The organism is Cohnella laeviribosi DSM 21336 (assembly GCF_000378425.1).
Lineage (GTDB): Bacteria > Bacillota > Bacilli > Paenibacillales > Paenibacillaceae > Cohnella > Cohnella laeviribosi.
The window spans coordinates 114,738-171,815 of record NZ_KB899810.1 but is presented as its reverse complement, the minus strand read 5'-3'; the positions used below and the strand labels follow the sequence as shown (position 1 = coordinate 171,815).

The 57,078-nt window shown below is 57.3% G+C and carries 53 protein-coding genes, 1 tRNA gene and 2 pseudogenes (2 of these 56 running past the window's edge); 39 read left to right on the top strand and 17 right to left on the bottom strand.

The genetic code is table 11. From position 1 onward, the window contains the following. The 4 genes from citZ to F560_RS0103250 form a co-directional block, all read left to right on the top strand. Positions 1–1,026: the 3' portion of a citrate synthase gene (gene citZ, locus F560_RS0103265; protein WP_026298062.1), read on the top strand. The gene continues 90 nt to the left of window position 1, outside the view; the window shows 1,026 of its 1,116 coding nt (coding positions 91–1,116); its start codon lies off the left edge, out of view; its stop codon occupies positions 1,024–1,026. 110 nt (positions 1,027–1,136) lie between these two features. Next, on the top strand, positions 1,137–2,429 hold the full coding sequence (icd, locus tag F560_RS0103260; RefSeq protein ID WP_019004276.1) for an NADP-dependent isocitrate dehydrogenase: 1,293 nt from the start codon (positions 1,137–1,139) through the stop codon (positions 2,427–2,429). A 19-nt stretch (positions 2,430–2,448) separates the two neighbouring features. After that, entirely contained in the window at positions 2,449–3,393 is a 945-nt protein-coding gene (mdh, locus tag F560_RS0103255) for a malate dehydrogenase (protein ID WP_019004275.1), read from the top strand. 201 nt (positions 3,394–3,594) lie between these two features. Further along, a complete protein-coding gene (locus tag F560_RS0103250) occupies positions 3,595–4,023 on the top strand; it encodes a hypothetical protein (RefSeq protein ID WP_019004274.1) in 429 nt (142 codons plus the stop codon). Between the two features lie 94 nt (positions 4,024–4,117). Here F560_RS0103250 and yfbR read toward each other — a convergent pair whose 3' ends face one another. Next, positions 4,118–4,705: a 5'-deoxynucleotidase gene (gene yfbR / locus F560_RS0103245; RefSeq protein ID WP_019004273.1), complete on the bottom strand. Its 588-nt coding sequence runs from the start codon at positions 4,703–4,705 to the stop codon at positions 4,118–4,120. A gap of 936 nt (positions 4,706–5,641) precedes the next feature. On the opposite strand from yfbR, the gene F560_RS0103235 reads away from it, so the two are divergent. From F560_RS0103235 to F560_RS0103220, 4 genes are all read left to right on the top strand, one after another. Further along, the gene (locus F560_RS0103235) at positions 5,642–5,893 is read left to right on the top strand and encodes a hypothetical protein (RefSeq protein WP_019004271.1); all 252 of its coding nucleotides are present in this window, start codon (positions 5,642–5,644) and stop codon (positions 5,891–5,893) included. A gap of 217 nt (positions 5,894–6,110) precedes the next feature. Then, complete coding sequence (locus F560_RS0103230) at positions 6,111–7,655, top strand: fumarate hydratase (RefSeq protein ID WP_019004270.1); 1,545 nt, start codon at positions 6,111–6,113, stop codon at positions 7,653–7,655. A gap of 62 nt (positions 7,656–7,717) precedes the next feature. Beyond that, the gene (gene pnpS, locus F560_RS0103225) at positions 7,718–9,517 is read left to right on the top strand and encodes a two-component system histidine kinase PnpS (RefSeq protein WP_019004269.1); all 1,800 of its coding nucleotides are present in this window, start codon (positions 7,718–7,720) and stop codon (positions 9,515–9,517) included. A 119-nt stretch (positions 9,518–9,636) separates the two neighbouring features. Next, a complete protein-coding gene (locus tag F560_RS0103220; protein WP_019004268.1) occupies positions 9,637–10,365 on the top strand; it encodes a response regulator transcription factor in 729 nt (242 codons plus the stop codon). A 133-nt stretch (positions 10,366–10,498) separates the two neighbouring features. Here F560_RS0103220 and F560_RS0103215 read toward each other — a convergent pair whose 3' ends face one another. From F560_RS0103215 to F560_RS0103205, 3 genes are all read right to left on the bottom strand, one after another. Further along, positions 10,499–11,245 (bottom strand): amino acid ABC transporter ATP-binding protein, encoded by a 747-nt coding sequence (locus tag F560_RS0103215; protein ID WP_019004267.1) that lies wholly within the window; start codon positions 11,243–11,245, stop codon positions 10,499–10,501. Next, positions 11,238–12,710, bottom strand: a complete 1,473-nt coding sequence (locus F560_RS0103210; protein WP_019004266.1) for an ABC transporter permease subunit — start codon at positions 12,708–12,710, stop codon at positions 11,238–11,240. The genes F560_RS0103215 and F560_RS0103210 overlap by 8 nt, the downstream gene beginning before the upstream one ends. Before the next feature lie 106 nt (positions 12,711–12,816). Next, entirely contained in the window at positions 12,817–13,686 is an 870-nt protein-coding gene (locus F560_RS0103205) for a helix-turn-helix domain-containing protein (RefSeq protein WP_019004265.1), read from the bottom strand. A 133-nt stretch (positions 13,687–13,819) separates the two neighbouring features. On the opposite strand from F560_RS0103205, the gene F560_RS0103200 reads away from it, so the two are divergent. From F560_RS0103200 to F560_RS0103190, 3 genes are all read left to right on the top strand, one after another. Then, on the top strand, positions 13,820–14,890 hold the full coding sequence (locus tag F560_RS0103200; protein ID WP_019004264.1) for a Gfo/Idh/MocA family protein: 1,071 nt from the start codon (positions 13,820–13,822) through the stop codon (positions 14,888–14,890). A 226-nt stretch (positions 14,891–15,116) separates the two neighbouring features. Next, positions 15,117–16,079 (top strand): sugar phosphate isomerase/epimerase family protein, encoded by a 963-nt coding sequence (locus tag F560_RS0103195; RefSeq protein WP_026298061.1) that lies wholly within the window; start codon positions 15,117–15,119, stop codon positions 16,077–16,079. Positions 16,080–16,099: 20 nt separating this feature from the next. Beyond that, entirely contained in the window at positions 16,100–17,233 is a 1,134-nt protein-coding gene (locus F560_RS0103190) for a Gfo/Idh/MocA family protein (RefSeq protein WP_033395733.1), read from the top strand. Between the two features lie 56 nt (positions 17,234–17,289). Here the strand turns inward: F560_RS0103190 and F560_RS0103185 are convergent, their stop codons facing one another. Continuing rightward, on the bottom strand, positions 17,290–17,703 hold the full coding sequence (locus F560_RS0103185) for a cupredoxin domain-containing protein (RefSeq protein ID WP_019004261.1): 414 nt from the start codon (positions 17,701–17,703) through the stop codon (positions 17,290–17,292). A gap of 226 nt (positions 17,704–17,929) precedes the next feature. Between F560_RS0103185 and F560_RS26405 the strand changes: the two genes are divergently transcribed. The 12 genes from F560_RS26405 to F560_RS0103115 all read left to right on the top strand — a co-directional run bounded on the left by F560_RS26405 (position 17,930) and on the right by F560_RS0103115 (position 30,163). Beyond that, positions 17,930–19,060 carry a methyl-accepting chemotaxis protein gene (locus F560_RS26405; protein ID WP_019004260.1) on the top strand — a complete coding sequence of 377 codons (1,131 nt, stop codon included), beginning with the start codon at positions 17,930–17,932 and terminating at the stop codon, positions 19,058–19,060. Between the two features lie 140 nt (positions 19,061–19,200). Then, positions 19,201–20,157 carry a phosphate ABC transporter substrate-binding protein gene (locus tag F560_RS0103175; protein ID WP_019004259.1) on the top strand — a complete coding sequence of 319 codons (957 nt, stop codon included), beginning with the start codon at positions 19,201–19,203 and terminating at the stop codon, positions 20,155–20,157. A gap of 87 nt (positions 20,158–20,244) precedes the next feature. Continuing rightward, complete coding sequence (gene pstC, locus F560_RS0103170) at positions 20,245–21,177, top strand: phosphate ABC transporter permease subunit PstC (RefSeq protein WP_019004258.1); 933 nt, start codon at positions 20,245–20,247, stop codon at positions 21,175–21,177. After that, entirely contained in the window at positions 21,174–22,061 is an 888-nt protein-coding gene (gene pstA, locus F560_RS0103165; protein ID WP_019004257.1) for a phosphate ABC transporter permease PstA, read from the top strand. The genes pstC and pstA overlap by 4 nt, the downstream gene beginning before the upstream one ends. A gap of 9 nt (positions 22,062–22,070) precedes the next feature. Further along, the gene (gene pstB / locus F560_RS0103160; protein ID WP_019004256.1) at positions 22,071–22,829 is read left to right on the top strand and encodes a phosphate ABC transporter ATP-binding protein PstB; all 759 of its coding nucleotides are present in this window, start codon (positions 22,071–22,073) and stop codon (positions 22,827–22,829) included. A 20-nt stretch (positions 22,830–22,849) separates the two neighbouring features. Further along, on the top strand, positions 22,850–23,596 hold the full coding sequence (gene pstB / locus F560_RS0103155) for a phosphate ABC transporter ATP-binding protein PstB (RefSeq protein ID WP_019004255.1): 747 nt from the start codon (positions 22,850–22,852) through the stop codon (positions 23,594–23,596). A 14-nt stretch (positions 23,597–23,610) separates the two neighbouring features. Then, positions 23,611–24,270: a phosphate signaling complex protein PhoU gene (gene phoU / locus F560_RS0103150; protein WP_019004254.1), complete on the top strand. Its 660-nt coding sequence runs from the start codon at positions 23,611–23,613 to the stop codon at positions 24,268–24,270. 194 nt (positions 24,271–24,464) lie between these two features. After that, on the top strand, positions 24,465–27,143 hold the full coding sequence (gene polA / locus F560_RS22330) for a DNA polymerase I (protein WP_019004252.1): 2,679 nt from the start codon (positions 24,465–24,467) through the stop codon (positions 27,141–27,143). An 89-nt stretch (positions 27,144–27,232) separates the two neighbouring features. Beyond that, positions 27,233–28,192, top strand: a complete 960-nt coding sequence (mutM, locus tag F560_RS0103130; protein ID WP_019004251.1) for a DNA-formamidopyrimidine glycosylase — start codon at positions 27,233–27,235, stop codon at positions 28,190–28,192. 105 nt (positions 28,193–28,297) lie between these two features. Beyond that, on the top strand, positions 28,298–28,987 hold the full coding sequence (gene ytaF, locus F560_RS0103125) for a sporulation membrane protein YtaF (RefSeq protein WP_019004250.1): 690 nt from the start codon (positions 28,298–28,300) through the stop codon (positions 28,985–28,987). 10 nt (positions 28,988–28,997) lie between these two features. Then, positions 28,998–29,594 carry a dephospho-CoA kinase gene (gene coaE, locus F560_RS0103120; RefSeq protein ID WP_019004249.1) on the top strand — a complete coding sequence of 199 codons (597 nt, stop codon included), beginning with the start codon at positions 28,998–29,000 and terminating at the stop codon, positions 29,592–29,594. Beyond that, positions 29,591–30,163 carry a lytic transglycosylase domain-containing protein gene (locus F560_RS0103115; RefSeq protein ID WP_019004248.1) on the top strand — a complete coding sequence of 191 codons (573 nt, stop codon included), beginning with the start codon at positions 29,591–29,593 and terminating at the stop codon, positions 30,161–30,163. Before coaE ends, F560_RS0103115 begins: the two co-directional genes overlap by 4 nt. Positions 30,164–30,230: 67 nt before the next feature. Here the strand turns inward: F560_RS0103115 and F560_RS0103110 are convergent, their stop codons facing one another. Next, positions 30,231–30,452: an alpha/beta-type small acid-soluble spore protein gene (locus F560_RS0103110; protein ID WP_019004247.1), complete on the bottom strand. Its 222-nt coding sequence runs from the start codon at positions 30,450–30,452 to the stop codon at positions 30,231–30,233. Between the two features lie 109 nt (positions 30,453–30,561). On the opposite strand from F560_RS0103110, the gene nrdR reads away from it, so the two are divergent. The 6 genes and pseudogenes from nrdR to F560_RS0103080 all read left to right on the top strand — a co-directional run. Further along, positions 30,562–31,023 carry a transcriptional regulator NrdR gene (gene nrdR, locus F560_RS0103105; RefSeq protein ID WP_019004246.1) on the top strand — a complete coding sequence of 154 codons (462 nt, stop codon included), beginning with the start codon at positions 30,562–30,564 and terminating at the stop codon, positions 31,021–31,023. Between the two features lie 124 nt (positions 31,024–31,147). Continuing rightward, a tRNA-Ala gene (locus F560_RS0103100) sits at positions 31,148–31,223 on the top strand. 135 nt (positions 31,224–31,358) lie between these two features. Beyond that, positions 31,359–31,490, top strand: a complete 132-nt coding sequence (locus F560_RS26400; protein ID WP_281167160.1) for a hypothetical protein — start codon at positions 31,359–31,361, stop codon at positions 31,488–31,490. A 395-nt stretch (positions 31,491–31,885) separates the two neighbouring features. After that, on the top strand, positions 31,886–32,911 hold the full coding sequence (locus tag F560_RS0103090; protein ID WP_019004244.1) for an ATP-binding cassette domain-containing protein: 1,026 nt from the start codon (positions 31,886–31,888) through the stop codon (positions 32,909–32,911). Then, positions 32,908–33,722 (top strand): annotated as a pseudogene (locus F560_RS24130) (ABC transporter permease). Before F560_RS0103090 ends, F560_RS24130 begins: the two are co-directional and overlap by 4 nt. A 109-nt stretch (positions 33,723–33,831) precedes the next feature. Beyond that, positions 33,832–34,071, top strand: a pseudogene (locus F560_RS0103080) (SDR family oxidoreductase); the annotation flags it as partial. A gap of 96 nt (positions 34,072–34,167) precedes the next feature. Here F560_RS0103080 and F560_RS0103075 read toward each other — a convergent pair. After that, a complete protein-coding gene (locus tag F560_RS0103075; protein ID WP_156828872.1) occupies positions 34,168–35,505 on the bottom strand; it encodes a hypothetical protein in 1,338 nt (445 codons plus the stop codon). Positions 35,506–35,732: 227 nt separating this feature from the next. Between F560_RS0103075 and F560_RS22320 the strand changes: the two genes are divergently transcribed. Continuing rightward, a complete protein-coding gene (locus F560_RS22320) occupies positions 35,733–36,701 on the top strand; it encodes a helix-turn-helix transcriptional regulator (RefSeq protein WP_019004241.1) in 969 nt (322 codons plus the stop codon). 28 nt (positions 36,702–36,729) lie between these two features. Here the strand turns inward: F560_RS22320 and F560_RS0103065 are convergent, their stop codons facing one another. Beyond that, a complete protein-coding gene (locus F560_RS0103065; RefSeq protein WP_019004240.1) occupies positions 36,730–37,179 on the bottom strand; it encodes a GNAT family N-acetyltransferase in 450 nt (149 codons plus the stop codon). A 196-nt stretch (positions 37,180–37,375) separates the two neighbouring features. On the opposite strand from F560_RS0103065, the gene F560_RS0103060 reads away from it, so the two are divergent. From F560_RS0103060 to trhA, 6 genes are all read left to right on the top strand, one after another. Further along, positions 37,376–38,344 (top strand): LacI family DNA-binding transcriptional regulator, encoded by a 969-nt coding sequence (locus F560_RS0103060; protein WP_019004239.1) that lies wholly within the window; start codon positions 37,376–37,378, stop codon positions 38,342–38,344. 163 nt (positions 38,345–38,507) lie between these two features. Beyond that, positions 38,508–39,785: a sugar ABC transporter substrate-binding protein gene (locus F560_RS0103055; RefSeq protein WP_019004238.1), complete on the top strand. Its 1,278-nt coding sequence runs from the start codon at positions 38,508–38,510 to the stop codon at positions 39,783–39,785. 103 nt (positions 39,786–39,888) lie between these two features. Continuing rightward, positions 39,889–40,764: a carbohydrate ABC transporter permease gene (locus F560_RS0103050; RefSeq protein WP_019004237.1), complete on the top strand. Its 876-nt coding sequence runs from the start codon at positions 39,889–39,891 to the stop codon at positions 40,762–40,764. Further along, positions 40,764–41,600: a carbohydrate ABC transporter permease gene (locus F560_RS0103045; protein ID WP_019004236.1), complete on the top strand. Its 837-nt coding sequence runs from the start codon at positions 40,764–40,766 to the stop codon at positions 41,598–41,600. The genes F560_RS0103050 and F560_RS0103045 overlap by 1 nt, the downstream gene beginning before the upstream one ends. Continuing rightward, on the top strand, positions 41,597–43,249 hold the full coding sequence (locus F560_RS0103040) for a glycoside hydrolase family 13 protein (RefSeq protein WP_019004235.1): 1,653 nt from the start codon (positions 41,597–41,599) through the stop codon (positions 43,247–43,249). Before F560_RS0103045 ends, F560_RS0103040 begins: the two co-directional genes overlap by 4 nt. A gap of 297 nt (positions 43,250–43,546) precedes the next feature. Continuing rightward, on the top strand, positions 43,547–44,185 hold the full coding sequence (gene trhA / locus F560_RS0103035) for a PAQR family membrane homeostasis protein TrhA (RefSeq protein ID WP_019004234.1): 639 nt from the start codon (positions 43,547–43,549) through the stop codon (positions 44,183–44,185). 410 nt (positions 44,186–44,595) lie between these two features. Here trhA and F560_RS0103030 read toward each other — a convergent pair whose 3' ends face one another. From F560_RS0103030 to F560_RS0103020, 3 genes are all read right to left on the bottom strand, one after another. Continuing rightward, positions 44,596–45,369 (bottom strand): cupin domain-containing protein, encoded by a 774-nt coding sequence (locus tag F560_RS0103030; protein ID WP_019004233.1) that lies wholly within the window; start codon positions 45,367–45,369, stop codon positions 44,596–44,598. 107 nt (positions 45,370–45,476) lie between these two features. Continuing rightward, complete coding sequence (locus F560_RS0103025; protein WP_019004232.1) at positions 45,477–46,670, bottom strand: oxalate decarboxylase family bicupin; 1,194 nt, start codon at positions 46,668–46,670, stop codon at positions 45,477–45,479. A 352-nt stretch (positions 46,671–47,022) separates the two neighbouring features. Next, positions 47,023–47,676: a transcriptional regulator gene (locus tag F560_RS0103020; RefSeq protein ID WP_019004231.1), complete on the bottom strand. Its 654-nt coding sequence runs from the start codon at positions 47,674–47,676 to the stop codon at positions 47,023–47,025. A gap of 362 nt (positions 47,677–48,038) precedes the next feature. On the opposite strand from F560_RS0103020, the gene F560_RS0103015 reads away from it, so the two are divergent. Further along, a complete protein-coding gene (locus F560_RS0103015; protein WP_019004230.1) occupies positions 48,039–48,902 on the top strand; it encodes a TetR/AcrR family transcriptional regulator in 864 nt (287 codons plus the stop codon). A gap of 127 nt (positions 48,903–49,029) precedes the next feature. Here F560_RS0103015 and F560_RS0103010 read toward each other — a convergent pair whose 3' ends face one another. Together F560_RS0103010 and F560_RS0103005 are read right to left on the bottom strand one after the other, a co-directional pair. Continuing rightward, positions 49,030–49,818, bottom strand: coding sequence for an ABC transporter permease (locus tag F560_RS0103010; protein WP_019004229.1), 789 nt, complete (start codon positions 49,816–49,818; stop codon positions 49,030–49,032). Further along, positions 49,815–50,702: a daunorubicin resistance protein DrrA family ABC transporter ATP-binding protein gene (locus F560_RS0103005; RefSeq protein WP_019004228.1), complete on the bottom strand. Its 888-nt coding sequence runs from the start codon at positions 50,700–50,702 to the stop codon at positions 49,815–49,817. Before F560_RS0103005 ends, F560_RS0103010 begins: the two co-directional genes overlap by 4 nt. 250 nt (positions 50,703–50,952) lie before the next feature. Here F560_RS0103005 and F560_RS0103000 point away from each other — a divergent pair, with 250 nt between their 5' ends. Both F560_RS0103000 and F560_RS0102995 read left to right on the top strand, forming a co-directional pair. After that, positions 50,953–51,309 carry a CidA/LrgA family protein gene (locus tag F560_RS0103000; RefSeq protein WP_019004227.1) on the top strand — a complete coding sequence of 119 codons (357 nt, stop codon included), beginning with the start codon at positions 50,953–50,955 and terminating at the stop codon, positions 51,307–51,309. After that, positions 51,306–51,998, top strand: a complete 693-nt coding sequence (locus tag F560_RS0102995; protein ID WP_019004226.1) for an LrgB family protein — start codon at positions 51,306–51,308, stop codon at positions 51,996–51,998. Before F560_RS0103000 ends, F560_RS0102995 begins: the two co-directional genes overlap by 4 nt. A 146-nt stretch (positions 51,999–52,144) precedes the next feature. Here F560_RS0102995 and F560_RS0102990 read toward each other — a convergent pair whose 3' ends face one another. From F560_RS0102990 to F560_RS0102975, 4 genes are all read right to left on the bottom strand, one after another. Beyond that, positions 52,145–53,533 carry a sugar porter family MFS transporter gene (locus F560_RS0102990; protein WP_019004225.1) on the bottom strand — a complete coding sequence of 463 codons (1,389 nt, stop codon included), beginning with the start codon at positions 53,531–53,533 and terminating at the stop codon, positions 52,145–52,147. 252 nt (positions 53,534–53,785) lie between these two features. Beyond that, the gene (locus F560_RS0102985; RefSeq protein WP_019004224.1) at positions 53,786–55,111 is read right to left on the bottom strand and encodes an AraC family transcriptional regulator; all 1,326 of its coding nucleotides are present in this window, start codon (positions 55,109–55,111) and stop codon (positions 53,786–53,788) included. Continuing rightward, complete coding sequence (locus F560_RS0102980) at positions 55,086–56,555, bottom strand: sensor histidine kinase (protein WP_019004223.1); 1,470 nt, start codon at positions 56,553–56,555, stop codon at positions 55,086–55,088. The genes F560_RS0102985 and F560_RS0102980 overlap by 26 nt, the downstream gene beginning before the upstream one ends. Further along, positions 56,552–57,078, bottom strand: partial view of a sugar-binding protein gene (locus tag F560_RS0102975; RefSeq protein WP_019004222.1) — the 3' portion only. Its footprint extends 583 nt past the window's final position; only the last 527 of its 1,110 coding nucleotides appear in the window; the start codon falls outside the window, past its right edge; it ends in the stop codon at positions 56,552–56,554. The genes F560_RS0102980 and F560_RS0102975 overlap by 4 nt, the downstream gene beginning before the upstream one ends.

Below are 57,078 nucleotides of genomic sequence, written 5' to 3'. Positions count from 1 at the left end.
AACATTGATGAGCTTGCGGAGAAGGCGACTTTCGAAGAAGTCGCCTATTTGTTGTGGCACGGCAAGCTTCCCACGCGGAAGGAACTGGACGAGCTGATCGCTCAGCTTGGCGAGTACGCGGCGGTGTCCCCGGAAGTGATTGCGGGCTTGCGCCTGTACCCGAAAAACGCCAACTCGATGGCTGCGCTGCGCACGGCCGTGTCCAGCCTGGCGCTGTACGACGAAGAAGCCCAGGATATGAGCCGCGAGGCGAATCTGCGGAAAGCGGTTAAGCTGCAGGCCCAACTGCCGACGGTGGTCGCCGCTTTTGCCCGCATTCGCCAGGGGCTGGAGCCGGTCGCGCCGAAAAAAGGCGTGGGCGTCGCGCACAATTTCCTGTATATGCTGACGGGCGAGGAGCCCGATCCCGTCGCGGTCAAAGCGCTGGATAAGGCGCTTGTCCTTCATGCGGACCACGAGCTGAACGCTTCGACGTTCGCAAGCCGCGTAACGGTCGCTACGCTGTCCGACATTTACTCCGGCGTCACTTCCGCGATCGGCACGCTCAAAGGCCCGCTGCACGGCGGCGCCAACGAAGCGGTTATGGTCATGCTTGACGAAATCAAGACGCTCGACAATGTGGAGCCGTACATCCAGAACAAGCTGAACAACAAAGAGAAGATCATGGGCTTCGGGCATCGCGTCTACAAGAACGGCGACCCGCGCGCCAAGCATTTGCAGCAAATGTCCCGCCAGCTCAGCGAGCTGAAAGGCGACTCGACGCTCTACGAGATTTCCGTCAAAATCGAAGAGCTTGTCACCGGCCAAAAAGGACTGAAGCCGAACGTCGACTTCTACTCCGCTTCCTGTTACACGCTGCTGGGCATTCCCCGGGATTTGTTCACCCCGATCTTCGCGATCAGCCGGGTTTCGGGCTGGACCGCCCACATTCTCGAGCAGCTTGACGACAACCGTCTCATTCGTCCGCGCGCCGAATACGTCGGACCGGTAGGCCAGCACTACGTTCCGATCGAACAGCGCGGCTAAGCCCGTTCAGCCGGTCGATGCCGGCGGGCCCTTTCCGGCGCCAGGGGGCGCCCGGAAAGCGGAGCGCCGGTTTCTTATGAATAAATCCATCTAGCAGGAGGAAACCTTTTATGAAATTGGAAAAATTCGCACCCCCCGCTTCCGGCCAACCGATTACCGTTACCAACGGCGTTCTGAACGTGCCGAACAATCCGATCATTCCGTTCATCGAAGGCGACGGCACCGGCCGCGACATTTGGCGCGCAGCCAAACGCGTGCTCGACGCAGCCGTCAAAAAAGCGTATAACGGCGAAAAAGAAATCGCCTGGTACGAAGTGTTCGCCGGCGAGAAAGCTTACAACACCTACGGCGAATGGCTGCCGAACGATACGCTGACGGCGATCCGCGAATACATCATCGCGATCAAGGGACCGCTGACCACGCCGATCGGCGGCGGCATCCGCTCCCTGAACGTCGCGCTGCGCCAGGAACTGGACCTGTACGTCTGCTTGCGTCCCGTGCGTTACTTCAGCGGCGTACCTTCCCCGGTCAAACGCCCGGATCTGGTGGACATGGTCATTTTCCGCGAAAACACCGAGGACATTTATGCGGGCATCGAGTATCAAGCCCAAACGGCCGATGCGAAAAAAGTGATCGAATTCCTGCAAAAGGAAATGGGCGTCAAAAAGATCCGCTTCCCGGAAACGTCCGGCATCGGCATCAAGCCGGTGTCCTCCGAAGGCTCCAAGCGCCTCGTCCGCGCCGCGATCGAATACGCGATCAAGCATAAACGCAAATCCGTCACGCTGGTGCACAAAGGCAACATCATGAAATTTACGGAAGGCGCGTTCAAGAACTGGGGCTACGAAGTGGCCGAAACCGAGTTCCCGAACCAAACCTTCACCTGGGGCCAATACGACAAAATCAAGGCCGAGCAAGGCGAGGAAGCGGCCAACGCGGCGCAAAAGGCGGCTTTGGCCGAAGGCAAAATCCTGATCAAGGACGCCATCGCCGACATCGCCCTGCAGCAAGTGCTGACCCGTCCGGCCGAATTCGACGTCATCGCCACGCTGAACCTGAACGGCGACTACCTGTCCGACGCCCTGGCCGCGCAAGTCGGCGGCATCGGCATCGCTCCGGGAGCCAACATCAACTACGCGACCGGACATGCCATCTTCGAAGCGACGCACGGCACCGCGCCGAAATACGCCGACAAGGACGTCGTCAACCCGGGCTCCGTCATTCTGTCCGGCGTCATGATGTTCGAACACCTCGGCTGGCTCGAAGCGGCGGATCTGGTGTACAAAGGGATGGAAAAAACCATCAACAGCAAAATCGTAACCTACGACTTTGCCCGCCTGATGGAAGGTGCAACCGAAGTCAAGTGCTCCGAATTCGCAGACGAAATCATCAAAAACATGTAGCGAGGAGGCCATAGGCAATATGGCAATCAAGCGCGCGAAAATTACGGTGATCGGCGCAGGGTTCACAGGTGCTACGACCGCGTTGATGCTGGCTCAAAAGGAACTGGGGGACATCGTTCTGCTCGATATCCCGCAGCTCGAAAATCCGACGAAGGGCAAAGCGCTCGACATGCTGGAATCGACGCCGGTCCAAGGCGTTGACGCCAACATCATCGGCACCTCCAGCTATGAAGATTCCGCGAACTCCGACGTCGTCATCATTACGGCCGGCATTGCCCGCAAGCCGGGCATGAGCCGCGACGACCTCGTCAACACGAATGCGGGCATCGTCAAATCGGTCTGCGAAAACGTGAAAGCCACGAGCCCGAACGCCTACGTCATCATCCTGTCCAACCCGGTCGACGCGATGACGTATGTCGCCTACAAGACGCTCGGCTTCCCGAAAAACCGCGTCATCGGCCAATCCGGCGTGTTGGATACGGCCCGTTACAACACGTTCCTGGCGCAGGCGCTGAACGTATCGGTGGAAGACGTCCGCGGCGTCGTGCTTGGCGGCCACGGTGACGACATGGTTCCGCTCGTCCGCTACACGACGATCGGCGGCATTCCGGTCGAGAAGCTGCTGCCTGCGGACCAAATCGAAGCGATCGTGAAGCGCACCCGCGTCGGGGGCGGCGAGATCGTCAACCTGCTCGGCAACGGCAGCGCCTACTACGCTCCGGCCGCTTCGCTGGTCCAAATGACCGAAGCGATCCTGAAAGACAAAAAACGCATTCTGCCGGTTATCGCGCTGCTGGAAGGCGAGTACGGTTACGACAACCTGTTCATGGGCGTACTGGCCGTGCTCGGCGGTGACGGCATCGAGAAGGTCATCGAACTGGAGCTTACGGCCGAAGAAAAAGCCGCGCTTGATAAGTCTGCCGAATCTGTTCGCAATGTGATCAAAATCGTCGAAAACGTGTAATGCAGCGTTTTTTCGAACGATCCGCAACGATCTGCCAGCGCATCCTCCGTCACGGCGCCCGCCGCGGGGGATGCGTTTTTTCTTGAATCCGGTCATGGCGGGTGGACGAGATCATTTTCCGTTCATGGAACGTTTTCGTTTTGGGCGCAATTTGTGTATACTGGACATGACTGTGCAAATTTGGGCTGGGAGGATTTCTCAATGCTGACTTTGATGTTGTTCTTGCATGTCGTGGGTGCTGCCGGAATGGGCATATACGTCGTGCTTCCCTTTGTCGCGGCGCGGTTTCGCCAGCTGTCCACGCCTGCGCAGGAAGGGCTCGCCAACGGGCTGGTGACGGCGGGTCGGGTCGGACAGTTTGCGCTGGTCCTTCAGCTGTTGACCGGGGGATACCTGATTTCGCAAGCGGACTATACCGTTCCGTGGATGATCGTCATCCTGGCGCTGTTCGTTCTTCTGGGCGCGCTTGCCGGCATGATCCAGGGGCCGCTGAGACGGATTCAGGCCGCAGCGATCAGCAATACGGATGCCAGCGGAGCGATTTCGCGCGTTCAGACGCTGAGCGTATTGACGCTGATTGTTTTTGCCGTAATGCTGTGGCTGATGCAGGACCCGTGGTACGCTTCTTAAAAAAACGTTGAAGCTTGCCTTGTCCCGCCGGGCGACCGTGGGCAAGGCTTTTTTCGTTTCCGCAAGCAGCGCTGGCGGCGGAACGGGCGGCGTTTCAATCCTCCGACAGCTCGTCAATCGTCCGCTCGAAGCTGGGCGCGAGCCGCTCGAGGAACCATTCGACCTCGGGCAGACCGAAGCCGTGAAGCTTCTCTTCCATCTGCCTGCGCGCGGTGGCGAATTCACGGTTGCCGGCCGACATTTCGCTGACGCACTTCAAATACGCGTCCAGCACGTCGGCCGCTTTGACCAGCTTGGCCAGTTCCGGGGAAGCCGGCTTGCGGCCGAGCAGCGGGCGGTACACGTCGCGCAGCGGCTCCGGCACCGTCGACAGAAGCTGGTTGGCGGCAAGACTTTCGATTTGGCGGAAGTTGGACAGAATGTTTGGGTTATGATGCTTGATCGGCGTCGGGATGTCGCCGGTAATCACCTCGGTGGCGTCGTGGAACAGCGCGTACGTAGCCGCTTCCTCGGGATTGACGTCGTTTCCGAACACGTGGCGGGAGATGCTGGCCAGAAGATGCGCGAGCAGCGCGGTGTGGAACGAGTGCTCGGCGACATTTTCCTCGGTCGTCTTGCGCATCAGGCTCCACCGTTCGATAAATTGCAGCCGGTACAGATAAGCCAGAAAATGATAAGGCATTTGCATCTTCCTTTCTTTTTTGCCGCTTCCCCAAAACGGTTCAGCCCCTTAAATCTGGAGTCTGCACCGTCAAAAATGGAGATTTCTTAGAATTCCTTGCTTTTTCGCCGATATCGGACGAGGTTATAGGGACGTGGTCGGCAAGCTGGCTTCCCTGGGTGCGGATAAACCCGTCCGCAAACCCGTTTGTCCGGGAACATAGGATCACCGTTCCGTTATACGGCCCAAAGACCGCTGGAATCGAGAAACTCCGGACACAGGTTCCGCTATTCACGCAAAGCTTGCACCTTTTTACGGTTTTCCGGGGGATTAACGGATCTCCTGTCCGCAACCGTTCGTTTTTCCTGCCAAATGGCCTTCATAACGGATTGTCTGTCCGTTACCTGACATCTTCCCTGCGCCGGCACCCTCCTGTGCACCCTCCCGTGCATCCGCTCCTATCCCGTACATTTGCGTTCCTGCACGCCTCATTTGTCAATCTCTTTCACCGTGAGATCATCGGTTGTCGCAGCGGCGCGAGAAAAACAACTCGGTGGGGATATAGGGCCATCGCCGGCCTTTCGATACGGTTGGATTGCATTGAAATGTTTCATACCGATCGCGGGAGCGAGTTTGATAACCCTCTTATTTCGGAGGCGCTGGAGACCTTCGGAATCAGGCGCTAGATCGTCAAAACGGAATTGGCCGACCAGCGGCCATTCCACAGCCCTGGAGCAATTGGCTCTAGAGCTCAGCGATCTTGATCCCCGGCAGCCTCTTTCACGACCCGAAGCCGCGAATCGTCTCCCCTCAAAAAACAGTGTACTTATTTTTTTGGGAAGACTCCAGCTTATTTAAGGGGCTGCGGAGAAAACGCCTTTGCCGATTTCCGGACCGCCTAAGATTCGGATAAAATAAAACGAGAATCCTTTTTGGAAGCGGAGGATCTAATCGGAAATGAAGCGTTTCGGACTCATTCCTTCAAGATTATCACAAAATCGAAAGACCGGAAATAAACCCATTCCGCTGCTGTGGTTGCTGCCGCTCCTTTTGGCGGTTCTGTACACTTTCTTTCATTACGGAACCTTAAATGTCACGAAAATTGACTTTTTGCATCCCTTTCAAGGCGCTTATATCGTTTATTCGGGGTGGTTTGCGGCCGGAGTCGGGATCGAGGTTGTCCACTGCCTCAAAAAGCGAAAGATGTGATTCGCAATAGGGTTTGCTTGCCTTGGGGCATGCAGGCCCTTTTGTTCATCTGAGGAGGCGTTTTTCCTTGAGAAATCAGGCCGTTCAAGGGCAGTCGGGCCGGAACGTTCCGCCGGACGGGGAACCGCTTGGCGTTTTCGGATTCGTTGCGATGCGGCGAATATGCTATTATATATGTACTGCGATCTAGCGAACAGAGAGGAGATTTTTCACTATTATGTCACAATTCGAAGAAAGCATTTATAAGCTGATCGTCGAAACGTCCACCAATTTGCCCGCGGATGTGCGCAGGGCGATCGCCAAGGCGAGGGAAGCCGAAGACAGCGCAACGCGCGCGGGCTTGTCGCTTCGCACGATCGCGCAAAATATCGAAATGGCCGAATGCAACGTCTCGCCGATCTGCCAGGATACGGGCATGCCGACTTTTATCGTGCATACCCCGGTCGGCGCCAACCAAATCGTGATGAAACGCGAAATCCGGAACGCGGTGGCCCGCGCGACGAAGGACGGCAAGCTGCGGACGAACTCGGTCGATTCGCTGACGGGCGCCAACACCGGGGACAACCTCGGGCCCGGCACGCCGGTCATTCACTTCGAACAATGGGAAAAAGACGAAATCGACGTCCGGCTTATTCTGAAGGGCGGCGGCTGCGAAAACAAAAACATCCAGTACAGCCTGCCGTGCGAGCTTGAAGGACTCGGCAAGGCGGGCCGCGATCTCGACGGCATCCGCAAGTGCATCCTGCACGCGGTCTATCAGGCGCAGGGGCAAGGCTGCAGCGCCGGCTTTATCGGCGTCGGCATCGGCGGCGACCGGACGACGGGCTACGAGCTGGCGAAGCACCAGCTGTTCCGCCGCGTCGACGACGTCAACCCGATTCCGGAGTTGGCCAAGCTGGAAGACTATATTATGGAAAACGCGAATAAGCTCGGCATCGGAACGATGGGCTTCGGCGGCAACGTGACGCTGCTCGGCTGCAAAATCGGCGTCATGAACCGTCTGCCCGCGAGCTTTTTCGTTTCGGTGGCGTACAACTGCTGGGCTTTCCGCCGTCAGGGCGTGCTGCTGGACGGCAAGACGCACGAAATCAAAGAATGGCTCTACGAGGGCGGCTCGAACGTACCGATGAACGTCTCCTCCGACAAGGAAACCGCCGCAGCGTCCGACTCGCCGTCCAAGCGCCGCGAAGTCGTCCTGACTGCGCCGCTGACGGAGGAACAGGTGAGGTCGCTGAAAGTGGGCGACGTCGTGATCCTGAACGGGGAAATCCATACCGGCCGCGACGCTTTGCACAAATACTTGATGGACCACGACGCGCCGATCGATCTGAACGGCGGCGTCATCTACCACTGCGGTCCGGTCATGCTGAAAGACGAAGAAGGCTGGCACGTGAAGGCGGCGGGACCGACGACGAGCATTCGCGAGGAGCCGTATCAGGGCGACATTATCAAAAAGTTCGGCATCCGCGCCGTAATCGGTAAGGGCGGCATGGGCGCCAAGACGCTGGCGGCGCTCAAGGAACACGGAGCGGTCTATTTGAATGCGGTCGGCGGAGCGGCCCAATACTATGCGGAGTGCATCAAAAAAGTGAACGGCGTCGACTTTATGGAGTTCGGCATTCCGGAAGCGATGTGGCACTTGCAGGTCGAAGGCTTCGCCGCAATCGTGACGATGGACGCCCACGGCAACAGCCTGCATGCCGATGTGGAGCAGGATTCGAAGCAGAAGCTCGCGCAGTTCAAAGATCCCGTATTCGCGTAAGCTTTGCCCGGATTGCCGGACGCGGATGAGCCATCCGCGCCAAAGTCCGCAGAGGAGATTTTATGAACAAGTTCCGGTTTAAGCTTACCGCGCTGTTTATTCTGCTGATCGGCTTGTCCGTTCTGGCCGCGGGCTTGCTGATGGGCAAATCCTACAGGGACAACCATACGCAGGCGCTTAAGGAGCATATGGAGAAGGAGATGCGCGTGCTGATCGCCGCGGCTCCATGGCCCGTCGGCAAGTCCGAAGCGGAGCAGACCGCTTACTTGCAAAGCCAGGCCGTCAAATTCAAGAAGCTGGCGGACATGCGGGTGACGTATATCCGCGCCGACGGCGTCGTGCTCGGCGATTCCGACCACGCGCCGGAGACGATGGGCAACCATCTGGACCGGGAGGAGGTCCGCGAAGCGCTGAAGAGCGGCATCGGCACCAGCGAGCGGCACAGCAGCACGCTGGACGAGAACATGCTCTACGTGGCCATGGCCGTCCGCCAGAACGGCCAGACGCCCGGCGTCATCCGGCTTGCCGTCAGCATGACCGACGTCGAGAACAGCCTCAGCCGGATGTGGCTTGCGCTCGTCTTCGGCCTGCTCCTGCTGTTCGTTCTGGCCGCGGCCGTCAGCTATCGCGTGGCGCTCGGCGTCACGCGCCCGCTGGAGCGGATGACCGCCGCCGCCAAGCGGATGGCGGACATGGACTATGCGATCCGCGTTCCGGCTTCCGGCCGGGACGAGGTGAGCGAGCTGGCGCGGGCGCTGAACGCAATGGCGGCGAGCCTGCAGGAGCAAATGGACGAAATCCGGCGCAACGGCATGAGGCTGCAGTCGGTGCTCGACAACATGCCGAGCGGCGTCGTCATGATCGACCGCGAGGGGCGAATCACGCTGTACAACAGCAGCGCGGAACGGCTGCTCGGCAGCTCGGCGAAGGAGCGGGTCGGCCGTCCCTTTGCCGATTTCAAGCAGCATTACGAGCTGCAGAAGCTCGTTCGCGAAGCGCTGGACAGCCGCGAGCCGCTGCACGAGGAGCTGACCGTATACTTCCCCGAGGAACGGTTGCTCGAGCTGAATCTGGTGCCGATGCGGACAAGCGAGGAGGAAGAGCCGGGACTGCTGATCGTGCTGCAGGACGTGACGGCGATCCGCCGGCTGGAGCGGATGCGGAGCGAATTCGTCGCCAACGTCTCGCACGAGCTCAAGACGCCGGTCGCCGCGGTCAAGGGTTTTGCCGAGACGCTGATGGCCGGTGCGGTCAACGATCCGGAAACGGCCCAGTCGTTTTTGAAGATCATTCACGACGAGAGCGAGCGGCTCAACCGGCTGATCGGCGATATTCTGGAGCTGTCCAAAATCGAATCGCGCCGCTTCGTGCAGCAGTTTTCGCCGGTCGATCTGAATGCTTTCCTGGAGCGGACGATGGAGTTCATGAAGGCGGAAGCGGCGAAGAAAAACATTACGCTCGAGTGGCAAGCGGACCCGGGATTGTTCCTGGAGGCGGACGAGGACCGGCTCGGGCAAATTTTGCTGAACTTGCTGCAGAACGGCATCAACTACACGCCCGAAGGCGGCTTGGTGAAGGTGCGCGCCGAATACGTGGACAGCGACGATCCGGAGCACGCCGACGGCAAGGTGCGAATTACGGTATCGGATACGGGCATCGGCATTCCGAAGAAGGACCTGCCCCGCATATTCGAACGGTTTTACCGGGTGGACAAAGCCCGCTCGCGCAGCTCCGGCGGCACGGGGCTTGGGCTTTCAATCGTCAAGCATCTCGTCGAAATGCATCGCGGGTCGATCCGGGTCGAAAGCACCGTCGGCGTCGGTTCCCATTTTATAATCGAGCTTCCGCTGCTGCAGCCTTGACGGATGCGGTCGGATTTTACGCTGCGTTAACAAAAGGTTAAAGTTGTTTTTACATTGGCATGATAAATTGACGGCAGGCGCATAATACGGCGGAATGACAGCCGAACCGGAGGAAACCCATGTCGGACAAGGTGCTAATCATAGAAGACGAGCCAACCATCGCACGCTTGTTGACGTATAACCTCTCGCAGGAGGGGTATTCGACGGAAGTGGTCGCCAGCGGCTCGGAAGGTCTGCACGCGGCGATGCGCGGGAATTATGCGATCATTTTTCTCGATCTCATGCTCCCGGGCATGAACGGGTTCGAAGTGCTGCAAAAGCTGCGGCAAAACGGGATAAAGACCCCGGTGATCATTTTGACCGCCCGCAACGCGGAGGAAGAAGTGGTGCAGGGGCTGAAGCTCGGGGCCGACGATTACATTACCAAGCCGTTCGGCGTGGCCGAGCTGTTGGCCAGAACCTCGGCCGTTCTGCGGCGCACCGGCAGCGGGGATGCCCAGGCCGCCGAACCGGCGAGCGACGAGCGCGTCATCGTGCACGGCGATTTGAAAATTTATCCCGACAAATACGAAGTGTCCTTGAACGGGGAATGGATTTCGCTGCGGCCGAAGGAGTTCGAGGTGCTGCTCTATTTGGCCGAACGGCCGGGCATCGTCATCACCCGCGACGATCTGATGAACGTGGTGTGGGGCTTCGACTATATCGGCGGACAGCGGACGGTGGACGTTCACGTCAGTTCGCTGCGCAAGAAGCTGGAGATGAACCAGCAATCCGTCCAGATCGAGTCGATTCGCGGCGTCGGCTACAAGCTGACCGTCAACCGCAAGGCAGGCGCTGCCGGCAAGTGACGCCGCGGGTGCGCGGGAGGCAGCGCCGCACGCGCGAAGCATGCGGGAAGCCCGCGGAGCGGATAGGGAATTTTACGAATAGCAAGAGCCGCCCATTTGGAATGGGCGGCTCTCTTTTTTTCGGTATGAAGGGTTACAGCACCTGTTCCAGAAACTTGGCCGCGCGTTCGGTCTGCGGCTTGGCGAAAAAGCTCGCCGGTTCGCTTCGTTCGAGCAGCCGGCCCCCGTCGAGGAAATAGATCGTGCTGGCCGCCTCGCGGGCGAACTTCATCTCGTGCGTGACGATCAGCATCGTCATGCCGGTGGAAGCCAGGTCGCGGATGACCGCGAGCACCTCCTTGACCATCTCCGGGTCCAGCGCCGAAGTCGGTTCGTCGAACAGCATGATGTCGGGGTCCATCGCCAGACTGCGGGCGATCGCGACGCGCTGCTTCTGGCCCCCGGACAGCCTGGCCGGGTACACGTCCGCTTTGTCCTTCAGGCCGACGCGTTCGAGAAGCAGCATACCTTTCGCCCGGGCTTCCTCCTTCGACATGCCTTTGACTTTCACGGGCGCGAACGTCAGGTTGTCGATCACGGTCATATGCGGGAACAGGTGAAAATGCTGGAACACCATCCCGATCCGCTGTCTGACGCGCGTAATATCCGTGCGGCGGTCGGTCAAATCGGTGCCGTCGATGACGATTTTTCCGCTTGTCGGCACTTCCAGCATGTTCAGGCAGCGAAGAAAGGTGGATTTTCCGGACCCGGAGGGGCCGATCAGAGCCACAACTTCGCCCTTTACCACCGTCGTGGAAATCCCCTTCAGCACTTCCAGCTTTCCGTATGATTTCGTCAGATTTTCTACGATAATCGCAGGCTCGTTTTTTTTGTCAGTCACTTCTGCGCAGCCTCCTTTCCAGCAATCGCGCAAGGGATGTCAGCACCAGCACCAGCACGTAATAGATGGCGCCGGCGATCAGCAGCGGCTCGAACGCCAGGAAGGAATCGGCCTGAACGACGCTCGCCCTTCGCATCAGGTCCGCGACTCCGATGACGGAAACGAGGGACGATTCTTTGACCAGGGCGACGCATTCGTTGACGAGCGCCGGCAGGATGTTTTTGACGGCCTGCGGCAAAATGATGCTGATCATCATCGTCTTGTAGGGAATGCCGAGCGCCAGGGACGCTTCGCGCTGTCCTTTATCCACCGCGAGAATGCCGCCGCGGATCGTTTCCGACAGATACGCCGCGGAGTTCAGCCCGAAGGCGAGGCCGGCCGCCAGCAGCGCGGGAATATTGTAACCGAACAGCTGGGGAACTGCGTAATAGATCATCATCAATTGCAGCAAAAGCGGCGTCCCCCGGAAAATCGACGTATAGACCGTCGCAAACCCGCGAAGCACGACAAAGCGCGAAAGCTTGAACAGGGACAGGATGCCGCCCCAGATAAAGCCGAACAGCGCGGAGACGAGGGTGAACAGCAGCGTGACGTATACGCCGCGCAGCAGGTAGCCGATGTACTTCTCCATTTTGGCGAAATTCAGCCGGAACCCGCCGCCGCCTTCCTTGCTTTTCGCTTCGCGGTCTTCCGGGAACCACTTGTCGACAAGCTTTTGCAGCGTTCCGTCCGCTTTCATTTCTTTCAGCGCTTCATTAAACTGCGCGGTCAGCGGGGACCCCTTCGGAAAAGCGATGGCGTATCCGTCGCTTGAGCTGTCCGCTTCGAGCATGGTGAAATTCAGATCCGGATTGGCGTCGGTATACCCCATCGCGACGGCGTCCTCGATAATGGCCGCGTCGATGCGGTTGGTCTTGATTTCCTGGATGAGGTCGGAGATTTTGTTCAGCTTCTTGATCTCCACGTCCTTCATGCCGGAGGCGACCGCCTCTTGGGTCGATCCGAGCTGGACGCCGATGCGCTTGCCCTTCAGCTCATCCAGGGAAGCGAATCCGTTCTCTTTTTTGGATACGATCGTATTGCGGGCAAAATAATAGTAGTCGGAAAAATCGACGCTTTTTCTGCGCTCCTCCGTTGCCGACATGGCGGACATGACGAAATCCACCCGGTGGGACTGAAGAGCGGCAATTAGACCGTTGAAATCGAGCGCGGAAATTTCCAGCTTGTATCCAAGCCTGTCCGCAATATGCCGGGCGATATCGATGTCGAGTCCGACATAATCGCCGCTTCCCGCAGCGTCCACGTTCTCGTAGGGCGGGTAATCGGGCGAGGTGCCCATGACGATGGTTTTTTCCGGCGCGGCGCCGTCCGCGGCTGAAGCCTGTCCGGGCAGAAGCGAACCGACAAGCAGGCCAACCGTCAGAAGCAGGCATAGCGCAGCCGCAAGCAGGTTGATTCTCTTCATGTTATCCTCTCATTAAAATCAGATTAGGCGTTCCCGGCATCCCGAGCGCGCCTAAGATAATATACCATATCATGCCGATTCTGCACTTCATGAAAAATTTCCCAAATCACGCCCGGCCCCAGTCAAGCATTTTCCGCTGAAACTCTTTGGGGGAACATTGGTTGAAGCGGCGGAACATTTTGTAAAAATGCGCCATATTCGGCATCCCGGTCAGATCGCCCACTTCGCTGACGCTCAGGTCGCGGGTGAGCAAAAGCTGCTCGGCGTGCTTGATTTTGCGGAAATTGACGTATTCGGTAAAGGACAGGCCCATCGTCCGTTTGAAAAATTTGACGAAATAATAGTAGCTCATATTGACGAGCCGGCACGCGTCTTCGACGGTGATCCGTTCGCCGATGTTGCGGTCGACGTAGTCGAGCACGGGCTTTAGCCGGATGCGCTCGACGCGGTCCTGGTCCGCGAGCAATCCTTTCGTGTCGTTGCGGATGAGGATCAGCAAAATCTTTTTGATCAGCAGGTTGACCGCCAGTTCGTAGCCGTTTTCTTTGCGCTGCGCCTCCTCGTTGATCTGCAGGACGCACTCGGCGAGCTCTTTGCGCGCTTTGGGATTTTCCCGGAAAATATAGTTCATCGCGCTGAGCGGCACTTTCGTTTCGTTGAAGTACTGAAGGTAGGAAATCGTGCTCTTGTCGAAAAACGTACGCAGGTCGAACTGCAGCACGATATATTCCAGCAAGCCCGGATAGCTTCGGTCGCGATGAAGCTGGGAGCTGCCCATCACGACGACGTCGCCGCTGTGAAGGGTGAACAGTTCGTTTTCCACTTCGACGTCAAGCCGGCCGCGCTGGATCATCAAGATTTCGCATTCCGGATGGTAGTGCCAGTTGATCGTAAACTCCGAGTTCCGCCGGGCCTGCCATACTTTGATGGAAAGCAGGGGATTCTCGTATTGGATCTTCTCCTGGTGATAATTCATATCGAAAGGGCCCCCTATTGCCAAAATTGCATAATGACCACTCACCATTGGAGAATGGGAAAACGGGCGCAGCGTGCTATACTTTGCATTGTAGATGGAATACAGATGACTGGCAAGGAGGACGCCAACAATTATGAGCAGCGTACACATCGGCATGATCGGCTGCGGGGGAATCGCCTTCGGCAAACATTTCCCCGCGCTGGCCAAAATTCCGGAAGCCAAGATCGTCGCTTTCTTCGACGTGTCGGCCGAACGGGCCCACGAAGCGAAAGCCAAATTCGGAACGCCGGACGCCCGGGTTTACGGCAGCGTGGAAGAATTGCTGAACGATCCGGACGTGCATGCAGTCCATGTCTGCACGCCCAACGACACCCATGCGGAAATCTCCATCAAAGCGATGGAAGCGGGCAAGCACGTGCTGTGCGAAAAACCGATGGCCAAAACGTCCGAGGACGCCAGACGGATGCTCGAGACGTCGGAGCGGACGGGGCGCAAGCTCAGCATCGCGTACCAGAACCGCTTCCGGGCGGACAGCCGCTGGCTGCACGAGGCTTGCCGCCAGGGCGAGCTGGGCGAAATCTACCTGGCGAAAGCGCATGCGATACGCCGCCGCGCCGTGCCGACGTGGGGCGTCTTTCTCGATCTGGAGAAGCAGGGCGGCGGCCCGCTGATCGATATCGGGACCCATGCGCTCGATTTGGCGCTGTGGATGATGGACAACTACGAGCCGCGCATTGTGCTCGGCACGACGTACCGCAAGCTGGCGGAGCAAGGCAGCGAAGCCAACGCATGGGGCTCGTGGGACCCCGCCAAGTTTACGGTCGAGGATTCCGCTTTCGCGATGATCACGATGAAGAACGGCGCAACCGTATGGCTCGAATCGAGCTGGGCGCTCAATACGCTGGACGTGGACGAAGCGAAGGTGACGCTCTGCGGTACGAAGGCGGGGGCCGACATGAAAAACGGCCTGCGCATCAACGGCGAAGCGCACGGCAAGCTCTACACCAAGGAAATCACGCTTGGCGACCAATGGAACAGCGCGGCGCCGAACGATTCGGCCGAACGCGAAGCGCGCGCCTGGATCGACGCCATCCTGCACGACCGCGAGCCGGTCGTAACGGCGAAGCAGGCGTACGTCGTTCAGCAGATTCTTGAAGCGGTATACGAATCGGCGAAAAAAGGACAAGCCGTCTCCTTTGCGTAACGGCCGGTCCGCCTTCGGCCGGAGAGCAACCCGGTGCCCGGCTAATTTTTTCACCTGAAACGCTAAAGATTTCGTAGATGACAGCGCTTTATTTATCGAGTAAACTAAGGATGGATTCGGCTTGGCCGTCCGGCGGTGCGCTTCCTGCGGGAAAAGGTCCGGGGAAGGCGCCGAGGGGCCGGCCATGCGTCAGCTTTTATTCATTAAGAAAGGTAAGGTGAGCCTGGTGAAACTCGGTGTTTTTCTTGTCCTGTTCGGACAGCAGTCGTTGGAGGAAGCTCTGGATACGGCCAAGTCCGCCGGCATTGAGGCGGTCGAATTGGGAACGGGCGGTTTTCCCGGCACTTCCCATATCAACGCGGCCGCGGTCGTCAACGACGAGGCTGCCGTCGCCCGCATCAAGAACGCCGTGGAATCCCGCGGACTTACGATCAGCGCGCTCAGCTGCCACGGCAATCCGCTTCATCCGAATAAAGAAATTGCGCAACGGGACCATAACGATTTTGTCGCAACCGTGCAGCTTGCCGAAAAACTCGGCGTCGACACAGTCATCACCTTCTCGGGCTGTCCGGGAGAATCGCCGAACTCGCAATATCCGTCCTGGGTCACGTGCCCGTGGCCGCCGGATTTCCTTACGGTGCTCGAATGGCAATGGAACGAAGTCGCCATTCCGTACTGGAAGGAGCAGTCGGCCTTTTGCGGCAAGCACGGCGTGAAGGTCGCCATCGAGTCCCACCCGGGCTTTTTGGTGTACAATACGGAAACGGCGCTGCGGCTGCGCCGCGAGGCCGGCGACAACATCGGCGTGAACTTCGACCCGTCCCACCTGTTCTGGCAGGGCATGGACCCGATCGAGTGCATCAAGGCGCTCGGCGACGCCATTTTCCACGTGCATGCCAAAGACACGAAGATCGACGCGCGCAACACGGCGCTGAACGGCGTGCTGGACGTCAAGCCTTATGCCGACGAGCTGAACCGCTCCTGGATTTTCCGCACGGTCGGCTACGGCCACGACGACGATTTCTGGAAGCATTTCATCAGCACGCTGCGGCTGGTCGGCTATGACGGCACGATCAGCATCGAGCACGAGGACAGCCTGATGTCGGTCGGCGAAGGATTCCGCAAAGCGGCGAATTTCCTTAACGGGCTCATACTTAAAGAAAAGGCAGGCGAAATGTGGTGGGCGTAACCAAAACGATCAACGTCGGCATGGTGGGCTACAAGTTTATGGGGAAAGCCCACAGCCATGCTTACAAGGATGTCGGCATGTTCTTCGACATGGACGCCAACGTCGCCATGAAGGCGATTTGCGGGCGGGACGCGACCGGCGTCAAGGAAGCCGCCGACCGGTTCGGCTGGGAAAGCTACGAAACGGATTGGCGCAAGCTGGTGGAGCGCGACGATATCGATTTGATCGACATCAACGCGCCGAGCGACGCGCACAAGGAAATCGCGCTGGCGGCGATCGCAAACGGCAAGCACGTGCTCTGCGAAAAGCCGCTCGCCCTGAACCTCGCGGACGCGCGGGAGATGCTGGAAGCGGCCGAGAAGGCCGGCGTAAAGCACGGCATCTGCTTCAACTACCGCTTCCTGCCGGCCGTCCAACTGGCGAAATCGATCATCGACAGCGGCAAGCTGGGCGAAATCCATCATTACCGGGCGACGTATTTGCAGGACTGGCTGGTCGATCCGGAGGCGCCGCTCGCTTGGCGGCTGAAGAAGGAAGTGGCCGGCTCCGGCGCGCACGGCGACATCAACGCGCACAGCATCGACCTCGCGCGGTTTTTGATCGGGGAATTCGACCGGGTCGTCGGCCATAACCGGACGTTCGTCAAGCAGCGTCCGATTCCGGTCTCGACTTCGGGGCTTGGCGGCGTCGGCTCGTCCGAAAAGGGCGACGTGACCGTCGACGACGCGACGGCTTTCCTCGCCGATTTCAAGAACGGCGCGATGGGCATCTTTGTCGCCAGCCGCTTCGCAACCGGCCGCAAAAATGCGAACACGTTCGAAATTCACGGCAGCCGCGGCACGATCCGTTGGGATCTGGAGCGCCTGAACGAACTGGAAGTGTATTTCCGCGACGACGAGCCGGATTTGGCAGGCTTCCGCCGCATTCTGGTGACGGAGCCTTCGCACAAATACGCGGGGAACTGGTGGCCGACCGGCCATATTATCGGCTACGAACACGGCTTCGTCCATATCGTGTATGAATTCGTTCAACACATCGCGACGGGATCTCCGTTCGCGCCGACGTTCCTGGACGGCGTCAAGTGCCAGGAAGTGCTGGAAGCGGTCGACCTGTCGATCGAACGCGGCACTTGGGTAAACGTGGACGAAATTTAATCGACAAAAGCAGCGGGAGCATGCCAATGCGGCATGCTCCCTTTTTTATGGGCCGTTTACTCCACGATAATCGAACCGACCATGTCGTTATGGCCCGGGCCGCACTGAATGGAGCAGCGGTACTCGTAAGTTCCGGCTTTGTCGGCCGTAAAGGTGGCCGTTTCGCCGCCTTTGATGTTGACGTTCAGTTCGGGAATTTCGATCCCGTGATTGCCCTGCTGGTTTTGGAGCGTCAGATGGATTTTGTCGCCTTGGCGGACGCGGATTTCGGGTTTGTCGAATTTCCAGTTGGTGGCCGTAACGGTAATGTTTTGGGCGCCTTGGCCGGCCGCGCCTTCCGTAGCGGTGGAAGTCGCCGTCGGGCTCGGCGACCGGTTGGCGTTCTGATTGGTGCTTCCTCCGCAAGCGCCGAGCGAGATCAAGGCGCCGGCGGCCAAAACCGCAACGGCCGTTTTCACAGTCTTTTTCATGCGGAATTCCTCCTGATGGCGGCTCGATTCCCCGTTTGTCCACTTTAATATATCCTCATCGTCCAAAACGAATACGCCACCGTTCCTCGGCAGAGATGGTCCAATAGACCTAACTTTTAACAACCCTTTAACCTTCGATTTACCTTCCGTTGACATCCGTTTGCTAGCATCAAGTTGGGAACGATTCCCGGCAAGGGTACATAGGGAGCGGAAAAGGGGAGACGCCATGGCGTTGTCTGTATTGGAAAAAATGGAACACGATGCGGTCCCGGTTCATTCGGTGAATGTGGCGGAGTGGATGCGGGATTGCCCTGTTGTCCCTCCGGACAAGCCCTGCGGCGACGTCGTCTCCTTGTTCCGGGAACGCAAAGAGCTGGAATGCATTGTCGTCATCGACGCGAATCGGCGTCCGGTCGGGCTGGTCATGAAGCACCGGTTTTTCCGGACGCTCAGCTCTTTGTTCGGCATGTCGCTTTACGGGGAGAAGCCGATCGCCAAGCTGATGGACAGCGAGCCGCTTCTTGCCGACAGCGGGCTGTCTCCGCAGGAGTTGATCGACCGGGCGATGGCGAGGCAGGAGGAGCGGATGTACGACACCGTCATCATGACCCGCGGCGGCCAATTCGAAGGCATATTGACGATCAGCGATTTGCTGAATATTGCGCGGATGTTGCAGCGGGAAGCGTCCATCCGGCAAATCCGCACCGTCCGCGATGCGGACGGCATGATCGAGGACATTCACCGGGCGGTGGAAAAGGTCGCCGAGACGGCCGTGCTTTCCCGACGCAGCAGCGAACAGATTGCGGAGATGACGGAGCAGGGGAGGGCGGAGCTGGCCCAAATGTTGTCCCTGTTCCGGCAGTGGCACGATTCGGCCAACCGGCAGGACCGGTCCGTCGCCGTGCTGCTGGAACGGACGGCGGAAGTGTTCGGCATCGCGAAGATGATTGCGGAGCTGGCCAACCAGTGCAACCTGCTCGCCCTCAACGCGCAGATCGAGGCGGCAAGGGCCGGCGAGCACGGACGCGGCTTTGCCGCCGTCGCTCAGGAAGTCAGGGCGCTGGCGGATCAGACCAAGCAGTCGACCGAGCGGATCAACCGGCAGCTGCGCGACATGGCGGATGCCGCGGAAGCTGCGGCCTCGGCCGTGCGGGAAGGCAAGCTCGGGGCGGAAGAAGGCATTCGCCGCGTATTCTCGGCCGAAGCGACGTTCAACAAGCTGTGGGAAATTAGCGGCGACAACCTGGAGGCGGCCGCCAGGCTGTCCGAAGCTTCGCGCCAAGCGAACGGCGTGTCCGCCCAAATCCGCGAGCAGATCCGGAAGCTGACGGCGCAATTGAACAACGGACAATTTTAACACTGCGTTTACAAAACGAAAACATACCAATGACGAATGGTAGATAGAATCGAAGATGTGCAAGGGATGTTGGCGGCGACCGGCGCGGCCGCATCCACAAAAAACGACACGCACGAGATGGAAAGGGGAACCAAATTCCAATGAAAAAATCGCTGTTATTGTTGATGACTTTTGTGCTTGCCCTGACGCTTGCCGCTTGCGGCAACAAAGGGAACAACGGCGCAAACGGCGCGGCTAGCCCGAGCGAAAGCCCGTCGGCTTCCGGATCGGCCAGCCCGAGCGAAGAAAAGCTGACCGGATCGATTCTGGCAACCGGTTCTACGGCGCTGCAGCCGCTTGTCGAACAAGTTGCGCAAAAGTTTATGGCCGACAGCAAATACAGCGGAATCACGGTTCAAGTCCAAGGCGGCGGCAGCGGAACGGGCCTGACGCAAGTGTCCGAAGGCCAGGCGGATATCGGCAACTCGGACATCTTCGCCGAAGAGAAGTTCAAAGACGCGGACGCTCCGAAAGCAAAAGAACTGGTCGACCATCAAGTCGCCGTCGTGGCGATGGCGGCGGTCGCCCATCCGAAAGTCGGCGTCGACAACCTGACGAAGCAGCAGCTTGTGGACATCTTCACCGGCAAAATCACGAACTGGAAAGATGTGGGCGGCGCGGATCAAAAGATCGTCATCATCAACCGTCCGAGCAGCTCCGGCACGCGCAAGACGTTCGAAAACTACGCTCTGGGAACGAAAACGGAAGACCTGCCGGGCTCGATCCAGCAAGATTCCTCCGGCACGGTGAAAAAGCTCGTAGCCGAAACCCCCGGCGCGATCGCCTACCTGGCGCTGTCCTACCTGGACGACACGGTTCAAGTGCTGAAATATGACGGCGTGGAGCCGACGGTCGAAAATGTAACGTCGGGCAAATATCCGGTCTGGGCTTACGAGCACATGTACACGAAAGGCGAGCCGACGCCCGTAGTCAAAGCGTTCCTTGACTACATGATGAGCGAAGAAATTCAAAATGCCGACGTGAAGGAACTGAATTTCATTCCGATCACGAGCATGCAAATCGCTCGCGACGCGAACGGCAACGTTACGCAAAAATAATTTCCCGACACCTATACACCGATCTATATTGATGCGGCGAGAGGCAACCTTGGTGGGCCTCTCCTTGCCGTTGAAGGAGAGGCGTGCATGAATTTGTCCTATAAAGAGGTTAAACGAGACACGGCTGTCCAGGCTTCGAAACCGTTCCCGAAGCACCGCATCGAGGAATGGCGAGGCAAGGCGTACGTGTATGTTTGCATTCTTGTGCTCATTGTGACGATCTTCTCGATCGTTTATTTCATCGCCGTCCGCGGACTGACGCCGTTTGTGTCCGGCGGGGTCGGCGTGGGCGAGATGCTGTTCGGCAAAGTCTGGGACCCGGATGCCGAACAGCCGTTATACGGCGCGCTCCCGTTTCTGTACGGCTCGTTCGCGACCTCGCTGCTTGCCGCGGCGATCGCGGCGCCGCTCGGGTTCTGCGCGGCGATTTTCATGACGGAAATGATGCCGAAGCTGGGCAGAACGGTGCTTCAGCCCGCCATCGAGCTGCTCGCGGGAATTCCTTCCGTCGTGTACGGTTTTGTCGGGCTGTCGGTCATCGTGCCGTTTTTGCGCCATACGTTTCCGGGCCAAGGCATCGGCATTATGGCGGGGTCCATCGTGCTGTCGATCATGATTTTGCCGACGGTGACGACGATCGCCACCGACGCCCTGCGCAGCCTGCCGAGCGGGCTGAAGGAAGGGTCCTATGCGCTCGGCGCGACGCGCTGGCAGACGATCTCCCGCATCATTTTGCCGACGACGCTTCCTTCCCTGCTGACCGGCATCGTTCTCGGCATCGCGCGTGCGTTCGGGGAAGCGCTGGCGGTGCAGATGGTGATCGGCAATGCGCCGCATATTCCGGACTCGCTCTTCGAATCGGCGGCTACGCTCACCAGCATCATCACGCTTTCGATGGGCAATACGACGCTCGGCTCCGCCCATAACAACGCGTTGTGGAGCCTTGCCCTGATATTGCTCTTGATGACCTTCGTATTCGTATTTATCGTTCGTCTGCTGGAAAGGAGGGCGAAGCGGTGAAAGCCAAAACCGTCGACCGGATCGCCACGGGCGTTATCGTGGCCATTGCCGTTCTTATCTTGGCGGTGCTCGCCGGGCTGCTCGGCTACCTGCTCGTCCGCGGCCTTCGTCATATCAGCTTCGACTTTCTGACGTCTCCGCCGCAGACCATCAAGGCAGGCGGGGGCATCGGGCCGCAGCTGTTCAACTCGCTGTTTTTGCTGGTTCTGACGATGATCATCACGATTCCGCTCGGTCTCGGCGCCGGCATTTATATGAGCGAATATGCGAAAGAGAACCGCTTCACCGCCTTTGTCCGGCTTATCGTCGAGGTTCTGTCCTCTTTTCCGTCCATCGTCATCGGCCTGTTCGGACTGCTCGTCATCGTCAACCGGTTCGGGCTCGGCTTTTCGCTGCTCTCCGGCGCGCTCGCGCTGACGGTATTCAACCTGCCGATGATGGTGCGCATTACCGAGCAATCGCTGCGCAGCGTTCCCCGCGAGCAGAAGGAAGCGGGGTTGGCGCTCGGCATTTCCCGCTGGCGGACGATCACGCAGGTCATGCTGCCGGTCGCGCTTCCCTCGATTGTCACCGGCACGATTCTGGCCGCCGGCCGCGTGTTCGGCGAAGCGGCGGCGCTGCTCTTTACCGCCGGCATGAGCTCGCCGCGCTTGGACTTTACGGATTGGAATCCGCTCAGTCCGACGTCGCCGCTGAACCCGCTCCGTCCGGCGGAGACGCTGGCGGTGCACATTTGGAAAATCAACAGCGAAGGGCTTGCCCCCGATGCGCCGGAAATCGCGGCGGGCGCGTCCGCGGTGCTGGTCATCACGGTGCTGCTGTTCAATCTCGGCGCGCGCTGGTTCGGACGTTTGCTGTACCGCAAATTAACCGCGAGCAAGTAGGAGGGCCTCATGAGCGAAATTGCGCTTTATACGAAAGACCTGTCGGTTTACTACGGCGAAAAGCAAGCGGTCAAGCGGGTGAGCATGGCGTTTCCGTCCCGTCAGGTCATCGCCTTGATCGGTCCGTCCGGCTGCGGCAAGTCGACCTTCCTCCGGTCGCTCAACCGCATGAACGACCTCATCGCCGGCGCGCGCATCGAAGGCGAAATCTGGATCGGGAACGACAATATTTGCGATCCGCAGACGGACGTTGTCCAGCTTCGGCAGAAAATCGGGATGGTGTGGCAGCGGCCCAATCCGTTTCACAAATCGATCTATGAAAACATCGCCTTCGGGCCGAGATACCACGGCGTCCGCAAGCGGGCGGAACTGGACGAAATCGTCGAGACGACGCTGCGCAAGACGGCTCTGTGGGACGAGGTCAAGGATCGTCTGCACCAGTCCGCCCTGTCGTTGTCGGGAGGCCAGCAGCAGCGGCTTTGCATCGCCCGGTCGCTTGCGGTCAAGCCGAGCATTTTGCTGATGGACGAACCGGCTTCGGCGCTCGATCCGATCTCGACGTCCAAAATCGAAGAGCTGATCGCCGAATTGAAGAAGGAATATACGATCATTATCGTGACGCACAACATGCACCAGGCCGCGCGCATTTCCGACAAAACGGGATTTTTCCTGCTGGGCGACCTGATCGAATACGACGACACGCAGAAGATTTTTACAAACCCGTCCAAAAAATCGACGGACGACTACATCTCGGGCCGCTTCGGCTGACGGAAGGGAGGACATCTCGGATGATCGAAATCGAACGGCTTCAGCTCTATTACGGAACGTTTCATGCGCTGAAGGACATCAGCCTGTCCATTCCCGAGAAGCGGGTGACGGCGTTTATCGGCCCTTCCGGCTGCGGCAAATCCACGCTGCTCCGGACGCTCAACCGGATGAACGACGCGATCGACGGCGTCCGGATCGAAGGGAAGGTCGAGATTCAAGGCCAGGACATCTACGCGCCGGACATGGAAGTGGAAACGTTGCGGAAGCGGGTCGGCATGGTGTTTCAACAGCCGAATCCGTTCCCGAAATCGATTTACGACAATGTGGCATACGGTCCCCGGCTGCACGGCAAGCGAAAAAAGGCGGAGCTGGACGAAATCGTGGAGAAAAGCCTGCGCGCCGCTTCGCTGTGGGAGGAAGTCCGGGACGTGCTGAAAAAATCCGCCTGGAGCCTTTCCGGCGGCCAGCAGCAGCGGCTCTGCATCGCGCGCGCGCTGGCGGTCGAGCCGGACATCCTGCTGATGGACGAATCGACGTCGGCGCTCGATCCGATCTCGACGAACAAGATTGAGGAATTGACCCGCGAATTGAGCCGCAATTATACGATCGTCATGGTCACGCACAACATGCATCAGGCGGCCCGCATCTCGGACCGCACCGTGTTCTTCCTTAACGGCCAGGTGATCGAGGCGGCCGATACGGAGACGCTGTTCTCCAATCCCGCCGACCGGCGGACGGAAGACTATATCTCGGGCAGATTTGGTTAGGAGGCGAAGGGACGATGGTGACGCGCAAGGAATTTGATATCGGACTGGAACAGCTGGAACAGCTGCTGGTCGAAATGGGAGAACGGGTGGAACATGCGCTCGCGGATTCGATGAAGGCGTTGGAGACGCTTGATGCCGAACTTGCGCGCCAGATCGTCCGGAAGGATCCTGAAATCAACCGGATCGAGGAGAAAATCTCCGAATTAGGCGCCAAGCTGATCGCGACGCAGCAGCCGGTGGCCAAAGATTTGCGCCGCATTCTGGTGGCGCTCAAAATTTCGTCGGATCTCGAGCGCATGGGCGATCTGTCGGTGGATATCGCCAAAGTCGTGCTGCGGCTCGAAGGGCAGACGCTGATGAAGCCGCTGGTCGATTTGCCGCAGATGGCGGGCATCGTGCGGACGATGATCAAGGAATCGATCCAATCGTATTTGGACGAAAACGTGGATTTGGCTTACAAAATGGCCAAGGACGACGACCGGGTGGACGCGCTCTATTCGCAGATTTTGCGGGAGATGTTCTCGCTGACGGCGGAAAATCCGAAGACGGTCGGGCAGGCGATGTATTTGAGCTTCGTAGGCCGTTACATCGAACGGATCGCCGACCATGCGACGAATATCGGGGAGAGCGTCGTTTTCCTCGTCGTCGGCAAGCGGCCCGACCTGAATCAATAGCGTTGGCCGGTTTTCGTTGCTTTCGCCCGGGCAGAGGCGCCCGGGCTTTTTGTTTTGGGTATCGCCTGCGCCGCGGACCGCGCCGAATTCGCCGAAATGGCCGAAATGGGCCGATGGAAGAGGGCTTGCATCGCCTGCTTCCGTTCAATATGGTATGATGGCACTGTACGAAGTAAACGGACGGGGTGGATGGCATGGGCAACGACAAGCAGAAGGTGCTGCTGATCGACGGCAACAGCATTGTGAACCGGGCCTTTTACGCAATGCCGCCGCTGACGAACAGCAGCGGTTTGCATACAAACGCGGTGTACGGGTTTACGACGATGCTGCTGAAGGTAATCGAAGAGGAGAAGCCGACGCATATGCTCGTCGCGTTCGACGCGGGCAAGACGACGTTCCGGCACGAGGGCTATGCGGAATACAAGGGCGGGCGCCAGAAGACGCCGCCGGAGCTGTCCGAGCAGTTCCCGCTGCTCAAGGAGCTGCTTAAGGCGTTTTCCATTGCGCAATTCGAGCTGCCCGGCTATGAAGCCGACGACATTATCGGCACGCTCGCCCGGATGGCCGAAGAACAGGGACAGACCGCCGTCGTCGTGTCGGGGGACAAGGACATGCTGCAGCTTGCCTCGGACAACGTGACGGTGCTGCTTACCCGCAAGGGCGTCAGCGAGACGGAGCGGTATACGCCGGAGGAGATCCGGGCGAAATACGGGCTTGCGCCGCAGCAGATCATCGATCTGAAGGGCCTTATGGGCGATCCTTCCGACAACATTCCCGGCGTGCCGGGCGTCGGGGAGAAGACGGCGCTGAAGCTGCTCGCCGAATACGGCTCGGTGGAACGGGTGCTGGAGGCGGCGGACGGCATCAAGGGCAAGCTGGGCGAAAATGTGCGCAACCACAAGGAAGACGCCCGCATGAGCAAGGAGCTGGCGACGATTTTCCGCGACGTGCCGCTGGAGGCTTCATGGGACGAGCTGAGCTGGAACGGCTACGATGCGTCCGAGCTTGCGGCGGCGCTGCGCAAGCTGGAGTTCAAGTCGCTTATCGAGCGGTTGAATTTGTCGGAGCCGGGCGCAAGCGGCGGGGAGCAGGCCGGGGGAACGGCCGCGCCTTCGTATGAGGTGATCCGGGTCGAAGACGAAGCCGGCTGGGAGGCGCTGAACGCGGCGCTGCCGTCGGCCGAAGCCGTCATCGTCGAATCGTACGGCGACAACCCGCACCAGGGCGAAGGCATCGGCATCGCCATTGCCGCGGGCGATCGGCGTTTTGTCGTTCCGTACGAGCGGCTGCAAAGCGAGCAAGCGTCCGCGCTTCGCCGCTGGCTTGCGGACGAGAAGGCGGCCAAGCGCGGCTACGATCTGCACCGCGCCGATCTGGTGTTGGCCCGAAGCGGGATCGAGCTGAGGGGCCATGCGTTCGACGTGCAACTGGCAGCGTATCTGCTTGATCCGACGGAAGCCGATCCGTCGCTGGCGGGCTTGCTGCATCGGCACGGCCTCGCTCCGATCGCGTCCGACGAGGCGGTATACGGCAAGGGAGCGAAGTTCCGCGTGCCCGAAGCTCCGGCGCTGGACGAGCATCTGGCCGCCAAGGCCGACGCGGTCGTCCGGCTGGCGGGTCCGCTGGCGGAGGAGCTGGAGAAGGCGGGAATGCGCCGTCTCTATTACGAGCTGGAGCAGCCGCTGTCCGTCATCTTGGCGGGCATGGAAAAGCAGGGAATCGTGGTGGAAGCCGACGCCTTGAAGCAGCTCGGCGAGGAATTCCAACGCGGCATCGAGCGAACGATGGCGGAAATCCACCGGATCGCGGGCTATGAATTCAATATCGGCTCGCCCAAGCAGCTTGGCGAGGTGCTGTTCGAAAAGCTCGGCCTGCCCGTCATCAAGAAGACCAAAACGGGTTATTCGACCGATGCGGAAGTGCTGGAAAAGCTGGAGCCGTATCATGAAATCGTCCGGCTTATTCTTCATTACCGGATGCTGACGAAGCTGCAGTCGACGTACATCGAGGGCCTGCTCAAGGAAATTCGGCCGGAGGACGGCAAAATCCATACGTATTACCGGCAGACGATCGCGGCGACGGGACGGTTGAGCAGCCAGTTTCCGAACCTGCAAAACATTCCGATCCGCCTGGAGGAAGGGCGCCAAATCCGCAAGGCGTTCATCCCTTCGGAGCCCGGCTGGTCGATTTTGGCGGCGGACTATTCGCAAATCGAGCTGCGGGTATTGGCGCATATTTCGGGCGACGAGCGGCTGAAGGAAGCGTTCCTTCAGGAAATGGACATCCATACGAAAACCGCGATGGACGTGTTCGGCGTTACGGCCGACCAGGTGGACGGCAATATGCGCCGGCAGGCCAAGGCGGTCAATTTCGGCATCGTGTACGGCATAAGCGATTACGGATTGTCGCAAAACCTGAACATTACCCGCAAGGAAGCGGCGGCTTTTATCGAACAGTACTTCAGCGTGTTCCAAGGCGTGCGCAGATGGATGGATGCCATCGTGGAGCAGGCGAAAAGAGACGGCTACGTCACGACGCTGCTTGAACGCCGCCGTTATTTGCCGGATATTCGTTCCTCGAACTACAATCTGCGCTCGTTTGCGGAGCGGACGGCGATGAACACGCCGATTCAGGGAACGGCGGCGGACATCATCAAGCTGGCCATGCTGAACATGGACAAGGAGCTCCGGGAGCGCGGGCTGAGAAGCCGCATGCTGCTGCAGGTGCACGACGAGCTGGTGTTCGAGGTGCCGCCGGAAGAACTGGAGCTGATGCGGGAGCTGGTGCCCGCCGTCATGGCCGGAGCGTTCCCGCTCGATGTGCCGCTTAAAGCGGACGTCAGCGTCGGCGACAACTGGTACGAGGCAAAATAAGCGGTTTGGCGGCCGGGACCGGGGTGGTTCCGGCCGTTCCATTCGATTATAATAAGAAAGATAAGGAAGCTTGGTGGGGAGGAGCCTTTATGCCGGAATTGCCGGAAGTGGAAACGGTGCGCCGCACCTTGAACAAATTGATCGCCGGCAAAAAAATTCGAAGCGTATCGGTGAACCTGCCGCGCATTATCCAGAAGCCGGACGATCCGGACGTGTTTGCCGCGATGCTCGAGGGACGCACGTTCCAAAGCGTCGAACGCCGGGGCAAATTCCTGCGTTTTTTGCTGGACGGGCTTGTGCTGGTGTCCCACCTACGCATGGAGGGCCGCTACGGCGTGTTCCGCGAGGAAGATCCGGTGGAGAACCATACGCATGTGATTTTTCATTTTACCGACGGAACCGCATTAAGATATAAAGACGTCAGACAATTCGGCACGATGCATTTGTTCGCTCCGGGTGAAGACTTGATCTCGCAGCCGCTTCGGAAGCTCGGGCTTGAGCCGCTTTCCGACGATTTCACGCCGGATGCGTTCGCCAAGGCGATCGGCCGCAGAACGACCAAAATCAAGCCGCTGCTGCTGAACCAGGAAGTGATCGTCGGGCTCGGCAACATATATGTGGACGAAGCGCTGTTCGCCGCGGCCATCCATCCGGAACGGCCGGCGGACAGCTTAAGCCGCGCCGAGCTCAAAAGGCTGCATTCGGCGATTGTGGCCACGCTGTCTTCGGCAGTGGAAGCGGGCGGCTCATCGATCAAATCGTACGTTAACGGCCAGGGCGAAATGGGCATGTTCCAGCACCGGCTCAAAGCGTACGGCCGAACCGGAGAACCTTGCGAACGATGCGGAAGTCCGATCGCGAAATTCGCGCTCGGAGGCAGAGGGACGCATATTTGTGAGCGGTGCCAAAAGCTTCCGCGCGGCCTTCGTTCCGCGCTGAAGCCGAAAGCGCCTGCGCCGGAGGGCGGCAAGGCGCGATCCAACGCCGTCAAGCGCCGCTTGGACGGAACGGCGGAGTCCGCCTCCGCAACCGAAATAGCGGAGGGATAATACCGGGGCATTCCCCCTAACGCCTGCATAGGATAGGAATTGAGTCGCTTTGCCTCGCACGGGGACGGAAGGAGCGGCTGATTTCCGAAATGCAGGAGGTACGAAATGCTCGTACACGGAGCTTCGCTGCTGTTGTTGTCCTTCGCGGTCAGCGTGGACGGATTCGGGGTGGGCATGACCTACGGGCTGCGCAAAATCCGTATTCCGCTTCCGTCCGTTCTTATTATCTCCGCTTGCTCCGGCGCGATTATTCTTCTTTCGATGATGGTCGGCGTCGCGTTGTCCCGCTTCCTGTCGCCAACCGCCGCTTCGGCGGTCGGAGCGGTCATTTTGATCGGCATCGGCGTTTGGGCGCTGTACCAGTTTTTCCGCAACCGGGATCGGGCGGAGCCGAACCGCGACGGCGAAGCGGACGGCAAGGGCGTTTCGGCCGAAGCGGATTTGCCGGCCAAGCGGCCGCTGATCACGCTGGAAATCAGGCGGCTCGGGATCATTATCCAGATTTTGCGCACGCCTTCGGCCGCAGACGTCGACCGTTCGGGCATTATTACCGCCGGGGAAGCGTTTCTGCTCGGCGCGGCGCTCTCGCTTGACGCGTTCGGCGCAGGCATCGGCGCCGCTCTGGTCGGTTTTCCGCCGTTGCTCACCGCGCTGCTGATCGCCTGCGCAAGCGGAGCGTTTCTGTGGCTCGGCATGCGCGTCGGTTTTTTGGCGGCCGGATGGCGCTGGGTGCGTAAGCTTAGCGTGCTTCCGGGCATTATTTTGATCGTAATGGGCATTATGAAACTGTTTTAAGAGGTGCCGTATGAATATCGGACTGACAGGAGGAATCGCCTCCGGCAAAAGCACCGTCGCCCGCATGCTTGTCGAGAGCGGCGCGGCGCTGGTGGATGCGGATCGTATTGCCCGGGAAATCGTGGAGCCCGGGCAGCCTTCCTTGGCTCAAATTGTCGAACGTTTCGGACAAGCCGTTCTGCATGAAGACGGAACGTTAAACCGCAAGAAATTGGGGGAAATCGTCTTCGCCGACGAAGCGAAACGGAAAGCCCTTGAAGCCATTACGCATCCCGCCATTCGCGCCGTCATGCGCGAGCGGATGGACAAGCTCCAGCGGGAAGCGCCGAAACGGCTCGTCGTGGTCGACGTTCCGCTGCTTTACGAGTCCGGACTGCAGTCGCTTTTTGAAGAAGTGATGGTCGTCTATGTTCCCCGATCCGTTCAGTTGGAACGGCTGATGAAACGGGACGGGCTGTCGAAGGCCGACGCCGAACGGCGGCTGAATGCGCAGATGGACATCGAGGAGAAGAAACGCCTGGCCGACATCGTCATCGACAACAGCGGCAGTCTGGAAGACACCGCTTTGCAGCTCGAACGATTCAGAAAGGCGAAGGGCCTGGCATGAACCGGAACCGAAAAAAACGCCGGCGTCTGCTTCTTCCTCTCCTGCTTCTTGTGCTCGTTGTCATCCTTGTCCAATCGGAATGGCTTGGCAGAATGATGTACCCGATATACTATAAAGAGGAAATTCGCTCGATCGCCTCCCGGTATCAATTGGACCCGCTGCTGATCGCGGCGATTATCCGGGTGGAATCGAATTATAAAGCCGAAGCCGTTTCCCCCAAAGGGGCGCTCGGCATTATGCAGGTGATGCCGGAGACGGCGGAGTGGATATTGAGCAAGGAGGATTTCGGCTCGCTTACCATTCAGGAGATCAGCCGAAAGCCGGAGGCCGGTATTCTCGTCGGCAGCTGGTATTTGCGCGAAATGCTGCGGCAGTTCGACGGCAGGCTGGCCGTTTCGCTGGCCGCTTACAACGCGGGTCCGGGCAAAGTCCGGCAATGGCTGAACGAGAACATCTGGGACGGGGAGCAATCGAGCTTGAACGATATTCCTTACGGCGAAACCCGCCATTATGTTCAGCGTATTTTGTATTATTACAACAAGTACAAGAAATTATATGATGAAATATGAAGAGGAAGCTTTGAAGCCGTTCGGCTTCAAAGCTTCCCATAAATTCTTGATTGCTTAGAAGAAACGATTACCTGAATTGACCGGCAAGTTGTTGTTCCGCGATGGTGACCAGACGTTTCGTGATGTTACCACCGATAGAACCAGTATCGCGGGTCACCATGTTCCCGTAATAGCCGTCCTGCGGGATCGCAATGCCAAGCTCTTGGGCAACTTCGTATTTCAGTTGGTCCAGAGCGGCGTTCGCTTGAGGGACAAGCAGTTGATTGCTGCTGCGGGATCCTTCAGCCATTGTTGTTCACCTCCTCGCGGTTGGTACTCGTATTATGTGCACTCGTTTTAGGTTCATGTAAGGTAAGCGTTGGGAATAAAAAATAGCCGAAAGGAGTATGGATCGGATTATGAAATGCCCTTATTGCGATTACAGCGGTACGAAGGTGCTGGATTCGCGCCCGGCCAACGACAACAAGTCGATCCGCCGCAGGCGCGAGTGCGAGCAGTGCAACCGCCGGTTCACCACTTTCGAAATGGTGGAGGAGACGCCGCTTATTGTCGTAAAGAAGGACGGAAGCCGCGAGGAATTCAGCCGGGAGAAAGTGCTGCGCGGTTTGCTGCGCTCCTGCGAAAAACGGCCGGTATCGGTTGAGCAATTGGAAGCGATTGTCTCCCATGTCGAGCGGGAGCTTCGCACGACCGCACAGGCCGAAGTGGAAAGCCGGGTCATCGGGGAACTGCTGATGGAGCAATTATATACCGTAGACGAGGTGGCCTACGTCCGTTTCGCGTCGGTTTATCGGCAGTTCAAGGACATCAATATGTTTCTGAAAGAATTGAATAATCTGATTTCAAAACATGGCATATGAAATGGTTGACATGCCGATGCGCCTGTGATAAACTAACTTCTGTCGTCACGGAAGGCTTGTCTTGGAACGCGTTTCCGAGCCGACAAAGAATAGAGTTGAAATTTTCCTTTATGGGAAAATTTTTGGGGAATTAGCTCAGCTGGGAGAGCGCATCGCTGGCAGCGATGAGGTCAGGGGTTCGAACCCCCTATTCTCCACCAACATGCAACGCAAACGGCAGAGATGCCGTTTTTTTTGTTTCGTTTGATGTTGCCGCTGTACATAATGCGGTGTTGCACGTACACCTTTTAACAATCATGTGGACAAAAGCATTTGAAAAGTTCGGGGGAGATCGGATGACCAAATCGGATCAAACGCTCGCTATACTCGTTCTGCTCCGGGCGCGCAAAAGAATGACGGCCAAGCAGTTGGCGCAAGAATTGGAGATTCATAAGAAATGCTGGAAGACGTTTATATGCGGAAAATGATGAGGCGGCATTGGAACGAGAAGCTGAACGAATTCCAAAACCATGCGGAGGCTTTTGATGAATAAGTTCGGTCAGCATACAACCGCAATGAGGTGCGATCGGAAACCGATCGCGCCTCATTGCTTTTTAAGTCCGAAGGGGTTCGAACCTCGTTGATAAAAGTCTTTCTACGTCCGGAGACCGATCGGCAAATCGTTCTTCGAACGGTTTAACGGCGATAGGGAACTCCTTATAATGCAAGAAGCGGATCAATAAAGGGAGCGGGGAGACCATGCGGCTTGCCGCCGGATTGGCGATCATCAGCGATTCGGACCGATCCATCCGATTCGATGAACCGGCGGCCGGAGCTCTTTTGCACGGCGCATGCAATCGGTTAATGAATAGGAGGAGTTGCCATGGACAATAAACACAGGAAAGCAGGGCCGGACAATCGTGAATGGGCCATTGAAGCCAGCGGGCTCGTCAAAAGATTCGGCGACAATCTTGCGGTGAATGGCGTCCATTTGAACGTACGAGCCGGTACGATCTATGGCGTGCTGGGTCCGAACGGAGCGGGCAAAACCACGACGATTCGGATGTTGGCGACGTTGTTGCGGCCGGACGCGGGTTCGGCGCGCATCTTTGGGTACGATGTGGTGAAAGAGCCGCAGATCGTGCGTCAATTGATCGGGGTAACCGGTCAGTACGCGTCGGTCGACGAGTCGCTCAGCGCAACCGAGAATCTGATCATTTTCTCCCGGCTGCTCGGGTTGGGTCGCGCAGAGGCACGGCGTAAAGCATCGGAACTGCTGGAGGAGTTCGGTTTGACCGAAGCCGCGAAGCGCCCATTGAAAAATTTCTCCGGAGGCATGCGCCGCCGGTTGGATTTGGCGGCAAGTCTGATTGCCCAGCCGCCGCTCATCTTCCTGGACGAACCGACTACCGGGCTGGACCCGCGCACGCGCGCACAAATGTGGGATACGATTCGCAGGTTAGTGAAGACGGGGTCAACCGTACTGTTGACGACGCAGTACCTCGACGAAGCAGATCAACTGGCCGACCGAATCGCGGTTATCGATCGCGGCCGGGTCGTCGCAGAGGGGACGGTGGATGAACTGAAAGCCTCCGTCGGCAATGCGTCGCTGCATTTGAGAGTCCAAAATCCGCCTGACATCAACGACGCCCGGCGGGTCATCGAACAGGTGCTTCAGGTCCGCGCCAGCATGTCGGCAGAAGCCGGAAAGATTACGGCGCCGATCGAGGACGCCAACCGTGTCGCCGACCTGCTTATCGCCCTCCGTACCCAAGGGATCAACTTGGCCGAAATCAGTTTGCAGAAGCCGACGCTTGACGAAGTATTTTTGACCATCACCGGCCATGGAGTCGACGCAAACGAGTCGCTGGAATCGGAAAATTCAAACGTCGAGGAGGCAATAGGATGAGAACCCCATCCATGTGGCGGGAAGCCGTTCGCCCGCTGAAAAATTACACCGGTTTTGGCCAGTCGGTTCGCCATTCATTGACGATGGCCTATCGGGGGTTGCTGAAAATTCGGCGCACGCCCGAGCAATTGTTTGACGTCACGCTTCAGCCCATTCTTTTTACCCTGATGTTTACTTATATTTTTGGCGGCGCAATCTCCGGAAACGTGCAAAATTATTTGCCGATTATCATTCCCGGCATCCTCGTGCAAACCGTCATTACCACCTCAATCGTCACCGGCGTCCAACTGCGCGAAGACATGGATAAAGGCGTATTCGACCGGTTCAGGTCCCTGCCGATCGCGCGAATCGCCCCTCTGGCAGGAGCTCTGCTGGCGGACACGATCCGGTATGCGATTGCGACTGTGCTTACCTTCGCCATGGGGTATATAATGGGCTACCGGCCTGGCGGGGCTTGGGGAGCGTCGTCATTGCCGGGGTTCTGGTCATGGTGTGTTCCTGGGCCATCAGTTGGATTTTCGCTTTTTTCGGCGTGATTGCGCGCACGGCTTCAAGTGTGCAAGGAATCTCGATGATTGTGCTGTTTCCGCTCACGTTTCTCTCCAACGCCTTCGTCCCGGTCAATACGATGCCCGAATGGCTCCAGTGGTTCGTGAACATCAACCCGATCTCTCATCTGGTCACTGCCGTTCGGGATCTAGCCAATACCGGATCGATGGGGAAGGACCTTGTCATCTCCCTCATTGGCGCCGCTGTCATGGTAGCGGTCTTCGCTCCGCTCACGGTGCGCGCCTATATGCGCCGGACTTAGACGGGATGCGTAAATACGATGCCAAACCTTAATTACGGGCAATCTACGTGTGAAACTATGGGCAGTGAAACTAACCGCTGTGGGAGAGCGCATGGCTGGCAGTGAGGCATCCCTATCGCTGTCCAACCGGGGGAGTCGGGTCAACGCGGTAGCGCCCGGACCGATCTGGACGCCGCTTATTCCGTCCGCATTTACGGCGGAAGAAGTCAAAACCTTCGGAACGGAAGTGCCCATGAGACGGCCGGGGCAACCGTTCGAACTGGCGCCTGTGTACGTGCTGCTGGCTTCCGACGATGCCTCCTTCATATCGGGCCAAATCTTTTTCGTCAACGGAGGCTCGATCGTATGATCGGGCCAGGTTCCGGCTTGGGGCTTATCTCGGTTGGGCCCTAAAGCTTCGTTCCTCGCGGACGGTGCGAATTCGGAGGAGCACGGCACCGATGTTTTATCCGGATTCGCGTTCTCGGGGCCGAGGCCGACGGTACACCTTGGCGAACAAGGAAGCGGAACAAGCTTGAAAAGCGGCAACGATATAAAAGGGAGCGGCATATCGGCCCTCGTCGATCCATTTGCCGAAAGCGCCGGGCCAGAGCACGGTGCCCACTCTGACAAGCAAATAACCGATTTTTGACGGCAGGGTTCGTTTGCCCTTTACCCTGTCTTCCATCATGACCGCCGTACGGTCTCCGCGAGTGCCGAGGCTGCATGCCGTGCAGCCGATTTCCAGAACAGCCGCTATCCAGAACGAGGAAATCCATGGCAAGACAAGCAAGAAAACGACAGCCAAGCCTTGCAGAACGAAGATCAACCGGACGGTTTCGAACTTGTCCTTTCCTTTCGGGGCCATGAGCGACCATAGACCGGCCGCGATATAAGATACCCCCATCACGGCTCCGATCCACCCGGCGAATGCCGCGAATTTGGCGGAGAACCAATACGAGGTCATGGTGCCTGTCAATGCGGATGCGGCTCCGTTCAACAGATTTGCCAATCGTTTGATCTCTTCCAAGGATTCGGCCTCTTGGGAGAGTCTTTTTTTCTTCACCCATAATGACAAGTTGGGAACGATGGCCATCGCGAGGAAGAGGACAATGGGGACGTACAGAGATGCCTTCTGCAGCCCGATCGCCTGCAGCGATACCGCCAATCCCCATCCCGCCAAAACGGCGGAACCCGCAGCCCATAACGACTCTTTGTTTTCCTTGTTCCAGGATGGATCTCCATCACCGGAGGCGGTTCGTGCGGACGAAGAGCTTGCTTTGCGGCTTCCTCCGCTCAACCGCCATATGAAATACATGCACCCTGCATTCAGAATCGCGATAAACAGAAATACGGCGCGATAGCCGTATAGACCTGGAGAATTTGCGCTACATAGAGACGCAAGACAAGCGATCAGGCATCCCGCTCCTAAACCTGTATAGGTGAACAAGGCATGTATGCGAAACAACCGATGGGAATCGTAGCGGGCGTAAGCCGCCAACCAACCGCGTTCGACCGGAAAGGCGGGGCCGCCGGAACCGGAGTGGCCGCTTCCCCATCCTGAGCAGATGATGGCGGCATCGAGAACGAATGCATTTGCGCTAACCGAGACGGCAAGCGCGCCGCAGGCGGCCAACGCTTCGAACAGCAGAAGGCAGCGCTTGGCCCCCAATCGAGCGCGCATTTCGGCGGCGAACAGCGTGAAGATCGTTCTGGCGACCCCGGCGCCGGCGAGCACGGCTCCGATCGCGCCTCCGCTCCAACCCAAGCCTTTCAGAAACAAGCTCATATCGACAAGAGCCATACCCTGCCCTACACTGCGCAACAGCGCAACCGTATGCAACAATGTTGCATCCCTATGGGGACTCAGCCATTTCGTCAAGAATGCCATCATGGTATACAACCTCGCGATTGTCGAATGAAGCGGTTTGCCTGGCATTCAGGATAGCATAGAATCCTTGACATCTTCTGTCAGGGAGTGATAAAGTGTGTTGAAATAAAATCGATCTATCGGGGGAAGAAGGATGTAAGGTGCGGGCGGACCGGTTGATCTCCATCCTCATGCATCTTCAGCTAAAAGGGCGCATGACGGCAAAGGAATTGTCGCAGCTACTGGAAGTATCCGAACGGACGATTTATCGGGATATGGACGCGTTGAGCGCGGCAGGAGTCCCTATTCATGCGGATTCCGGCCTGGGCGGCGGCTTCACGCTTTCTGCCGATTACCGCGCCAAGGTCGACGGTCTGAACACGTCGGAAATTCATGCGCTCTTTATGCGGATGAACGAACAGCCCTTTAAGCGTTTGGGCTTTCATTATTCGTTGAATTCCGCTTTTTTGAAAATCCTGAACAACCTGTCGGATCAGCATCGAATGGCTGCCGAATGGATTCGCAACCGGGTTTTTCTCGATATGGAAGGATGGCGCGGACAACAAGAGAAGCCGGATTTGATGGAGAGGGTGCGGCAATCCGTTTGGGAACAGAGGCAGGCTCAGATGGTTTATGCGGATCGGCGCCATTTTAAGCATGAATTGACGCTTGACCCTTACGGACTCGTTCTGAAGGAGGGGATGTGGTTTCTCGTAGGGAAAGCGGATGGAAACATAAGAGCTTTCCGGATGGCAAGAATCGAGTCTTTCCGCCTAACGGAGAATAGCTTTGACCGCCCTGACGACTTCGATTTGGAAGCCTATTGGCGCCTTTGGACAAAGGAATACGTGTCGAGACACGCCCGGTATTCGGTGGTTTTGCAGACGGATGCGGAGACGCTGCCGCTTATCTGTAGGATGAACGGGGTCCTTAAAGTGAAAGTGCGGGAGGATGCGGAGGGGGCAAAGGACGGAAGGATAGAGGTGCAGGCAAGCTTCGAACATCCGGATGCGGCCGTGTCCTCCGTCTTCTCTCTTGCCGGCCGGGTCGACGTCATCGCTCCGCAAGAGCTGCGGGACCGTATTTGCGAGCAGGCTGCGCGCCTGGTCAAGCAATATTCCAGGACGTAGGGACCATCCGTAAACGGATCGTCCCTTTTTACGGCGTTGCGATGAATCCTGTTTTCACGCCCCTTTTAAATCCGGCTTTTTCATAAAACGTTAAGGTCCTCTCTTCTTTCGAACTGGTAAGCAGCATGACTTTGTAGCAATTCCGTTCCCATGCAAGCTGTAAAGCCTTTCTCAACACCTTCGTTCCATAACCTTTTCTTCTAAAAAGCGGGTGCGTGACCACGTTTTCGATTAGCCCATAAGGACGAGCGTTTCTCGTCAAGTTCGGAATGATGACCAAAACGCATGATGCAACCAATTGCCCCTCCAGATCGGCGACAATGTAATGCATATTTGGGTTAGGATAAATTTGTTCCCAGAGCGAATTCAAACGATCGGCCTGAAGTTCAGGGTCGTCAGGGTGCAAATGCTTGTACAAATCCATTAACTTATGGATTTCGTCCTGGTTGATTCGTCTAATATATGCGTCATCATTCATTTTCTTCACCTAACGTCGTTTTTTTCATTATACACCCAAATTATAGAAATCATAGCTTAATTTATATTTACCGATAATATACTTTGGCCCATTCCGCGATAAGGGCCCATGCCAAATAAAATTTTACAAACAATTTTACAAAAATCGATGCCGTATGATATATAAACTATTAAGGCTTCATAGGGGGCATGATCGCATGATAAGGATGAAAGAGATTGCAAAGCTTGCGGGCGTTTCAATCTCTACGGTGTCCAATGTGCTGAACGGGCGCAAAAATGTTGGACAAGCGACTAGAGAACGCGTTCTGCAAATTTGCTTGGAACACGGGTATGATCCGAAGACATTAACCAATAAAGCAAAATCCGTCAAATCCAACACGGTCGTATTCGTCTTCAGCGACTTTGACCGCGATTTTTACTTGAAAATTATCGAAGGGATCAGCGTTTGTCTTACGGAAAACGCCTATGATTTGATTATTTGCACGAACAAATCCGCCGCGAACTTCATGCACGGCAGCTTTGCGAGCGGCGCCATCGTTCTGGACGCAAGCCTGACGGACGATTATCTGGTTTCCGTTGCCAAGCCGGACTTTCCCGTCGTGCTGATGGACAGAATCATCAAAAGCGAACAGGCCGAAACCAAGAGCGTGATCGTCGACAATTATCCGGCGATGTGCGAAATGGTGCAGGGATTGGTCGACAGGGGCTTCAAGCGGTTCGGGTTTATCGGCGGACTGGACTTTACGCTGGACAATCAGGAACGTTTTGCCGGATTTGCGGACACTTTGGCGAAGAATAAAATCGACTTTGACCGGAAAAATTATTTTCACGGCAATTACCGCGAGAAAAGCGGTTATCAGGCGGCCAAAATCATGATGCTGAGCAACGACCTGCCCGAGGTGCTGGTTTGCGCGAACGACAATATGGCCATTGGCGCCATCAAGGCGTTTGAAGAAAACAAGATCCGGGTGCCGGAGGATATTTCGGTGACCGGATTCGACGATTCCGAGGCGGCGGCGATGATGGGGCTGACGACCATTTCCATTCCGCGCTACGAGAGCGGTTATTTGGCGGCCAAGGAGCTGCTGGCGATGATGAAGGGAACGGCAGGCAAGGAACCGTTCAAGCTGAGCGCAACCGTCAAATGGAGAAGAACGGTGAAATAAACAGAAGAAAAGTAAAGAAAACGGACGTTTTAGTAAAATTTTAATTTATTTTATTAAAGATTTTTTACGTAAACGCATTCATTTTTTATTGACAATTGCCGAATTGGCCAATATATTAGGAATTGAGGATTTTACTATCTTGATTACTAAGGGGTCGGAGCAAGTGAAAAAGGTAAAAAAAGTTTTTGGTTTACTGACGGCGACGGCTATGATCGCGGCGATGGTCGGATGCGGCGGTTCCGGAGGCAACAATTCCGCTTCCCCTTCCGCTACGGCTTCTTCCTCGGCTGCACCGGAAAAGCTGAAGAAAATTTCGATTTTCCAATCGAAAGTTGAAATCGCCGAGCAATTGGAAGCGCTCGCGAAGAAGTATACGGAAGAAACCGGGAACGAGGTGGAAGTCTGGGGCGCTGCCGGCGACGGCTATGCGACGCAGCTTCAAGCCAAGCTTACCGCGAATGAAGGACCGTCGATTTTCAGCGTCGCTACCGGCGCGGAAGCGGAAAAGTTCAAATCGTACTACTACGATTTGAGCAACGAACCGTATGTGAAAGACATTGCGCCCAATATGGCGCTGACGATTGACGGCAAAGTCGTCGGCGTTCCGTACGGCGTCGAAGGTTTCGGCCTGGTGTACAACAAGAGCCTGGTCGATCCGAAGGACGTCACGGATCTCGCTTCTTTCACCAAAACGCTGGAGAAATTCAAGGCGGAAGGCAAAAACGGCCTGAGCCTTTCGCAAGAAGCGTACTTCTTGATCGGACACATTATCAATACTCCGTTTGCGCTGCAGCCGGACCCGCAAGCCTTTATCGAGAAGCTGAACAAAGGCGAAGTCAAGATGGCCGACACGAAGGAATTCCAAGAATTCGCCAAATTCATGGAAGCGATTAAAGCGAATACCAAAAACCCGCTGGAAGTCAAATACGATACTCAAATGGGCGACTTCGCGACCGGCAAAACGGCCATGGTTCATCAAGGCAACTGGAGCTACGCCATGTTGAAGGATTACGGGGATCTGGGCTTTGAAATCGGCATGATGCCGTTCCCGCTGGCAGGCAACAACAAACTGGCCGTAGGCGTGGCTAGCAACTGGGTGATCAACGGCAAGGCCGGCCCGGATGAAATCAAAGCGGCGAGCGCCTTCCTGAACTGGCTGTTTACGAGCGAAACCGGCAAGAACGCGATCGTAAACGAGTTCAAATTCATTCCGGCGATGGTAAATATCGAGGCAAAAGATCTGGACCCGCTGTCTCAAGCGGTGTACGAAGCAACGAAGAGCGGGCAAACGATTCCCTGGGCCCTGAACTACTTCCCGCAAGGCATCATCGTCAACGACCTGGCTCCCGCCACGCAAGAGTTCTTCCTGAACAAAAACATGACCGGCGAACAGTTCCTGCAAAAGCTGGACGCCGCATGGGCCAAAGCTGCAAAACAATAAAGATTGCCTGGACAGAAAACGAAAGCCTAGCCTCCAATCGTGGCTTCAGGCTTTCGTTTTTCTTCCGGCAGTACCGAATTTTATCCGAAATGAGTGATCGAATATGAATACCAAAAAGGACATCGGCTGGTACGTTTTATTTACGATGCCTTTGATATTTATATTTACGACGGTCGTGATCATTCCGTTCATTATCGGGATCGGCTATTCATTTGTAAGCTGGGACGGCATTCCGGCCAATCCCAAAGTGTTTGTCGGCTTTGACAACTACGTCCAACTTTTTCAAGACGAACGCTTTCTTCAATCCGCTTGGCATACGATTCAGTTTACCGTTTTGGCGCTAATTGTCGTTAATCTGGCAGGGCTGCTGCTGGCTCTGCTCGTCACGAACGGGCTTCGCGTAAGCAATGCCGCGCGAACGATGTTCTTCATGCCGAATCTGATCGGCGGCTTGATTCTCGGCTACATTTGGCAATTCATTTTTACGGATGCGTTTAACTCCGTCGGCGAAAAAACAGGCCTCAAAAGCATTTTCTTCAACTGGCTGCTCGACCCGCAATTTGCGTTGATTGCGATGGTCATTGTCTTTGCCTGGCAAATGGCCGGTTATACGATGGTGATCTACATTGCCGGCATTCAGAGCATCCCGGACGAAATGATGGAGGCCGCCAAGGTAGACGGCGCGAATCTGTGGCACCGATTGACCAAAATCGTATTCCCGCTGCTCATGCCGTCCTTCACCATCTGCTTGTTCCTTACGCTCTCCGGCGCGTTCAAAATTTTCGACGTCAACCTGTCCTTGACGAAGGGCGGACCCAATAACGCCACGGAAATGTTCGCCATGAACATTTACAATGAAATCTTCGCCTACAGCCACTATGGAATCGGTCAGGCCAAAGCGATCGTGTTCTTCCTGATTGTGGCGGTCCTTACCTTGACCCAAGTCATCATCACGAAGAAGCGGGAGGTGCAAATGTAATGAAACGAACAGGCAAATGGATTTTGGAAATTTTGCTATTCGTTTTTGCGCTTGCGTTCCTGTCGCCGGTCTATATCATGGTGGTCAACTCCTTCAAAAACCGCGCGGAATTGTACGAAAACACGCTGGCGCTGCCTTCTTCGCTAAGCTTTCAATACTATGCCAAAGCCATGGAGAAGATGAACTTTCTCACGGCATTCGGCAATTCGTTGTACGTGACCGTCGTTTCGGTGATCATCGTCGTGATTTTGTCTTCGATGACGGCCTGGATGCTGGTCCGGAAGGACAATAAAGTAAGCAAAGCCATCTTTTTGACGTTCGTCGCCACGATGCTGATTCCTTTCCAAACGTTGATGATGCCCCTGATGCAGGTGATGGACTGGATCCGCACTCACCTTCACATCCCGATGCTGAATACGCATGAGGGATTGATCTATATGAACGTCGGCTTCCATGCGAGCATGGCGGTATTCCTGTACCACGGCTTCATCAAATCCGTGCCGGTCGCTCTGGAGGAGGCCGCAACTCTGGACGGCTGCAGCAAGTTCGGCTTGTTCTGGAGAATCGTGTTTCCGATGCTGAAGACGATCACGGTCACGATTGCGATTTTGGACGTGATCTCGATGTGGAACGACTACTTGCTTCCGTCGCTCACGCTATCCGACAAAGGGTTGCGCACGATTCCGCTGTCGACCTTCTACTTCTTCGGTGAGTTCACCATCGTGTGGAACCTGGCGATGGCCGGTTTGACGCTGGCGATTGTGCCGGTTGTCATCTTCTACTTTTTCGCACAGAAATATATCATTAAAGGAATTGCAGCAGGAGCGGTTAAATGAACAACAACAAGACATGGTGGAAAGAATCCGTTGTATATCAAGTTTATTGGAGAAGCTTTTACGACTCGGACGGGGACGGCTACGGCGATTTGGAAGGGCTGATCCAAAAGCTGGACTACATTCGGGATCTGGGCGTCGACATCATCTGGCTGAACCCCGTGTACGAGTCTCCCGACAAGGACAACGGATATGATATTTCCGACTACGAAGCGATCATGCCGAAAGCCGGCACGATGGACATTTGGGAAAGACTGCTTTCGGAAGTCCACGCCCGCGGGATGAAGCTGATCATGGATCTGGTGGTCAACCATACGTCCGACCGGCATCCGTGGTTTCTGGAATCCAGGTCGTCCCGTGACAATCCCAAGAGGGATTGGTATATATGGAGAGATGGGAAAAACGGCGAACCTCCGAACAATTGGCGTTCTTATTTCTCGCCGTCGGCGTGGGAATGGGATGAGGCGACGGGGCAATATTACTTCCATTCGTTTGCCGTCGAACAGCCGGATTTGAACTGGAAAAACCCGGAATTGCGCCGGGAAATTTATCGGATGATGAGATTTTGGCTGGATAAAGGCATAGACGGATTCCGGTTGGACGCGATCGCTTTGCTGGCCAAGCCGGAAGGATTCCCCGATGCCGAAAATCCCGAGGACATCCGTTATTTAACGAATAATCCCGGTCTGCACGATTATATCCGGGAAATGAATGAGCAAGTGTTCCGTCATTACGATATCGTGACGGTGGGGGAAACGGCGTTCGTCTCTCCCGAGGAAGGCTTGAAATTTGTCGGCGAAGACCGCAAGGAACTGAATACGTTATTCCATTTCGAAGTATGCGATGAGATGCCGGCGTGGGACATGCTCCGCTTTAAGGAGATTCAGAGACGCTGGTATAAGGTTCTGTGGGGAAAAGGCACGAATTCCCAGTTTTTGAATAACCACGATCATACGAGACAAGTGACCCGGTACGGAAACGACGGCCCTTACAGGGTGCAATCCGCCAAACTGCTGGCCACCATGCTGCACACCCTTCCGGGCATCCCATATATTTATCAGGGCGAAGAAATCGGCATGACCGGCGTACGGTTCGATTCGATCGATCAATACAACGATATTGCGATGAAAAACCGCTACGACGAAGAGGTTCGGAAAGGCCGGGATCCGCAGGAAGTGCTTCAAAGCCTGCAAGCGTTGAGCCGGGACAATTCCCGCACGCCCATGCAGTGGAACGATTCGCTCCATGCCGGATTTACGACCGGCACTCCCTGGATCAACGTAAATCCGAATTACAAAGAGATCAACGTGGAAAAGGATTTGTCCGATCCGAATTCCATTTACCGGTACTATCAGAAGCTAATTGAGCTGCGCAAAAAACACGAGGTCATGGTGTACGGCGATTTCGAAGAGCTGCCGGAGTGGATGGAGGACAAGCACCTTTACGTGTATACCCGAACCTTGGGCGATACCCGCTGGCTCATCGTGCTCAACCACTCGGACGAGCCGTCGTCCATGCGGTTGCCTTCCGACTATCCGGCTTCCGCCCTGCAATTATTGCTTTCCAATTATCCGGAGAACGAAGCCGATACCGATGACCGCATCGAGCTTCGTCCCCACGAAGCCCGGATTTACGCGATCCGCCGCGCTTAACGGCTTGCTGCGCATAGCGTTTCGTTCAGCGGACGGCTGGGCGCAGCGGCTTACCCGGCGGACGGCTGCTCATAACGGCTCGTCCATCGGATGGCTCCCCAAAACCTCCCTTGCAGGGAGGGCAGACTGTCGAGAACGTCTCGGCAGTCTTTATTTTTGTTGCGTTAATTTATGACGGTACTGCGTTAATATGCAATATGTTATAATATGGTACCCGACCCCCAACTGAATGGGTCTGTATCGGGCACATGGTGCCGGAAGCGGCATTATGGAGAGAAAGCGATAGGAGGGACGGCCGTGGCAAGCACGCATGTTTTCTCGCGGAGAGAAGAAGTGGCCAACGCCGTGACGCACGGGGGCGGCGCGCTGCTCAGTGTTGCCGCGTTGACGCTGCTGATCGTATTCGCCAGTTTGAAAGGAACGGCCTGGCATGTCGCAAGCTTCACCGTGTACGGCGTAACGATGCTTCTTCTGTACACGGCGTCTACGCTCGTTCACGCTTGGCGCGAAGGCAAGGTCAAGGATCTGTTCGAGACGTTCGACCATTCCTGCATCTACTTGTTCATCGCCGGATCGTACACCCCGATTATGCTTACTGCGCTGCGGGGCCCGCTGGGCTGGACCGTGTTCGGCATCGTCTGGGGGCTGGCGGTTGCGGGCGTCGTGTTCAAGGCGTTTTTTACGAAGCGGTTCGTGATGATCTCTACCTTATTTTACGTGTTGATGGGGTGGATGGTCGTGCTCGTCTGGCACCCGCTGCAAACGGCCATGGCTCCGGGCGGGCTTCGGCTGCTCGTTGCCGGCGGGGTGTTGTATACGCTAGGTTCGGTGTTCTACGTATGGCGGGCTTTCCGCTACCATCACGCGGTTTGGCACCTTTTTGTCATGGGCGGCTCGGCACTTCATTTTTTTGCGATTCTTCTGTATGTTCTGTAATCGGTTGTCGCGGCCACCGGGCCAGCACGGCCGCCGGTTTACCGGTCAGAGCCGGGATAAGGTTGCCTGGCGTGCCCGCGTAGGGAGCCGATTGCAGCTCTCCGAGGGGAGAGACAATGCCGAGCAATATCCGCCGCGATACATTTGCGTCATGAGCGCGAGGGTAACCGGTTTTCCGTCTTCTTCGGAGTTGACGACGAGATGGGAAAGGCGGCCTTTGCAAAGATCATCCCCTTATACTCCCGCAAAAGAAAGGAATGCTGCGTATAAGGGGATCATTCGCACCTCGCTATGAACAAAATGCGGAAGCAGGAACGAATAGGCGCGTTGGGAAGCGAGTCTGTGGACGCGGGTCAAGTCGATTGCGGGAAGCGTGGACGCGCCGGCGGCATATTGGCGCGAGTTGCCGGTCAGTACCAGTGCCCCCACCCGTTCCCGACCCCCGGCTGCTGCGAATATTCGGCGTCCGGAGGATAGGGCCGGCCGTGCGTCTGGCCGTAATATCCCGGAAACGGATAGGCGGGGTAGGCCGAATGGCCCGTGGCCGGATGGACCGGATAGGGCGGATAGGACGGGATGGCTGAATTGGCCAAGTTGGCCGAGTTGGCTTTGGCGGGATGGGACCCCGTCAGGCCTTGCACCGCGTCCGTTTTGCAATCGCTCGGCGGTCCGATAATAACGGTGTCGGTAATCGGCGCCAACACTTCCTTCAATTGGGGTTCGTTAAGGCAATAGGTATGGGCCAACACGTTAGCAGGGGTCAATCGCAGCAGGTCCGAACCCGTAATGATTTCCGGAATCGGGGCGTCAAAAACGGCCAACAGCTGGGTGTGGTCTTCCGTAGCGATTTCATAATGCCACCATCCCTGGGGAACGTTGGCCACTTGCCTCGGCCGGATCGGAAAATGGCGAAGCTCTTTGGTGAACGGGTTGATCAGGGAAACGACGGCCGCTCCCGAAACGCAGTAAACCAGTTCGGAAGCGTTTTGATGATAATGGGGCTCGATCACATTCCCCTTGCTCAGGTAAATATCCAGTATCGACATGTTGCCCAAGGTGTTAAGCTGTTGAATGGAGAGCGCAAGGATGTAATTCCGCCGGTCTTTTTGATAATAAAGGTTGTCGCTCAAATCGTACGTAAATTGTACGGATGGCGAAGTATAGTCCATATATGAAACCGCCATATTGATTTCCTGCCCTTCATACGAAAATAGGCTTTTGCCTGACGGGATAGCTTATGAATGATCCCAAAGGAAAGTGCGCCGATTTTTCATGAAGGGTGTTATGACCGTTATTTCGGATAATAGGAGAAACCGGGATATTTGACGACGGGCCATTTTTCCTTCCGCAGAGCGTCTAGCAGTTCCGGCCCGACATGAAGATTGCTCCGAACAAGGTCCCGCGGGGTAAGCGCCATCCACTGGTTCAAGGAAATATCGGCAAACCGGTCGCTCTTGAACATCTCCAGAAACCACAGCGTCTGGGTTCCGGTGTTCTGAATGTAGTGGCCGAACGCGAAAGGCACGTACCCCACATCGCCCGCTCTGACATCGAAGGTTCGCGCAGCCCCGTCGCCGGCAAATACCGTCATCCGTCCTTCTCCCGTCAGGTAGTATTGCCATTCGTCGTTATTGGGGTGCCAATGCAGCTCCCTCATGGCGCCGGGCTGGATCTCGACCAGGGCTGCGGCAATGGTTTTGGAAATCGGGAAATTGGTGGAGTCCACGATGCGCGCGCTTCCGCCGGGCGTTTTGATCGGCTTTTGAGCCAACAGGCGGTGCTTGAAGCTGAGCGGAACGGTGCCGTATGGCGATTGAACCTGCTGGCTTTCGAGGGAACCGGGAACGGAGTCCTGATAGATATAAACTTGCTTGTCGGGAATGGAATCAAAAGCGCTGGTCGGAACGCCGAAATTGGCGGACAGAACGTCTTTGGGGGTGTGCGCGAACCAGTCGGAGATGGACAAGGTGTTCAAGTCGGAGAAGGTCCCGTTATCGAAAACGAGCAAAAATTCGCATCCTTCCGCCAGCCCTTGAATCGAATGCGGCACGCCGGCAGGAAAATACCAGATATCTCCCGGGCCGATGTCGGCGATAAAATTTCGTCCGTCTTGGTCGACGGCGGTAATCCGCGCGCTGCCCCAAATCATGTACGCCCACTCCGCTTGTTGATGCCAATGCATTTCGCGCACGCCGCCCGGCGTCAAGCTCATGTTTACGCCCGCCAGCGTAGTGGCAATCGGTAATTCCCGGACGGTAATTTCCCGGGACCATCCGCCATGATTCAGCTGCATATGCGTGTCGGAGAAAGACATTCTTAGATTGGGCAGCAAGCCCGAATCCGTTACGGGCGGGACCAGCATGTCCGGATTTTCCCTGTCCCTCAGGATATCGCGCGGACCATAGTCCGGACCGCCGGCGCCGTCGCTTCGGATCGGTTGCGGCACGTGAAACGGCTTTGCGTTATTTGGATAAGGATTGTTCATGCCGTTTGTTTCCTCCTAAGAATGATGCGCGCATCATTTTTCATTCTACAAATAAGAGTATGGATTGGGTTTGGATATTATGAAGTTCAATGGTTGGATGGCCTCGACACGTGAACGGTGCAGCCGCCCGGCGTGGTCGGGCGCATCGGACAAAACGGACCGGACCGTCGTTCCGCTAATGGTTAAGAAACGCCGAAAATCCGGGCGAATCGGACACAGGTTCCGTTATTCGATCAAATTCCAGGCAAAACATAACGACTCAGGTGAAATAGCGGATCCTCTGTCAAGAAACAAGCCGATTTTGCGTCGATTTTTGTAAACAGCGGATTCTCTGTCCGCATTCGACTGCAGCTTATATTACGTTCGAAAGTCTATACGTCCGCGCCCGCTCCTTTCCGCTTGCCACACTCAGCATGTCCAGCTCGACCAATCGATGGAGAATGCGCCTGGCATGCCGATCGCTGATCCTAAGATGTTCCGCCAATTCCAGCGGGGCAATCGGACGCAGCAAACGCCGCGCAAAGCGCATCGTCTCCGCCTCAAGCCAGGAGAGCCGGGAAGGCACGTCGGTAGAGACGAATTTTCCGATGAAGGCGAGAACGAGCTGTTGGCACTGTTTAGGCTCGTCCGTAATCGACGGGTAGGCTACGGGCAAGAACGTCCATCCGTCGAGCGACAACAAGCAATGCCTTTGGCATAAATCTTTAAACCTCCTAACGTCAAGATCTCTTGCATGCGGTCCGTATCCCTGAATTTCAATCCCGCCCTTCGCGCCTCCGGGCATATAGGCAAGATCCAGGTAGCGGTAGCCATTGTTGAAATCGCGCACTTCCCATTCCGGATACAAGTGGTCAAAGTTTCCCACGGCCGGAAACCAGATGGAACGAAGAAAGGCGACGGTTCCATGACCAAGTCCCGTTTCAAGCCGTTCGCGTCTTCTGGGATTGTTTTCATTCTCGATCTGGTTCTGCATCCATTCTTCGTATTTTTGTTCGAATCGCAACATGTGGACACACCTTTCTTTAGCCCGACTTGACTTGCGCCGCGAAAACAAAAAACCGCCTTAATGCCCGAACACCCATCTTCATGAGGTGTCGGGTATTAAAGCGGCATGTGCTTCACGACCGTCTTTATAAAGCCAGTATAGCCTGATCCGAACCATTCGGCAACAGCGTTTGCCCTCATGTCCGAATTTCCGCGAAGCCGCGATAGGCCCGGTCATCTGCATATACGTAACGCGTTCCGACGGCGCGTTTTTTCGAAGCGCAAATTGTGATATACTGTTTATATAATAAACACTTTTGCGAAGTTCCGTTTCCCGATTTGCGAACGGAATGTTTGCTGCGACAGGATGGGGGACAGGAAAATATGCGGAAAGACGATGGCTTGGAACGCGAAACGGATCGCAAAACGCATGATGAAACGGATCACGAAGCCGTAAAAAAATTGCCTCCCGGGGTGGCGCTCAGTTGGGGGCTCGTCAAGCAATCGCGCAGAGGTCCGAAAGGCGAACTGAGCATTCCCCAAATCGTCGAGGCGGCAATCGCAATCGCCGATAAGGACGGCCTCTCCGCGGTATCCATGAGCCGGGTCGCGGCGGCTTTGGGATTTACCGCCATGTCTCTCTATCGGTACATTTCCGGCAAGGACGAACTGCTGCTGCTCATGCAGGACGCCGTATGCGATATTCCGATTCCGCCCGAGGAGGAGACGGACGCCGACTGGCGCGCAAGCATGCGCGAATATGTACGGGCGAGCATCCATATTATCCGGAAACATCCATGGTTCGTCGACATTCCGATCTCCGGCGTTCCGATCACGCCGAACAACCTGCGAATTGTGGATTGGGCGCTTCGGCTGCTGCGGAATTTTCCGCTTAACGATTACGAAAAAATGTCCATCGTTCTCCTGGTCAGCAGCTACGCGCGAGCATGCGGGATGATTATGCGGGATATGGAACGGGCGATTCGAGCCGGAACCAGTCCCGGCGCGTTCAGCGGACTGGAATATACGGCGGCGCTTAAGCAGCTGGTCACGGCGGAGCGCTTTCCCGATCTGTATCCGGTCGTCATGTCCGGCGCATACACCGGCGAGAACGAGAGCGACAATACCGTCGGCAACGACTTCGATTTCGGTCTGGAACGGATTCTTGACGGCATCGAGTTTTACCTGGCCTCAAAGATGCGGAAGGACTCGGACAAAAACAAGCAAGCCCCGAAGGCGAAGACCTAAAGGGTCCCGGCATAAAACCGAACGAACCTCCAAAACCGCTGCAAAAGCGGGATTGGAGGTTCGTTTTTTCGATATCGCATCAAAAGCAGCGCTTGGAAATCCAAAACGGGCTTTGGGGACCGATTGGCTAGCGGCGTCCCGCTTTCCGGGAAAACACCCGCATGGCCCAGACGACGGACGCCAGCAGGATGAACGCGCACCAACCGACCGCCCACCATGCGTTCTCCCGAATCGGGGTGCCGGTCAGCAGGCCGCGGATCGTCTCAATGACCGGCGTGATGGGCTGACGGTTCGCGATTCCTTGCAGCCAGTCCGGCATCGTATCCGTCGGAACGAAGGCGCTGGACAGGTAGGGGAGAAAAAGCAGCGCGAATCCGTATGCGCTGGCGGCGGACGGGCTGCTTGCCACAAGTCCGATGGCGGCGTAGAGCCAGGTGAACGCAAGGATGAATAAGACGATCACGCCAAACGCCATAAGCCATTCCGCGAAATTTGCGGAAGGCCGGAATCCGACGAGGAACGCCACGCCGATCACGACGGCGGTGGCGATCAGGTTGCGTACAAGGCTGGCCGCGACATGTCCCGTGATGACGCTAATGCTTCGGATCGGCATCGTTCGGAACCGGTCTATGATGCCGTTGGTCATGTCTTGGGCTACATCGACGGCGGTGATGGACGAACCGAATCCGGCGCACAGCAGAATGATGCCCGGAACCACGTAGTTCACATAGTTTCCGCCCGGATCGAGCGCGCCGCCAAACACATAGGTGAACAGCAGCATGAGCATGATCGGAAGCGCAATGGCCATGATAAGCGCCTCGACATTGCGCAGGCTGAGGCGAATGCTGCGTCCGATGAAGACGGCGTTCGTCGTGGCGAAGGACGCCGTTTTAGCCGATGGATGGGGGCTAATCATGATGCCGATTCCTCCTGTTCTTTGGTCGTCAGGGCGATGAACACATCGTCCATGCTCGGCTTGCGAATGCTCACCTTGGTCTCCTGCGGGACCGTGTCGGCGAGCTCGTTAAGCGTACGCCTGATTTCCCGGAGGCTGCCGCCGGTCGGGACGACCCGAATCACTTCATCCTTCGCGTTCCGCAGCTCGAGCACCTCGCCGCCCACGCGCGATTTCAGTTCCTCCGGGGTTCCCGTCGCCACGACCCGCCCGCCGGAAATGACCGCAATCGTGTCGGCCAGCTGGTCCGCTTCTTCCAAATATTGTGTCGTGAGAAAGACGGTGATGCCCTGCTCTTTCAGTTGAAGGATGGTATCCCATAAAACGCGCCGGCTCATCGTATCCAGACCCGTCGTCGGCTCATCCAGAAACAGAATCGGCCGGCTGGCCGCCAGGCTGATGGCGAGATCCAGCCGGCGGCGCATGCCGCCCGAGTAGGTCTTGACGCGCTTTTTGGCAGCCGGCGTCAGGTCGAAGCGGCTGAGCATCTCGGCTGTCCGGGCGCGGGACTCCGCCGCCGTCAACCCGACGAGTCTGCAGATCATGCGCAGGTTCTCCTCGCCGGTCAGCATTTCGTCGACGGCCGCATACTGTCCGGTGAGACTGATGGACCGTTTCACCTCGTTTTTTTCGGTTACGACATCGTACCCCGCCACGCGCACGGTGCCTTCGTCGGGGGCGACCAGCGTGGACAAAATGTGGATGAGCGTCGTCTTGCCGGCGCCGTTGGGCCCCAGAAGCGCGAAAATGGCGCCCGCCGGTACCGCGAGGTCGATTCCGTCGAGCACAACTTGATTTCCGAATCTTTTTCGCAAACCCGCAACTTCGATCGCATAGGATTTCATGAAGCGGCCCCTTTCCATTCACTCAATAAACTGTATTTACAATAAACAGTATATTATATAAACAGTATTTGCGCAAGAAAGATTTTCAACCGGCGATACCGGCTTCGGAGCCGCGGAACTCTGCGGATGGATGCTTTCTCGGGCGGACAAGACCGTCTCTTCGGGGATTGTGATAAGATGAAAAAGAGAATCGAAGAGTGCGGGGACGTAAAGCGTATGCGGCGCGCATCGAAGTAAAGGGGGAAGCATTTTGCTTGGATTTGCCATTCTCGTTTTCTTTAATCTGCTCGGTCTTGGATTGAAAGAATGGCTGCATGTGCCGATGCCGGCCAATCTGATCGGCCTTATTCTGTTTACGCTCGCGCTGTACTTCAGGATCGTCAAGCTTCGGTGGGTGGAAGATGCCGCGCAATTTCTGACGAAGCACATGATGCTGTTTTTTATCCCGTACATCGTTGCGTCGATGGCGATCGTTCCGCTGCTGGGCAAGCAGCTTCTGCCGCTGGCCGCAAGCCTACTTCTCGGGCCCGCGATCGTGATCGCGGTTGCCGGATGCGTGACGGCCAGGCTGCGGAAACAGCCAAGCGGGGAGGAAGCCTCCCGATGACGGCGCCATGGTTTCGTGATCCTTTGTTCGGCTTTTCGCTCAGCGTGATTCTGTACAGTGCCGGCTTAATCGCGAGCAAGCGGTTTCGCTGGCTGCATCCGCTGTTTTTCAGCTCGGCCGGCATTATCCTCCTGCTTGTTCTGACCGGTATTCCCTACGAAGATTACGAGCCGGGCGGCCAGTTGCTGACGTTCTTTCTGGGACCCGCGACCGTCGCGCTGGGCGTTCCCCTTTACAAGCACGGAGAGCGAATCCGCGAGCAGCTTGCCGCCGTGCTGGGCGGAATTACGGCGGGGGCCGTGGCGTCGATCGTGTCGACCGGACTGCTCCTGTGGGCGCTGGGAGGATCGCGCGAGACGATTCTGTCCGCCTTGCCGAAATCGGTCAGCTCGCCGATCGCCGTCGAGCTGGCCAGGATGACGGGCGGAACGCCGGAAACCAGCGCGACGCTGACGGTGCTGACCGGCCTCGCCGGAAGCATGATGGGCGAATCGCTGCTCAAGCTGCTGCGCATTCGCGGCGATTTGCCGATCGGCATCGCGATCGGCACGGCCGCCCACGGCATCGGAACGTCGCGGCTTTTGCGCCGGTCGGAGGCGCAGGGAAGCTACAGCGGCTTTGCGATGGCGATGAACGGAATCGTGACCGGCGTGCTGTACATCCCGCTGATCTGGTGGTTTGGCCGTTGAACGAGGAAAAATGGCGGAGGAAGCGCGGAAGCGGATCGGGGCGAAGCGGGGAGGGGCGGGGATTTTCAAGAACCCGGCCTGCCGGGCAGAAAAAGGCGTCCTTGCCGGCGTACGCCGACAAGGACGCTTCGTTCGAAAGCCGTTTTTCAGCTTTGTTTCTTGTGCCACAGCGCTTCGATTTGTTCGAGCGATCGGCCCTTGGTCTCGGGAATGAACAGCCAGGTGAAGATGACCGTGATCAGCGACATCGCTCCGAAGACCCAGTAGGTGGCGGCCGGACCCGCCGAATTCAGCAGCGGGGGGAACGATTGGGAAACGACGTAATCCGCGGCCCACAGCGCCATCGAGGCGATGGCCGTCGCTCTTCCCCGAACGCGGTTCGGGAAAATTTCGGACAGCAGCACCCAGACGACCGGACCGAGCGAAATGGCGAAAGCCGCCACATAGATCAGGATCAGTCCGAGAACCAGCGGTCCCGAAATATCGCCGGAGTGGAACACGAGTCCGATCAGCAGAAGGCTTACGGTCATGATCGACGTCCCGATCAGAAGCAACACCTTGCGTCCGGCCTTGTCGATGAGCCAGATGGACAGAATCGTGAACACAAAGTTGATAAAGCCGACCAAAATCGTTTGAATCAGCGCGGCATTGGTGCCCGCGCCCGTCTCTTTCAGAATCTCCGGCGCATAGTAAAGGATGGCGTTGATGCCGGTGACCTGCTGCAGAATCGCGATGACGACGCCGACGAAGAGCGCAAAGCGCAGGCCGGGCTTGAACAATTCGCGGTACGACGCCTTTTCCGTTTTGAAGGACTCCTTGATCTCAAGCACTTCCTGCTTGGCCGCTTCCTCTCCGTGGATGCGCAGCAAAATCGGCAGCGCTTCTTCCGGACGGCCCTGCTTGATCAGCCAGCGCGGGCTTTCGGGAACGAGAAACAGAAGGATCATGAAAAGGACTCCCGGAATGGCTCCGACGCCGAACATCCAGCGCCAGCCGTTGGCGATATCCCACGCGTCGTCGCCGTAGCTCGCGATGCCCGAGTTGATGAAGTACGTCAGAAAAATACCGCTTACGATCGCAAACTGGTTCAAGGCGACCAGCCGGCCGCGGTAGCGGGCGGGCGCGATTTCCGCGTTGTACAGCGGGCACAAGGTGGAGGTAATGCCGATGCCGATGCCTCCGATCATGCGCGCCACGATATATCCCGTAAACGTCTCGGGAATGGCCGATCCGATCGAGCCGACAATAAACAGCAAGGCGGCGGCGATCAGCACTTTTTTCCGGCCGAGCCCGTCGCTTAGCGTTCCGGATAACGCGGCGCCGATGATGCAGCCGATGATCAGGCTGGAGACGGCCCAGCCGATCTGAACGTCGTTCAGAGCGAATTTGTCCGTCATGAAGCCGATGGCTCCGGACACGACGGCGGTATCGAATCCGAATAAAAAGCCGCCCAACGCGGCAATGATGGACACCAGCGTCACATATTTCATGTTCGGGCGAACCGCTTGTTCGGCGGTTAGCAAGTTGGTTGACATTTGTTCAGGCCTCCCTTGGCGTAATGCAAGCGGCTTCCGGTCTGGGGAAGCGAGAACAAGTATAGCACAGGGCGCGAAGCCGGGAGGGAACAATCAACTTCAATAATTTGCGCTATTTCCGCACAATAATTCGGCGGGGGCGCATTGCGGAATGCGAGAGGGTCCGATCTTCACTTTATTGGCCTGAACAACGCAAAAAAGTCCATTTCCCGGCCGGGAAACGGACGGCAGCGCGCGACGGGATTCGTGCGGTTACGGGAGCTGGGCGCGGTATTCGGAAGGGCTGACGCCGGTCACCTTTTTGAATACCCGGCTGAAGTAGTTCGGGTCTTTGTAGCCGACCTCGTAGCATACTTCCTTAATGCTGAACTGGTCTTCCCGGATCAACTGCTTGGCCTTTTCGATCCGGAGCCGGGTCAGGAAATCGATAAACGTCTCGCCGACGTGCTGCTTAAACACCTTGCTGAAATAGAACGGATTCAGGTGAACGAATTCCGCCACGTCTTCCAGCGACAAATCTTCGGTAAACCGTTGGCGGATGTAGGCTTTGGCTCTGTCGATGACCGTCGACGTCTGCTCCTCGCGAATTTCGCGAATGCGGTTCAGGGCCGACATGACATAGCTCCGCTGCGCCGCGTCTTCGGTTGCTTCGTGCGGAAATTGCACGGTTCTTCCCTGTCTTAAATCGTCAAAAAGGCAAACGCTTCCATTTCGATCGGAACAAGTCGAGGCGAACACCGCTTCGAAGTACGACCGGCGAAGGCCGTCCGCGCCGCTGCGCAGCGTTCCGATTCCGACGGACAGGTCGGCCTTCAGTTGGGAACGCACCGTATCCCGCAGCTTTTCCCCGAACCGGACGGCTTCCTCTTTCCAATCGTCCTCGGCCTGCGGCGGCTTTCGCAGGAACACCGCCAGGTGATGCTCGAGAATGGAGCTGACGATGCAGTGGCCGTGCGACTTGGCGAATCGGCGGATCGTTTCGAACAGCGCCCTCTTGTCCAGGCCGGGGTCGTGGCCGGCAAAGGCGAGCACCAGGCAGCGGCAGTCCTCAAGCGGAAAATCGAGCCATTCCGCAAGTTCCTCGGGCCGGGCGTCGATCACCTGATCGACCATCAGCATCAAGGCCAGCTCGTTTTCCACCAGCGGCTGCAGCGCATACACCCTGCTTTTGAGCTCGAGCTGCTCGGCTCTTTTGTCCTTTTCCCGTTCGAGTTCGTCCACCAGCTTCCGCAGCAATTCGGCGATCTGCTCTCTGCCGGCGGGCTTTACGATATACTCCTTAACGCCGAGGGCCAACGCTTCCTGGGCATAGGAAAAATAGTCGTACGCCGTCACCAGCACAAGCTTGGCGTCCGGAAGCAGGTTCCGGATCTCTTTCAACGCTTCCAGGCCTTGGATGCCGGGCATTTGCACGTCCATAAACACGATATGGGGGCGGCGGTCCTCCGCAAGCTCAATGGCCTGTCTTCCGTTCTCGGCATGGATGATCTCGAACGTATCCGGCAGCATGCGGCTGGCGATCCACTCCAAGCCTTCCCTTTCCAGGGCTTCGTCATCCGCGATCAGCAGGCGGTACATCTTTTTGCTCCTCCTCACGTTTCAAGGGTACACGGATCGTAATCGACGTGCCCTGCCCGGGACGGCTCCGAACGTCGACGGCGTCGTCGCGTCCTGAGAACAATTGGAGCCTTCGGAATACGTTGCGGGTGCCAAGCCCCGTCGACGCCGCAGCCGGGCCGCCGGCGTCCGCTGCCGGCTCGTAATTCATGCGCAGCAGCGCTTGCCTCGTCGTTTCGTCCATGCCGATTCCGTTGTCCGCGATTTCGATTACGGCGTCCCGCCCTTCGCGGCGGACGGTAAGCCGGATTTCGGCGTCTTTTTCCAAACGCTCGATGCCGTGTACGAACGCGTTCTCCACCAGCGGCTGAATCGTCAGCGGCGGAATCGGCGCAGACAGGGCGGATTCGTCGACGGCCGTCTCGAACCGGAACCGGTTCCGGAAGCGCGCCTGCTGGATGGCTACGTACGCCGCCACATGCGCAAGCTCATCCCGCAGCGTGGACGGTTCGTCCGGATTCCGCAATTGGTAGCGGAACATCTTCGACATGGAGACGATCAGATCGGACGTCTTCTCCGCCCCTTCCAGAAGCGCCAGCTTGGACAACACGTTCAGCGAGTTGAACAAAAAGTGCGGGCGGATCTGGCTTTGCAGCGCCTGAAGCTCCAGCTCCTTGACGAGCCGGCGCTGCTCCAGCCGTTCCCGGTCCCGCTCGGCGGACGCTTTCAGGTCGGCCAGCATCTGCACGAACGCGCCGGACAGAACGCCGAGCTCGTCCTTGGAAGGGGGAGGCAAGGCGGGAACAACGTCATACGACCGGCGCTCCGAGACGCGCTTGGCCGCCTTGACGAGCCGGCCGACCGGTTCGGTGACGCTCCGGGAGATCCACACGGCCAGCGCGATCCCCAGCACGGTCTGAACGGCGATCACGGCGGCGCCGAGCCGGTTCATCTTCGCGTTCTCCTCCTGAACCCGGCGGAACACCGGCTGGTCGAACTCCAGCTCGAGGTCGACCAGCCGCTGCGCTTCCTCGCGGATAAAGGCCAAGGTTGTTTCCGCCGATTCATACACGGCCAGCGCCTCGGCCGGAGAAGAAGACGCGGTCAGGGCGGCTTTTTCCTGCCCGACCAGCGTGTCCAGCAGGCGGACGTAACCGGCTGCCGCGGAGACGAGCGCGGAAGGGTGGCCGGCTTGTTCGAGCGCATCCCGGCGCTGCGCGAGCTCGCCGCGCCTTCGCTCCGCTTCGGCCCGCCCTTCGGGGGCGGGGTCGAGCAAATAGTTGTAAAGGGCCTGCAGGGACTGCTCGGCGGTCAGGACCGACTGCTTGTAGGACAAGACCCGGTCCATCATCCGGTCGTAGCTTCCCTGAACGACCGTCGAGCTCTGAAACAGAAAAAACGTGACGGTATTGGCGAGCAGGACAAGAAGCGGGATGATCAGCAAAAGTTTGGTGCGTATGCTCATCGGCGGCTTCCTCCGGCGTCGGCGGCAGCGCCGTTGTCGGATGCGCCGTTAACGGACGACGTGCCGTCGGAGCCGTCTGCGCCTTCCGCCGCGTTGCCGTTGCCGCCGCCGTTGCCGTTGCCGTTGCCGCTTTCCGCGTTAGCAAGCGAATTGCGGTTCAAGACGGCCGTTTCCGTCACGTGCAGCTTCCCGATCTCTTCCCCCTGGAAATAGGCGTGCACCAGATCGACCGCTTCCACGCCCATTTGATAAGGCTGCTGAACAATCGTCGCCTCGATTCGTCCCTGCCGGATCGCTTCCCTGGTCGACTCCAGATCGTCAAAGGCGAACACGCTGACGTTCGCGGCGCCGACGCGCTGAACCGCCTCCGCGATGCCGGGGCCGTCGAGCGCGCTGAACCCGACGATTGCCCGCAGCTCCGGATGTTGCTGCAGCATCGTTTCCGCCTCTCCGGCCGCTTGCAGGCGGGAGATGTTGGAGTAGCGGATGTCGGCGACGGCAAGGCCCGGATAACGGTTCACGA

Excerpts from the sequence above, each read along its gene's own strand:
- icd (WP_019004276.1), top strand. The coding sequence starts at position 1,137 with ATGAAATTGGAAAAATTCGCACCCCCCGCTTCCGGCCAACCGATTACC.
- mdh (WP_019004275.1), top strand. The coding sequence starts at position 2,449 with ATGGCAATCAAGCGCGCGAAAATTACGGTGATCGGCGCAGGGTTCACA.
- F560_RS0103250 (WP_019004274.1), top strand. The coding sequence starts at position 3,595 with ATGCTGACTTTGATGTTGTTCTTGCATGTCGTGGGTGCTGCCGGAATG.
- yfbR (WP_019004273.1), bottom strand. The coding sequence starts at position 4,705 with ATGCCTTATCATTTTCTGGCTTATCTGTACCGGCTGCAATTTATCGAA.
- F560_RS0103235 (WP_019004271.1), top strand. The coding sequence starts at position 5,642 with ATGAAGCGTTTCGGACTCATTCCTTCAAGATTATCACAAAATCGAAAG.
- F560_RS0103230 (WP_019004270.1), top strand. The coding sequence starts at position 6,111 with ATGTCACAATTCGAAGAAAGCATTTATAAGCTGATCGTCGAAACGTCC.
- pnpS (WP_019004269.1), top strand. The coding sequence starts at position 7,718 with ATGAACAAGTTCCGGTTTAAGCTTACCGCGCTGTTTATTCTGCTGATC.
- F560_RS0103220 (WP_019004268.1), top strand. The coding sequence starts at position 9,637 with ATGTCGGACAAGGTGCTAATCATAGAAGACGAGCCAACCATCGCACGC.
- F560_RS0103210 (WP_019004266.1), bottom strand. The coding sequence starts at position 12,710 with ATGAAGAGAATCAACCTGCTTGCGGCTGCGCTATGCCTGCTTCTGACG.
- F560_RS0103205 (WP_019004265.1), bottom strand. The coding sequence starts at position 13,686 with ATGAATTATCACCAGGAGAAGATCCAATACGAGAATCCCCTGCTTTCC.
- F560_RS0103200 (WP_019004264.1), top strand. The coding sequence starts at position 13,820 with ATGAGCAGCGTACACATCGGCATGATCGGCTGCGGGGGAATCGCCTTC.
- F560_RS0103190 (WP_033395733.1), top strand. The coding sequence starts at position 16,100 with ATGGTGGGCTACAAGTTTATGGGGAAAGCCCACAGCCATGCTTACAAG.
- F560_RS0103185 (WP_019004261.1), bottom strand. The coding sequence starts at position 17,703 with ATGAAAAAGACTGTGAAAACGGCCGTTGCGGTTTTGGCCGCCGGCGCC.
- F560_RS26405 (WP_019004260.1), top strand. The coding sequence starts at position 17,930 with ATGGCGTTGTCTGTATTGGAAAAAATGGAACACGATGCGGTCCCGGTT.
- F560_RS0103175 (WP_019004259.1), top strand. The coding sequence starts at position 19,201 with ATGAAAAAATCGCTGTTATTGTTGATGACTTTTGTGCTTGCCCTGACG.
- pstC (WP_019004258.1), top strand. The coding sequence starts at position 20,245 with ATGAATTTGTCCTATAAAGAGGTTAAACGAGACACGGCTGTCCAGGCT.
- pstB (WP_019004256.1), top strand. The coding sequence starts at position 22,071 with ATGAGCGAAATTGCGCTTTATACGAAAGACCTGTCGGTTTACTACGGC.
- pstB (WP_019004255.1), top strand. The coding sequence starts at position 22,850 with ATGATCGAAATCGAACGGCTTCAGCTCTATTACGGAACGTTTCATGCG.
- phoU (WP_019004254.1), top strand. The coding sequence starts at position 23,611 with ATGGTGACGCGCAAGGAATTTGATATCGGACTGGAACAGCTGGAACAG.
- polA (WP_019004252.1), top strand. The coding sequence starts at position 24,465 with ATGGGCAACGACAAGCAGAAGGTGCTGCTGATCGACGGCAACAGCATT.
- mutM (WP_019004251.1), top strand. The coding sequence starts at position 27,233 with ATGCCGGAATTGCCGGAAGTGGAAACGGTGCGCCGCACCTTGAACAAA.
- ytaF (WP_019004250.1), top strand. The coding sequence starts at position 28,298 with ATGCTCGTACACGGAGCTTCGCTGCTGTTGTTGTCCTTCGCGGTCAGC.
- coaE (WP_019004249.1), top strand. The coding sequence starts at position 28,998 with ATGAATATCGGACTGACAGGAGGAATCGCCTCCGGCAAAAGCACCGTC.
- F560_RS0103115 (WP_019004248.1), top strand. The coding sequence starts at position 29,591 with ATGAACCGGAACCGAAAAAAACGCCGGCGTCTGCTTCTTCCTCTCCTG.
- F560_RS0103110 (WP_019004247.1), bottom strand. The coding sequence starts at position 30,452 with ATGGCTGAAGGATCCCGCAGCAGCAATCAACTGCTTGTCCCTCAAGCG.
- nrdR (WP_019004246.1), top strand. The coding sequence starts at position 30,562 with ATGAAATGCCCTTATTGCGATTACAGCGGTACGAAGGTGCTGGATTCG.
- F560_RS26400 (WP_281167160.1), top strand. The coding sequence starts at position 31,359 with ATGACCAAATCGGATCAAACGCTCGCTATACTCGTTCTGCTCCGGGCG.
- F560_RS0103090 (WP_019004244.1), top strand. The coding sequence starts at position 31,886 with ATGGACAATAAACACAGGAAAGCAGGGCCGGACAATCGTGAATGGGCC.
- F560_RS0103075 (WP_156828872.1), bottom strand. The coding sequence starts at position 35,505 with ATGGCTCTTGTCGATATGAGCTTGTTTCTGAAAGGCTTGGGTTGGAGC.
- F560_RS0103065 (WP_019004240.1), bottom strand. The coding sequence starts at position 37,179 with ATGAATGATGACGCATATATTAGACGAATCAACCAGGACGAAATCCAT.
- F560_RS0103060 (WP_019004239.1), top strand. The coding sequence starts at position 37,376 with ATGATAAGGATGAAAGAGATTGCAAAGCTTGCGGGCGTTTCAATCTCT.
- F560_RS0103050 (WP_019004237.1), top strand. The coding sequence starts at position 39,889 with ATGAATACCAAAAAGGACATCGGCTGGTACGTTTTATTTACGATGCCT.
- F560_RS0103045 (WP_019004236.1), top strand. The coding sequence starts at position 40,764 with ATGAAACGAACAGGCAAATGGATTTTGGAAATTTTGCTATTCGTTTTT.
- F560_RS0103040 (WP_019004235.1), top strand. The coding sequence starts at position 41,597 with ATGAACAACAACAAGACATGGTGGAAAGAATCCGTTGTATATCAAGTT.
- F560_RS0103030 (WP_019004233.1), bottom strand. The coding sequence starts at position 45,369 with ATGGCGGTTTCATATATGGACTATACTTCGCCATCCGTACAATTTACG.
- F560_RS0103025 (WP_019004232.1), bottom strand. The coding sequence starts at position 46,670 with ATGAACAATCCTTATCCAAATAACGCAAAGCCGTTTCACGTGCCGCAA.
- F560_RS0103020 (WP_019004231.1), bottom strand. The coding sequence starts at position 47,676 with ATGTTGCGATTCGAACAAAAATACGAAGAATGGATGCAGAACCAGATC.
- F560_RS0103015 (WP_019004230.1), top strand. The coding sequence starts at position 48,039 with ATGCGGAAAGACGATGGCTTGGAACGCGAAACGGATCGCAAAACGCAT.
- F560_RS0103010 (WP_019004229.1), bottom strand. The coding sequence starts at position 49,818 with ATGATTAGCCCCCATCCATCGGCTAAAACGGCGTCCTTCGCCACGACG.
- F560_RS0103005 (WP_019004228.1), bottom strand. The coding sequence starts at position 50,702 with ATGAAATCCTATGCGATCGAAGTTGCGGGTTTGCGAAAAAGATTCGGA.
- F560_RS0102995 (WP_019004226.1), top strand. The coding sequence starts at position 51,306 with ATGACGGCGCCATGGTTTCGTGATCCTTTGTTCGGCTTTTCGCTCAGC.
- F560_RS0102990 (WP_019004225.1), bottom strand. The coding sequence starts at position 53,533 with ATGTCAACCAACTTGCTAACCGCCGAACAAGCGGTTCGCCCGAACATG.
- F560_RS0102985 (WP_019004224.1), bottom strand. The coding sequence starts at position 55,111 with ATGTACCGCCTGCTGATCGCGGATGACGAAGCCCTGGAAAGGGAAGGC.
- F560_RS0102980 (WP_019004223.1), bottom strand. The coding sequence starts at position 56,555 with ATGAGCATACGCACCAAACTTTTGCTGATCATCCCGCTTCTTGTCCTG.